The sequence below is a fragment of the Leucobacter sp. 7(1) genome (assembly GCF_900163635.1).
In the GTDB taxonomy this organism is placed as follows: domain Bacteria; phylum Actinomycetota; class Actinomycetes; order Actinomycetales; family Microbacteriaceae; genus Leucobacter.
The window spans coordinates 1-57,545 of the sequence record NZ_FUID01000082.1 but is presented as its reverse complement, the minus strand read 5'-3'; the positions used below and the strand labels follow the sequence as shown (position 1 = coordinate 57,545).

At 66.4% G+C, this 57,545-nt stretch carries 51 protein-coding genes and 1 riboswitch (1 of these 52 running past the window's edge); of the genes, 15 read left to right on the top strand and 36 right to left on the bottom strand.

What is annotated here, in order from left to right; all coding sequences use genetic code 11:
• Positions 1-971, bottom strand: partial view of a hemolysin family protein gene (locus FM113_RS15500; protein ID WP_087015734.1) — the 5' portion only. It extends 364 nt beyond the left edge of the window; 971 of the gene's 1,335 nt are visible here — the first part of the coding sequence; its start codon is at positions 969-971; its stop codon lies beyond the left edge, outside the window.
• Between the two features lie 244 nt (positions 972-1,215).
• Between FM113_RS15500 and FM113_RS15495 the strand changes: the two genes are divergently transcribed.
• Genes FM113_RS15495 through FM113_RS15485 form a run of 3 tightly spaced genes read left to right on the top strand, consistent with a single transcriptional unit; the run spans position 1,216 to position 6,431 of the window.
• On the top strand, positions 1,216-4,929 hold the full coding sequence (locus FM113_RS15495) for a multifunctional oxoglutarate decarboxylase/oxoglutarate dehydrogenase thiamine pyrophosphate-binding subunit/dihydrolipoyllysine-residue succinyltransferase subunit (RefSeq protein ID WP_254909043.1): 3,714 nt from the start codon (positions 1,216-1,218) through the stop codon (positions 4,927-4,929).
• A gap of 6 nt (positions 4,930-4,935) precedes the next feature.
• Complete coding sequence (locus FM113_RS15490; protein WP_087015732.1) at positions 4,936-5,712, top strand: FadR/GntR family transcriptional regulator; 777 nt, start codon at positions 4,936-4,938, stop codon at positions 5,710-5,712.
• Positions 5,709-6,431, top strand: coding sequence for a cache domain-containing protein (locus FM113_RS15485; protein WP_087015731.1), 723 nt, complete (start codon positions 5,709-5,711; stop codon positions 6,429-6,431). Before FM113_RS15490 ends, FM113_RS15485 begins: the two co-directional genes overlap by 4 nt.
• Here FM113_RS15485 and FM113_RS15480 read toward each other — a convergent pair.
• The 7 genes from FM113_RS15480 to FM113_RS15450 form a co-directional block, all read right to left on the bottom strand.
• Positions 6,398-7,558: an MFS transporter gene (locus tag FM113_RS15480; protein WP_087015730.1), complete on the bottom strand. Its 1,161-nt coding sequence runs from the start codon at positions 7,556-7,558 to the stop codon at positions 6,398-6,400. The two genes, FM113_RS15485 and FM113_RS15480, sit on opposite strands and share 34 nt — an antisense overlap.
• A gap of 70 nt (positions 7,559-7,628) precedes the next feature.
• Positions 7,629-7,964 carry a helix-turn-helix transcriptional regulator gene (locus FM113_RS15475; RefSeq protein ID WP_087015729.1) on the bottom strand — a complete coding sequence of 112 codons (336 nt, stop codon included), beginning with the start codon at positions 7,962-7,964 and terminating at the stop codon, positions 7,629-7,631.
• A gap of 119 nt (positions 7,965-8,083) precedes the next feature.
• Positions 8,084-8,806, bottom strand: coding sequence for a type 1 glutamine amidotransferase (locus FM113_RS15470; RefSeq protein WP_087015728.1), 723 nt, complete (start codon positions 8,804-8,806; stop codon positions 8,084-8,086).
• Complete coding sequence (locus tag FM113_RS15465; protein ID WP_087015727.1) at positions 8,803-9,522, bottom strand: gamma-glutamyl-gamma-aminobutyrate hydrolase family protein; 720 nt, start codon at positions 9,520-9,522, stop codon at positions 8,803-8,805. Before FM113_RS15465 ends, FM113_RS15470 begins: the two co-directional genes overlap by 4 nt.
• A 2-nt stretch (positions 9,523-9,524) precedes the next feature.
• A complete protein-coding gene (locus FM113_RS15460; RefSeq protein ID WP_254909042.1) occupies positions 9,525-10,244 on the bottom strand; it encodes an ABC transporter substrate-binding protein in 720 nt (239 codons plus the stop codon).
• Entirely contained in the window at positions 10,241-11,662 is a 1,422-nt protein-coding gene (locus FM113_RS15455; protein WP_087015725.1) for a glutamine synthetase family protein, read from the bottom strand. Before FM113_RS15455 ends, FM113_RS15460 begins: the two co-directional genes overlap by 4 nt.
• Before the next feature lie 86 nt (positions 11,663-11,748).
• Positions 11,749-12,969, bottom strand: coding sequence for a cytochrome P450 (locus FM113_RS15450; RefSeq protein WP_087015724.1), 1,221 nt, complete (start codon positions 12,967-12,969; stop codon positions 11,749-11,751).
• Between the two features lie 228 nt (positions 12,970-13,197).
• On the opposite strand from FM113_RS15450, the gene FM113_RS15445 reads away from it, so the two are divergent.
• Positions 13,198-14,517: an FAD-dependent oxidoreductase gene (locus FM113_RS15445; RefSeq protein WP_087015723.1), complete on the top strand. Its 1,320-nt coding sequence runs from the start codon at positions 13,198-13,200 to the stop codon at positions 14,515-14,517.
• Between the two features lie 14 nt (positions 14,518-14,531).
• A complete protein-coding gene (locus FM113_RS15440; protein WP_087015722.1) occupies positions 14,532-14,990 on the top strand; it encodes a flavodoxin domain-containing protein in 459 nt (152 codons plus the stop codon).
• 66 nt (positions 14,991-15,056) lie between these two features.
• Here the strand turns inward: FM113_RS15440 and FM113_RS15435 are convergent, their stop codons facing one another.
• The 4 genes from FM113_RS15435 to FM113_RS15420 form a co-directional block, all read right to left on the bottom strand.
• A complete protein-coding gene (locus FM113_RS15435; RefSeq protein WP_087015721.1) occupies positions 15,057-15,848 on the bottom strand; it encodes a gamma-glutamyl-gamma-aminobutyrate hydrolase family protein in 792 nt (263 codons plus the stop codon).
• Positions 15,849-15,929: 81 nt separating this feature from the next.
• On the bottom strand, positions 15,930-17,426 hold the full coding sequence (locus tag FM113_RS15430; protein WP_087015720.1) for an APC family permease: 1,497 nt from the start codon (positions 17,424-17,426) through the stop codon (positions 15,930-15,932).
• Positions 17,427-17,678: 252 nt separating this feature from the next.
• A complete protein-coding gene (locus FM113_RS15425; protein WP_217896034.1) occupies positions 17,679-18,035 on the bottom strand; it encodes a cupin domain-containing protein in 357 nt (118 codons plus the stop codon).
• A 99-nt stretch (positions 18,036-18,134) separates the two neighbouring features.
• Positions 18,135-18,494, bottom strand: coding sequence for a nuclear transport factor 2 family protein (locus FM113_RS15420; RefSeq protein ID WP_087015718.1), 360 nt, complete (start codon positions 18,492-18,494; stop codon positions 18,135-18,137).
• An 88-nt stretch (positions 18,495-18,582) separates the two neighbouring features.
• Between FM113_RS15420 and FM113_RS15415 the strand changes: the two genes are divergently transcribed.
• The 3 genes from FM113_RS15415 (at position 18,583) to FM113_RS15405 (ending at position 21,777) form a co-directional block, all read left to right on the top strand.
• The gene (locus FM113_RS15415) at positions 18,583-19,608 is read left to right on the top strand and encodes an agmatine/peptidylarginine deiminase (RefSeq protein WP_087015717.1); all 1,026 of its coding nucleotides are present in this window, start codon (positions 18,583-18,585) and stop codon (positions 19,606-19,608) included.
• A gap of 179 nt (positions 19,609-19,787) precedes the next feature.
• Complete coding sequence (locus tag FM113_RS15410; RefSeq protein ID WP_087015716.1) at positions 19,788-21,305, top strand: aldehyde dehydrogenase (NADP(+)); 1,518 nt, start codon at positions 19,788-19,790, stop codon at positions 21,303-21,305.
• A gap of 79 nt (positions 21,306-21,384) precedes the next feature.
• Entirely contained in the window at positions 21,385-21,777 is a 393-nt protein-coding gene (locus FM113_RS15405) for an META domain-containing protein (protein WP_176387258.1), read from the top strand.
• 60 nt (positions 21,778-21,837) lie between these two features.
• Here FM113_RS15405 and FM113_RS15400 read toward each other — a convergent pair whose 3' ends face one another.
• From FM113_RS15400 to FM113_RS15345, 12 genes are all read right to left on the bottom strand, one after another.
• Positions 21,838-22,191, bottom strand: a complete 354-nt coding sequence (locus FM113_RS15400) for a hypothetical protein (RefSeq protein WP_087015714.1) — start codon at positions 22,189-22,191, stop codon at positions 21,838-21,840.
• Positions 22,192-22,272: 81 nt separating this feature from the next.
• The gene (gene purH, locus FM113_RS15395) at positions 22,273-23,934 is read right to left on the bottom strand and encodes a bifunctional phosphoribosylaminoimidazolecarboxamide formyltransferase/IMP cyclohydrolase (protein ID WP_087015713.1); all 1,662 of its coding nucleotides are present in this window, start codon (positions 23,932-23,934) and stop codon (positions 22,273-22,275) included.
• Positions 23,935-23,966: 32 nt separating this feature from the next.
• Positions 23,967-24,584, bottom strand: coding sequence for a phosphoribosylglycinamide formyltransferase (purN, locus tag FM113_RS15390; protein ID WP_087015712.1), 618 nt, complete (start codon positions 24,582-24,584; stop codon positions 23,967-23,969).
• A 72-nt stretch (positions 24,585-24,656) separates the two neighbouring features.
• Positions 24,657-25,205 (bottom strand): AAA family ATPase, encoded by a 549-nt coding sequence (locus tag FM113_RS15385; protein WP_087015711.1) that lies wholly within the window; start codon positions 25,203-25,205, stop codon positions 24,657-24,659.
• The gene (locus FM113_RS15380) at positions 25,206-26,951 is read right to left on the bottom strand and encodes an iron ABC transporter permease (RefSeq protein ID WP_254909041.1); all 1,746 of its coding nucleotides are present in this window, start codon (positions 26,949-26,951) and stop codon (positions 25,206-25,208) included. It abuts the gene before it with no gap.
• Complete coding sequence (locus tag FM113_RS15375) at positions 26,932-28,068, bottom strand: thiamine ABC transporter substrate binding subunit (protein ID WP_087015710.1); 1,137 nt, start codon at positions 28,066-28,068, stop codon at positions 26,932-26,934. The genes FM113_RS15380 and FM113_RS15375 overlap by 20 nt, the downstream gene beginning before the upstream one ends.
• Positions 28,062-28,172: riboswitch (TPP riboswitch) on the bottom strand. (Overlaps the previous gene by 7 nt.)
• 6 nt (positions 28,173-28,178) lie before the next feature.
• Positions 28,179-29,987 (bottom strand): DUF6350 family protein, encoded by a 1,809-nt coding sequence (locus FM113_RS15370; protein ID WP_140393389.1) that lies wholly within the window; start codon positions 29,985-29,987, stop codon positions 28,179-28,181.
• Between the two features lie 10 nt (positions 29,988-29,997).
• Complete coding sequence (locus FM113_RS15365; RefSeq protein WP_087015708.1) at positions 29,998-30,774, bottom strand: ABC transporter ATP-binding protein; 777 nt, start codon at positions 30,772-30,774, stop codon at positions 29,998-30,000.
• Positions 30,771-31,595 carry an ABC transporter permease gene (locus tag FM113_RS15360; protein ID WP_087015707.1) on the bottom strand — a complete coding sequence of 275 codons (825 nt, stop codon included), beginning with the start codon at positions 31,593-31,595 and terminating at the stop codon, positions 30,771-30,773. The genes FM113_RS15365 and FM113_RS15360 overlap by 4 nt, the downstream gene beginning before the upstream one ends.
• Before the next feature lie 8 nt (positions 31,596-31,603).
• Positions 31,604-32,614: an ABC transporter substrate-binding protein gene (locus tag FM113_RS15355; protein WP_087015706.1), complete on the bottom strand. Its 1,011-nt coding sequence runs from the start codon at positions 32,612-32,614 to the stop codon at positions 31,604-31,606.
• 51 nt (positions 32,615-32,665) lie between these two features.
• Positions 32,666-33,352: a response regulator transcription factor gene (locus FM113_RS15350; RefSeq protein ID WP_087015705.1), complete on the bottom strand. Its 687-nt coding sequence runs from the start codon at positions 33,350-33,352 to the stop codon at positions 32,666-32,668.
• Positions 33,349-34,584 carry a sensor histidine kinase gene (locus tag FM113_RS15345; protein ID WP_176387257.1) on the bottom strand — a complete coding sequence of 412 codons (1,236 nt, stop codon included), beginning with the start codon at positions 34,582-34,584 and terminating at the stop codon, positions 33,349-33,351. The genes FM113_RS15350 and FM113_RS15345 overlap by 4 nt, the downstream gene beginning before the upstream one ends.
• A 109-nt stretch (positions 34,585-34,693) precedes the next feature.
• On the opposite strand from FM113_RS15345, the gene FM113_RS15340 reads away from it, so the two are divergent.
• Entirely contained in the window at positions 34,694-35,443 is a 750-nt protein-coding gene (locus FM113_RS15340) for a GAP family protein (RefSeq protein WP_087015703.1), read from the top strand.
• A gap of 145 nt (positions 35,444-35,588) precedes the next feature.
• On the opposite strand, the gene FM113_RS15335 is transcribed toward FM113_RS15340, so the two are convergent.
• The 4 genes from FM113_RS15335 to FM113_RS18525 form a co-directional block, all read right to left on the bottom strand.
• Positions 35,589-36,635, bottom strand: a complete 1,047-nt coding sequence (locus FM113_RS15335; protein ID WP_087015702.1) for a hypothetical protein — start codon at positions 36,633-36,635, stop codon at positions 35,589-35,591.
• A 168-nt stretch (positions 36,636-36,803) separates the two neighbouring features.
• Positions 36,804-37,706, bottom strand: a complete 903-nt coding sequence (sucD, locus tag FM113_RS15330; RefSeq protein ID WP_087015701.1) for a succinate--CoA ligase subunit alpha — start codon at positions 37,704-37,706, stop codon at positions 36,804-36,806.
• A gap of 34 nt (positions 37,707-37,740) precedes the next feature.
• Entirely contained in the window at positions 37,741-38,907 is a 1,167-nt protein-coding gene (sucC, locus tag FM113_RS15325; protein ID WP_087015700.1) for an ADP-forming succinate--CoA ligase subunit beta, read from the bottom strand.
• A gap of 120 nt (positions 38,908-39,027) precedes the next feature.
• Positions 39,028-41,010, bottom strand: a complete 1,983-nt coding sequence (locus FM113_RS18525; RefSeq protein ID WP_254909040.1) for a GGDEF domain-containing protein — start codon at positions 41,008-41,010, stop codon at positions 39,028-39,030.
• Positions 41,011-41,306: 296 nt separating this feature from the next.
• On the opposite strand from FM113_RS18525, the gene FM113_RS15310 reads away from it, so the two are divergent.
• A complete protein-coding gene (locus tag FM113_RS15310; protein WP_087015699.1) occupies positions 41,307-41,936 on the top strand; it encodes a TetR/AcrR family transcriptional regulator in 630 nt (209 codons plus the stop codon).
• A gap of 61 nt (positions 41,937-41,997) precedes the next feature.
• Here FM113_RS15310 and FM113_RS15305 read toward each other — a convergent pair whose 3' ends face one another.
• Both FM113_RS15305 and FM113_RS15300 read right to left on the bottom strand, forming a co-directional pair.
• Complete coding sequence (locus FM113_RS15305) at positions 41,998-44,595, bottom strand: ATP-dependent helicase (protein ID WP_087015698.1); 2,598 nt, start codon at positions 44,593-44,595, stop codon at positions 41,998-42,000.
• Between the two features lie 57 nt (positions 44,596-44,652).
• On the bottom strand, positions 44,653-45,855 hold the full coding sequence (locus FM113_RS15300) for an Ig-like domain-containing protein (protein ID WP_087015697.1): 1,203 nt from the start codon (positions 45,853-45,855) through the stop codon (positions 44,653-44,655).
• A gap of 127 nt (positions 45,856-45,982) precedes the next feature.
• Between FM113_RS15300 and FM113_RS15295 the strand changes: the two genes are divergently transcribed.
• Entirely contained in the window at positions 45,983-46,996 is a 1,014-nt protein-coding gene (locus FM113_RS15295) for an asparaginase domain-containing protein (protein WP_254909039.1), read from the top strand.
• Positions 46,997-47,010: 14 nt separating this feature from the next.
• On the opposite strand, the gene FM113_RS15290 is transcribed toward FM113_RS15295, so the two are convergent.
• Positions 47,011-48,033 (bottom strand): glycerophosphodiester phosphodiesterase family protein, encoded by a 1,023-nt coding sequence (locus FM113_RS15290; protein ID WP_087015695.1) that lies wholly within the window; start codon positions 48,031-48,033, stop codon positions 47,011-47,013.
• A 147-nt stretch (positions 48,034-48,180) separates the two neighbouring features.
• On the opposite strand from FM113_RS15290, the gene FM113_RS15285 reads away from it, so the two are divergent.
• Entirely contained in the window at positions 48,181-49,023 is an 843-nt protein-coding gene (locus FM113_RS15285) for a Bax inhibitor-1/YccA family protein (protein WP_087015694.1), read from the top strand.
• A gap of 349 nt (positions 49,024-49,372) precedes the next feature.
• Here FM113_RS15285 and FM113_RS15280 read toward each other — a convergent pair whose 3' ends face one another.
• Positions 49,373-50,731 carry an aspartate aminotransferase family protein gene (locus FM113_RS15280; RefSeq protein ID WP_254909038.1) on the bottom strand — a complete coding sequence of 453 codons (1,359 nt, stop codon included), beginning with the start codon at positions 50,729-50,731 and terminating at the stop codon, positions 49,373-49,375.
• A gap of 120 nt (positions 50,732-50,851) precedes the next feature.
• Here FM113_RS15280 and FM113_RS15275 point away from each other — a divergent pair, with 120 nt between their 5' ends.
• Genes FM113_RS15275 through FM113_RS15265 form a run of 3 tightly spaced genes read left to right on the top strand, consistent with a single transcriptional unit; the run spans position 50,852 to position 52,991 of the window.
• A complete protein-coding gene (locus FM113_RS15275) occupies positions 50,852-51,928 on the top strand; it encodes a phosphotransferase enzyme family protein (protein WP_087015693.1) in 1,077 nt (358 codons plus the stop codon).
• A complete protein-coding gene (locus FM113_RS15270) occupies positions 51,925-52,572 on the top strand; it encodes a GntR family transcriptional regulator (RefSeq protein ID WP_087015692.1) in 648 nt (215 codons plus the stop codon). Before FM113_RS15275 ends, FM113_RS15270 begins: the two co-directional genes overlap by 4 nt.
• 44 nt (positions 52,573-52,616) lie before the next feature.
• Positions 52,617-52,991: an iron chaperone gene (locus FM113_RS15265; protein WP_087015691.1), complete on the top strand. Its 375-nt coding sequence runs from the start codon at positions 52,617-52,619 to the stop codon at positions 52,989-52,991.
• Between the two features lie 85 nt (positions 52,992-53,076).
• Here FM113_RS15265 and guaA read toward each other — a convergent pair whose 3' ends face one another.
• From guaA to FM113_RS15245, 4 genes are all read right to left on the bottom strand, one after another.
• Positions 53,077-54,648 carry a glutamine-hydrolyzing GMP synthase gene (gene guaA, locus FM113_RS15260; RefSeq protein WP_176387256.1) on the bottom strand — a complete coding sequence of 524 codons (1,572 nt, stop codon included), beginning with the start codon at positions 54,646-54,648 and terminating at the stop codon, positions 53,077-53,079.
• A gap of 126 nt (positions 54,649-54,774) precedes the next feature.
• Positions 54,775-55,224, bottom strand: a complete 450-nt coding sequence (locus tag FM113_RS15255; protein ID WP_087015689.1) for a DUF3817 domain-containing protein — start codon at positions 55,222-55,224, stop codon at positions 54,775-54,777.
• A 10-nt stretch (positions 55,225-55,234) separates the two neighbouring features.
• Positions 55,235-56,125, bottom strand: coding sequence for an SURF1 family cytochrome oxidase biogenesis protein (locus tag FM113_RS15250; RefSeq protein WP_254909037.1), 891 nt, complete (start codon positions 56,123-56,125; stop codon positions 55,235-55,237).
• A gap of 72 nt (positions 56,126-56,197) precedes the next feature.
• Positions 56,198-57,319, bottom strand: coding sequence for a GuaB3 family IMP dehydrogenase-related protein (locus FM113_RS15245; protein WP_087015688.1), 1,122 nt, complete (start codon positions 57,317-57,319; stop codon positions 56,198-56,200).
• Between the last annotated feature and the right edge of the window lie 226 nt (positions 57,320-57,545).

Below are 57,545 nucleotides of genomic sequence, written 5' to 3'. Positions count from 1 at the left end.
GCGGTACCGCCGTACTCATCGACCACGATCGCGAGTTGGAAACCACTGGAGCGCAGTGCCCCAAGCAGCTGGTCCAAGCGCATCGTTTCGGGGACGCGTACCACGTCCTCGGCGAGGGCGGCCGCGGGCACGTCGCGGCGTTTGGCACGAGGCACCGCGACCGCGTGCTTGACGTGCACCACGCCCACAATGTCGTCCCGGTCATCGTCGATCACGGGGAAGCGTGAGAACCCGGAACGGCCCGAGAGCTCGAGCACATCCTGGGCGGATTCGAGGCGCTGCACGCTCTCGATCCGCAGTCTTGGGGTCATCACGTCGGCGGCTGTCAGCTCGGAGAACCGCAGCGTGCGATCCAGCAGAGTAGCCGTGTCAGCTTCCAGGAGCCCCGCGCTCGCGGAGTGTCGCACAAGTGAGGAAAGCTCCTCGGCGGATCGGGCACCCGACAGTTCTTCTTTGGGCTCGATACCGATGCTCCGCAACATGCCGTTCGCGCTGCCGTTCAGCACCAGAATCGCCGGCTTGAACGTTGCGGTGAACGCTCCCTGGGCGGGCATCACGAGCTTTGCCGTCTGCAACGGGCGGGCAAGCGCGAAGTTTTTCGGCACAAGCTCGCCGACGATCATTGAAAAGACAGTGGCGAGCGCGATGGCAATGGGCGCACTAATCGTGCGTCGCAGGTCTTCGGGCACCCCCAACGCTCCGAGCGGCGCGTCGAGAAACGCGCTGATCGACGGCTCCAGGGTGTAGCCGGCGAGCAAGGTCGTCAGCGTGATCCCGAGCTGCGCACTCGAGAGGTGCGTCGAGGTGATCGACAGCGCCCGGATCACACGGTCCAGGCCCCGCTCCCCCGCGTCGCGTCGACGCTCAAGCTCCTGCCTGTCGAGCGCAACGAGCGAAAACTCCGCCGCAACAAAGATGCCTGTTCCGACAGTGAGGATCAGTCCGATCAGCAGCAGTATCCAGTCGTTCACCAGCGGCTCCTGAGCGGTGCAGGTTGCCGCGCCGAAGCGCGGCACCTACTCGGAGGGTCTGAGGGTCTTCGAGAGTCAGAATCCATAGTGAGGGCCACTTTATCACCGCGGACTGAGAATCCGAGCCGGAGCTATGCCGCGAGTTCCCGCAGAAAGGCGTAGGGTTGATCATGGTACGGCTACGGTGCTGCACCCCGATCACCGAAACTTGCCGCGCAAGTGGCACGACCGAGAGGAACCCGCTTTGGCAGAGCGCACGGAGACCACCGATCAGGTTGGTCCCGCAGAAGACTTTGGCGCAAATGCTTGGCTCGTCGATGAATTGTGGAAACAATTCCAGATTGACAAGAACTCGGTCGACCAATCGTGGTGGCCGGTGCTGGAGCGGTACGGGAAGACCGCCCAGACGAGCGCAGGTGCACCGACCGGGGCGGCAGCGGTGCCGCCCGCGACTGCCACAGGGCCGGTGACGACGCCGATTACCTCCCCCGCTCAGCCCGCGCGCACCACAAACACGGCGCCGCGCACGACCCCGATTCCGGCCGACGCACCGCGCGCCGCGCCCGCCGCGGCAACCGCGGAAGATCCCGATGTCACAGAGGACGTCGTAACCCCGCTCAAGGGCATGGCACGCACGCTGTCCAAGAACATGGACCAGAGCCTCACGGTTCCCACCGCGACGAGCGTCCGCACGATCCCGGCGAAGCTGCTGATCGACAACCGCATTGTCATCAATAACCACCTGCGCCGCAGCCGCGGTGGCAAGATCTCCTTCACCCACCTCATCGGTTGGGCGTTGATTCAGACGCTCAAGGATTTCCCGAGCCAGAACGTCGCGTATACCGAGGTCGACGGGAAGCCCTCGATCCTGGTGCCGGCGCACGTCGGCCTCGGCATCGCAATCGACCTCCCGAAACCGGATGGCACGCGCTCGCTCATGGTTCCAGCGATCAAGCGCGCCGAGACGCTCGACTTCAACGAGTACCTCACCGCGTACGAGGACCTCGTGAAGCGCGCCCGCGGCGGCAAGCTCGCGGCCGGCGACTTCCAGGGCGGCACGGTGTCGCTCACCAACCCCGGCGGTATTGGCACGGTGCACTCCGTTCCGCGCCTCATGCAGGGCCAGGGCTGCATCATCGGCGCCGGCGCACTTGAGTACCCCGCGGAGTTCCAGGGGGCGTCCGAGGACATTCTGACCCGCCTCGGAATCTCCAAGACGATCACGCTCACCTCCACCTACGATCACCGCGTGATCCAGGGTGCCGGATCCGGCGAATTCCTGAAGCTCGTCCACGAGCGCCTGACCGGCGGCCACGATTTCTACGAGGACATCTTCGCCGCGCTGCGCATCCCGTACAAGCCGGTGCAGTGGGCCTCCGACATCCACGTCGATATCTCGGGCGCGATTGATAAAGAAGCCCGCGTTCAGGAGCTCATCAACTCGTTCCGCGTCCGCGGTCACCTCATGGCTGATACGGATCCGCTCGAGTATGTGCAGCGCACGCACCCGGACCTGGAGATCGAGTCTCACGGGCTCACGTTCTGGGACTTGGACCGCGAGTTCGTCACGGGCGGCATCGGCGGTCAGCGCACGATGAAGCTGCGCGACATCCTCGGTGTGCTGCGTGATTCGTACTGCCGCAAGATCGGCATCGAGTACATGCACATCCAGGATCCCGCGCAGCGGCTCTGGCTGCGCGAGCAGCTCGAAGTGAACTACGCAAAGCCGAGCCGCGACGAGCAGATGCGGATCCTCGAGAAGCTGAACGAGGCCGAGGCCTTTGAAACCTTCCTGCAGACCAAATATGTGGGCCAGAAGCGCTTCAGCTTGGAGGGCGGCGAATCGGTCATCCCGCTGCTCGACGCCATGCTCGTCGACGCCGCAGAGGACGGAGTCGACAGCGTCGACATCGGCATGGCACACCGCGGCCGGCTCAACGTACTCTCGAACATCGCGGGCAAGACCTACGGTCAGATCTTCCGGGAATTCGAGGGCGCACAGTCCTCGAAGGCGGGCTCCGGCGATGTGAAGTATCACCTCGGCACCACCGGCGTGTTCACGGCACCGAACGGCACCCAGGTGCCGATCCACCTTGCCGCGAATCCGTCGCATCTTGAGACCGTCAACGGCGTGCTCGAGGGCATTGTGCGTGCGAAACAGGATCTGAAGCCGATCGGCTCCTTCACCACGCTCCCGATCCTCGTCCACGGCGACGCTGCGATGGCTGGCCAGGGTGTCGTCTACGAGACGATGCAGATGTCGCAACTGCGTGGCTACCGCACGGGCGGGACGATCCACATCATCATCAATAACCAGGTGGGCTTCACCACGCTCCCCCTCGATTCCCGCTCCGCGGTGTACTCGTCGGACGTGGGCAAGGTTGTCCAGTCGCCGATCTTCCACGTGAACGGTGACGACCCCGAGTCTGTGGTGCGCGTCGCAAAGCTCGCGTACGAGTTCCGCCAGCGCTTCCACATCGACGTCGTCATCGACCTCATCTGCTACCGCCGCCGCGGGCACAACGAGGGCGACGACCCCTCGATGACGCAGCCGCTGATGACCGATCTGATTGAAGCAAAACGGTCCACCCGTCGCCTGTACACAAGCGCGCTTGTCGGCCGTGGCGACATCACCGAAGAAGAGTACGAGAAGGCCAAGCAGGACTTCCAGTCCCGGCTCGAGCTCGCATTCCAGGAGACTCACGCAGCGCAGACCGGGGCTATCCCGATCATCGACCAGAGCGGAATCGGCGAGGTCACCGAGGTGGGCGGCCCCGGCCCCGCACCTCTGGAGACCGCGGTCGATCGCAGCGTCATCGAGCGCATCGGCGACGCGCACGCAAACAAGCCCGCAGGGTTTACCGTGCATCAGAAGCTGCAGCAGCTCCTGAACAAGCGCGCGGAGATGAGCCGGAGCGGCGGAATCGACTGGGGCTTCGGCGAACTGCTCGCCCTCGGCTCCCTGCTCATGGAGGGCACCGCGGTGCGCTTCGCGGGGCAGGACGCCCGTCGCGGTACCTTCGCGCAACGCCACGCGGTATTCCACGATCGCGCGAACGGGCAAGAGTGGATCCCGCTGCTGAACCTCTCCGAGGAGCAGGCTCGGTTCTGGATCTACGATTCCTTCCTCTCGGAGTACGCCGCGCTCGCCTACGAGTACGGATATTCGCTGCAGCGCGAGGACGCCCTCGTACTGTGGGAGGCACAGTTCGGTGATTTCGCAAACACGGCGCAGGCCGTCATCGACGAGTACGTCGCCGCCGCCGAGCAGAAGTGGGGTCAGCGCTCCTCCGTCGTGATGCTGCTCCCCCACGGCTACGAGGGCCAGGGACCGGATCACTCCTCAGCACGCATTGAGCGGTACCTGCAGCTCTGTGCCGAGGACAACATGACCGTTGCCCGCCCGTCGACCCCGGCCAACTACTTCCACCTGCTGCGTCGCCAGGCCTACGCGCGGCCGCGGAAGCCGCTCATCGTGTTCACGCCGAAGTCGATGTTGCGCCTGCGCGGGGCAACCTCGAGCGTTGAAGACTTCACGACGGGCCATTTCCAGCCGGTACTCGACGACCCGAACGTTGGCGAGAAATCGCAGGTTGAGCGCGTACTGCTCGTCTCGGGCAAGATCTACTACGATCTGCGCGTGGCGCTCGATAAGAACCCGGACCCGCGCATCGCGCTCGTCCGCGTCGAGCAGTACTACCCGCTGCCCATCGTCGAGGTAGGGCGCGTCCTCACCCAGTACCAGGGCGCTGAGCTCGTGTGGGTGCAGGACGAACCGGAGAACCAGGGCGCCTGGCCGTTTATCTCGCTGGAGCTGTCGAAGCACCTTGCGAACGACCGGATCAGTGTGGTCAGCCGCGCCTCGTCCGCTGCGCCGTCCACCGGTTCGGCAAAGGTACACGCAGTCGAGCAGGAGACCCTGATCTCGCGCGCGCTGCACTTCGACACCAAGGCCTGACCCGGTATGCAGCACCCGCTCATCGGGGTATCGTCCGCCCGCGGCACTGACGCGGTGTCGGGCGTCCCCGGGGACGGGATCGCCCAGCGAATCGCCACCGCGATCTCGCTGGGCATGCTCAGTGTCGGTGAGCGCCTCCCGCCCGAGGCCGAGCTCGCCAGCCAGTTTGGCGTGGCCGTGGCGACCCTCCGCAAGGCACTCGCCACGCTGCGCGAGCAGGGTGTTGTCGAAACCCGACGCGGCCGCAACGGGGGAACATTTGTTGTGCAGGCGCCGTTCCCCACCCCCGCCACGTTGCAGGAGGCGCTGCGCCGGATCAGCACTGTCGCCCTGCGCGACTTCTTTGACGAGCACGCCGCGGTCTCCGGAATGGCGGCCCGCCTCGCCGCGGAGCGCGCGGTTCCGGGGGTGCGGACGCGGCTCGCGGAGTTCGCGTTTGAGGCTCGGGAAGCGAGTGCAGGACACGAGCGATCCCTCGCCGATAGCCGCTTCCACTTTGAAGTGGCGGTGCAAAGCCACTCGCAACGACTCCTGACCGCGGAGCAGCGTCTGCAATCGGAGCTCTCCCCGTTCCTCTGGTGTGAGGAGATCTGCAGCGCCTCGACCCAGCTCGCGTTCACCGAGCACCTCGCAATCGTGATGGCGATTGAGCAACGGCAGCCGGACGAGGCGCAGCGTCTCGCAGTAGCTCACGTACGCGAAAACATGCGCCTGATCATCGAGGGGAAGTTCGCTCTCGGGAGCGGAACAAGCCCTGACACCGCTACGGGGGCCGCCGCGTGACCGCGCCGATCGCAGACATTACCGCGGAGCTCACCGCGTGGTTTGGCGAGCGCTTCACCCAGTTGGAAGAACTCGCAGACGACCTCATCGCGGCGTTGCACCTCGGCCCGGATCGCCGCCTCGAACTCAGCGAATCTGCGCGCCGGCGCATGAAAACAACCGCGGTGCGGATGCTCGAAGCGAATCCAGTCCTCGACGGGTGCGGCCTGATCTTTGCGCGGACCGCGTTGGGCACCGAAAACGGACACCTCGAGTGGTGGGTGCGGGAAGACGAGACCCGCTTCGCACGCTACTCATTTGGTGTCGTGCCGGGCGGCGATCGCTACTACGACTACGAGCATCACGAGTGGTTCATCCGCGCGTTCCACGAGGGTGCCCCCGCGCTTGTCGGCCCCTACATCGACTATCTCGGGGTCGAGGCCTACGTAGTCACCCTGACCGTGCCAGCGGTGCTCGATGGCGTGCGCGTCGGGGCTGTGGGCAACGACATTCAGGTCGCGGATCTCGAGGCGGCGCTCCTCCCTATGCTGCTGCGCAGCCGCGCACCGCTCGCGATCGTCGGCCGCCACGGCAATGTGCTTGTGGGAAGTTCGTCACGGTTTCTCCCGGGCGAGTACGTTCCCGCGGAGCATCCGGGCTTTGCGCGGGCCACACTCGGCCCCGCCTCGGCAGGGCTCACGCTGCTCTACCCGGGCGAAGTACCGGAACGACGTAGCTGACCCACCGCGAACACCGCGATCGCGCCGACCGCGATTGTCGCCCCGAGGAGCATGATTGAGCGGGTTCCCAGAAGGGCGACCTGCGCGGCCCCCGCTGCCGAACCGAGCGCGATGCCCACGTTTGATGCGGACACAAACAGGCTGTTCCCGAATACGGGTGCTGCAGTGGATTCCCGGGCGATCACCGTTTGGCCGAGGATCAGCCCGCCGGAGTGGATGAGGCCCCAGGGGACGACAAGCAGTCCGACCGCCCAGGCGTGTGGTGCGACGGCAAACAACACGACGTAGAGCAGCACATACCCCAGGAGAAAACTCCAGAGCGTCACGCGGAGCCCCCGTGTGATCAGCGCGGCGAATATGAAGTTGCCGCCGATCATGACGACGCCGAACACCATGAGCAGCCCACTCACCGTCCCCGCCGAGATTCCGCTGACGGCTCCGAGAAACTCGGCGAAGTAGCTGTATCCGGTGAACATCGCCGCAAAGATGAGCACGGTGAGCAGGACCTGAAGCCACACTTGTGGGCGGCGCAGGATGCCCAGCTGCTGGCCGTAGCTGAGGCGCTCCCCCGCCGGAGCCCGCGGCACCCACGCCGCGATCCCGCACAACGCCAGCAGATGTACCACGGCCGCGGCGCCGAAGGCGAGTGTGAGCGAATACTGACTCGCGAGGAACGCCATCGCGGGGACCCCGAACGCGAAGCCGACAGTCACCCCAGCAAACACCCGCGCGGTCGCCGCCGTTTCTCGGCCGGGCGGCGCGAGCGCCGCGGCGGCCGCAAGCGCTACGGCGAAGAACACGGGGTGGAGCACCGCAGGGATGACCCGGAAGGCCACAAGTACCGGGAAGCTCGCCGACACTGCGTACACAAGGTTCGAGAGCGCAAACACACACATCGTGACGAGCAGCACCGACTTGCGTTCGAATCGCGATGCGAGCAGCACCCCAAACGGACCACTCACCGCCACAACGAGCGCAAAGATCCCCACGAGGAGACCGGCCTGCGCGACACTCACCTCCGCGCGCACGGCGAGTTCGGGGAGCGCCCCGACGACGCCGATTTCGGTGGTGATAATTCCAAAGACACCCAACGCAAGTGCGGCTCCGGCTCGAGAATTCTGCTGCATATGATCTTCATTCCACGTGTTTTTGGGCGCACAAAAGTCGGTTTCCGCACGGGACTGCGCGGGGCGTCGCTCAGCTCGCGAGGGCGGCGCGCATCCGAGCCGCGATCTCGCGAATCGCGGCTTCGTCGCGGCGGTAGTAGGTCCAGCGACCCTCCCGGTAGGACGTCAAGAACCCTGCGTTCTGCAGCATCTTGAGATACCCGGAGGTGACGGATTGCGAGATCCCTGCCGCCCGCTGGATGTCCTGCACGCAGACCCCATCGGCGAGATCCAGTCCGAGATCTCGATAGCGCTCGGACTCAAAGTGCACCTCGGGGTGCTTCAAAAGCTCGAGAATTTCCCGTCGCGTATCGTTCGCGAGAGCGCTGTACACCGCACCCAGGTCGATCCCCGCTTCAATATCCATAAATCTAGAATAACAGATATGAGGCGCGGGACTGTGCACGCAGAACGCAGAAGGGTGAGTTGTGGCTGCTTCCGTATCGGGAAGCAGCCACAACTCACCCTTCGGTGGCGCGGGGGTGCCTAGTCCCGGACGATCGACGCGAAGCGCTCGGCGATGCCGCCCCAGAGCTCGCGCAGCCGCGGCTCCGCCTCGCGCACCTCGGCCACCACCGCGGGTCCGGAGAGGCCAAGCTCATCAAGCCCGTCCCCCTCCTCGATGACCCAGTCTTCCGCAGTACCGGTGAGCGCTTCCGGATGAAACTGCACACCCCAGGCAGCGGGGCCCACCCGGAACGCCTGGTTTCGGCAGGCCGCGTTCGAGGCGAGTACTTCTGCCTGAGCGGGGAGCTCGGCGGCCTCCAGCCAGTGCCACTGCACCGTGGGCACTGCATCTCCAGCGAGGTCCCCAAACAGCGGATCGTCCGCGGCGTGGGCCGCGAAACCCACACTCGTGAGCCCGACCTCGGGTCCGGCCGGCATGTTCCGCACCGCTCCCCCAGTTGCGGTAGCCAAAAGCTGTGCGCCGAGACAAATCCCAAGCGTCGGCAGTTCCCGTGCGACACCCTCACGCAGGAGCGCGCGGGTCGCCGGCAGCCACGGAGCCGCGTTGTCGTCGGTGGGCCCCATCGAGCCGCCCAGGACAATCAGTCCGTCATACCCGTCCAGCGACGCGGGAAGCGGTGCACCGGCATCTGGCCCCACGGTCTCCAACGTGACACCGTGCGCGGCAATGCGATCCGCAAAGTGCCCGATCCCCGCGTTCCCCTGGTGCTCGATCACGAGTACGCGTGCCTGCTCGCTCATGCGGCGGTCCTTTCCTCTCGGGAGGCGCGCACGGCAGCGCGCTCCACAAGCCAATCAAACAGGGCCTGCTGCGTAGGGTCCGTTGCAGACGTATCCTCAGGATGCCACTGTACGGCGAGCATCTCAGCACGCTCGTGTTCGAGGGCCTCCACGATACCGTCCGCGGCACGGCCGACCACGCGCAGGCCGATGCCCACCACGTCGACGGCCTGGTGATGGTAGGACGATACCGCGAGCGAGGTCACCCCGAGCGCGGCGGCGAGCGCCGAGTCCGGCGCGAGGTCAACGGGGTGCACGCTATTGCGGTGCACACTGTCGGCGGGGAGATCCTGCACCATGGTGCCGCCGTGCTCGACATTCAGCAGCTGGAAGCCGCGGCAGATCGCGAGGACAGGAATCCCCGCGTCGATCGCGGCCGCCAACAGATCCGCCTCGAACTGGTCCTGCGCAGCGAAGTCCGCAGTCACAGTGGTGGGCAGCGCGTCCTGACCGTACCGGGCAGGATCGATGTCAAACCCCCCGGGGAGCAGAAGTCCGTCGATGCCCCGCAACCGCTCGTCAGCGGGCGACGGCCCCTCCGCGAACAGCGTGAGGGGCTCGCCGCCGGCGCGGACCACGGAGCGGAGCACCGCTGACGCCACCACAGAGCCGTCGAAGCGGAGCCCGTGGATCTGATTCGACAACATCCCGGCAACGCCAATGCGCGGTGCACCCATGGCTACGCCTGAGGCTTCAGCGGGAACGGAAGCAGCGGCATCCACCGCGTCCACACACGTTCGAGGGAGCCATCTTTTACGACCGCGGTGAGCGCGGCGTTGATCTCTGCGCGCAGCGCGTCATTGCCGGGCGCAACACCGATCCCCCAGCGATTCCCGGTGAGCACGGTGAACGCTTCGACGAAGTCGGGGTCTTCCTGTCCCAGCGGAATCATCACGACGTCGTCGTCGACAAAGCCGTCGACTTCGCCGGAACGGGTCGCCTCAATCATGTCTCGGAACACGTCGTCGCTCGCACCGAAGCTCACAAGTTCGACGCCGGGGAAGGTCTCCGCGAGCTTCATGTTCGTGGAGTTCGCGATGGCACCGATCTTGTATCCGGCGAGGTCCGACGCGGCACGCGCCGGATCGTCTGCGCGCACAATCAGTGTCTCGTTAAATACGGCGTAGGGCTGGGTGAAGTCGACAAGCGCTGCGCGCTCCTCGGTCATCCCCTGACCGCACCACACCGCGTCGGCGTCGCCACGGCGCACGGCGGGGATCATGTCTTCCCAGGGGAGCATGACCCACTCGATCGTGGCACCGAGGCGTTCGGCGACGAGGGCCGCGGCCTCGGGCTCATAGCCACCGCGGGTGATCCCGTCGGGGCTCTTCGAAAAGAGCGGCAGGGCTTCTGAATCGATGCACGCGAGTCGGAGCGTGCGGGGCGTGGTGGTGGTCACGGAATTGCCTCCCAGTACTGATCGAATTCCCACTGTGAAATCTGGCCGCAGTAGCGCGCCCATTCGTCCCGCTTGAGTTGCAGGAAGATGCGTGTGAGCTCCTCGGGCATCGCGGCCATGAGGTACTCGTCGGCCTCGAACGCTTCGATAGCGCTGCCGAGGGTGTTCGGGACAACAACGTCCGCGAGTGCCGCGCTCGGCGTGCCCGGATCGCCCGGGTCAAGCTTCGTCTCCAGGCCCCGCTCGATCGCGGCAAGGAGGTAGAGGTGGGACAGGTGCGGGTTCACGCTCGCATCGGGCAGGCGGTATTCCATCCGCCCGTTCGCGGAGATCCGGAGCGCCACGCCACGCGTATCGAGCCCCCAGTCGGCCCCGGAGGGAGCGAACTGGCCGGCATCCCAGTACCGCTTATAGGAGTTCACAGTGGACCCCATGACGAGCATCGAACCCGGGGTGTGGCGCAGCATGCCACTGATGGCGTGGCGTGCGGTTTCCGTCACGTGCAGCTCGACGCGGCCGTCCTCAATAATGTTTTCGCCGTCGCGCCAGAGGCTGAGATTGTGATGGCACCCGTTGCCCATCTTGCCGTTATACGGCTTTGCCATGAAGCTCGCGTGCAGCCCGAGCTCGCGAGCGGCCTGTTTGCAGATCTGCCTGTAGGTTGTCATCCGCTCGGCGGTGAGCTCCGCTCGGTCGAAGTCCCAGTTCAGTTCGAGTTGGCCGTCGTCCTCGTAGTCGCCCTGGATCATGGCGAAGTCCATCGCTTGTGCGTAACTGATGACCTTCTTAAACACGGGCCGCATCTTCTCGAGGTTTTCGACCTGGTAGGCGGGGCTCTGGTCATCCTTACAGGAGACTTCCATGCCGGGCCCGGTCCACGTCATCTCGGGTTCGAGTCCACTGCGCAGTTCCAGCCCGGTGCGCTCAGTGAAGGAGCGGTGTGCGGCCCGGAACAGAGCGCGGGTGTCGAGTGGGATCAGGCAGCCCGATCCCTCGCCGAGCTGCGGCGGATCATAGGCCGTGCAGAACATGCGTCCTACCTCGGGATCCCAGGGCAGCACCTGGAACGTCTCGGGTTCGGGGAGTCCCCAGAACTCGTGGGCGTCCACGCCGCCGCCGATAAGCTCGCCCTCGCGGCTCGTTTGGAGATCTGTGAGCGCGGTGCGGTGGAAGGCGATCCCCTTTCGGAGCATGCGCTCGTAGTGTTCGGCGGGCACAACCTTCGCCACGGTGCGGCTTCCGAGCGTCGGGATCATGTAGTAGATGTACTTCACGCCGGTTTCCCGGATGCGTTCGCCGAGTACCGCGAGCGTCTCGGGGCGGAGGTTTGCCTCCTGGTGGCGGGCAAACGCGGTGGTGTCGCTCAGGATCTCGCGCAGCGCGGCACCAAAGCTCCCGCCGGTCTTGAGGTCAGACATGTGGGTCCTTTCATCGTTGGAAGGTCTCTGTTCGGGCAGCACTGCCCGGGGCCGCCGAGGCGGTGGCCCAAAAGGGGTGATGCGGGTTAGCGCACCGTGAAGGTGATGGGAAGTTTGACGGGGCCGTGGTTGCCCGAGTCCGGGAGCCACTCATCGCCGCCGGGGCACGCAACCTCGGCAATGCGCTGCGCAAGCATCGGCAGCGCGATTCCCATGTCAGCTCGGGCGATGTAGTGGCCCAGGCAGTGGTGCACACCCCCACCAAAGGTCTGGTGGGGCTTGCGATCCTCTGCGTCAATGTCGATCTCGGGATTCGGGAACGCCTCGGGGTCAGTCCCACTCGACATCGTGAAGAGGTGCACGGTGGTGCCCTTCGCGATCTGCAGGCCCTCGTATTCGAAGTCCTCGTTGGCCTCCCGGGTGACCCAGCGCGTTGTCGGGTTGACCCGCAGGCCCTCTTCGAGCGCCGGCTTCGCCAGTTCTTCGGGGCGATCGGCGAGCTTCTCCCACTGCTCCGGATTGCGCATGAACGTCTGCAAGATCAGGCCGATCTGATTCCTGGTTGTGTCCATACCGCCAAACAGCATCAGCACGAGGGCGTTCCGCAGCTCCGCGTCGCTGAGCTTGTCGCCGTCCGCAGAAAACTGCACGAGTCGCGAAACAACGTCCTGCCCGGGGTTGGCCCGCCGCTCGGTGATCAACTGCTCAACGAAGTCGTACAGCTCCTGAACGGCGACGTCGATTCGCTCGATGTCGTCCTTGATCGAGACCGCGAGCGCGTAGCCGACGGTGTTGGCGCGGTCGGCGATAAAGGGCCAGTGTTCGTGGGAGAGGCCGAGCATGGCGCACAGCGCGCGCGTCGCGAACGGCTCGGCAAACGCGGCGACAAAGTCGACCTCGGCACCGCTTGCCTGGAGCGCAACCATCTCGTCGATGAGCTCCGTCGCGATCTGAGCGAACTCGGGTTCGAGGCGGCGCGCTTGAGTCGGGGAGAATGCCGGATTGAGCAGGCGTCGGATCCGGTGATGCTCGTCGCCCTCGAGGACCAGCAAGTTCTTCGACCACCACTCGTGAAACAGGCCGGAATGCACACCGTTGAGTTCGGGCCACTTGGCGCTGCCCTGGTTGAGGCTCGGGTGCTTGAGTAGCTCCGTCACCTCGCGGTAGCGCAGCACGCCAAAGCCATAGTTCGTGCGGGCAACCCAGCTGCGGGAGCGGGCGTCCCGCACTGCCTCAGAGTTCATCGCAAACTCGGGCGACGCGATATCGAGGTATGGCAGATCCGTATCCACCAAGATTCCGGGCATTCGTACTCCTTCGTCGAACGTCATCCAACGCTGTTGCCGTGGACGACCGGTTGAAAATAAGTTATCGATGAATGTTTTATTTTGCAAGTGCATCAAAGGATCTCTCGACACAAAGTTGTGCAATGTGATTAAAACATTCACAAGTGCAATGTTTATCGATACACTTGCGGCAACCGGTCTCGCAGCGCGGCGAGATTCGGGCCGAACCGATCACGCGAAGGAGCTGTGATGCCGTCCCTCCCGACCCCCCGCATCGCCATCATCGGCAGCGGCCCCGCCGGCTGCTATCTGGCGCAGTCACTCGTGCGCTCGTTGCCCGGGTGCGAGCTCACCCTGTTTGACAGGCTCCCTTCCCCGTTCGGCCTGATCCGCTATGGAATCGCTGCCGACCACCAGCACACCAAGGCAATCACCCGGCAGTTCGAGCGGCTCTTCGCCGCGCCGAACGTTCGCTTTGCCGGCGATGTCGCGATTGACACCGATGGCGTGATCGGTGCCGACGTCACGCTCGCCGAGCTCCAGGAGCACTTCGACGCGGTTGTATTCGCCACTGGACTGAGCGCCGACCGGGCGCTCACGGTTCCCGGTGGCACACTTCCCGGGGTCGTGGGCGCGGGCGCGCTCACGCGCGTGTTGAACGCACACCCCGATACGGCCGCAGCGCTCCCCGAGCTCGGCGCCGACGTTGTCATCGTCGGAGCCGGAAACGTCGCGCTCGACGTACTGCGCTTCCTCGTCAAAGACAAGGAAGGCTACGCGCAGAGCGACGTCGCCGACACGGCGCTCGCGCCCTATCTCGCGGATCCCGCGCAACGCATCACGATTCTCAGCCGCTCAGACGTCGCGCACGCGAAGGGCGACCCGCAGATGTTCAAGGAACTCGCGGGCCTGGAGCGTGGTCGCTACACAACAGATGCCGCGGCACTCACCTTGCCTGAGGGTGCGGATCGGACCACAACCGCTCGGGTCGCGGCGGTCGCAGAGCTCACCGCGCCGGACCGGCCGGCACACCCCGGCCCGAACGTCACGCTCCACTTCGGGGCGGTCCCCGTGCGCTTTGAGGGCACAGACCGCGTCACCGGGGTCACGGTCGAGCTCGGTGGTGTCACACGACTGATCCCGGCGACCGCGGTGATCACCGCAATCGGCTTTGATGGGCTGGCAAGCAACGGCGACGCCGCGAACCTCTCCGCGCTCCCGGCCGCCTCTCCCACCGGCAGAATTCGCCCGGGCGTCTATCGCACGGGCTGGGCCAAGCGCGGCCCGAACGGCGCGATCCCCGAGAACCGAGCGTGCGCCAAGTCCGTGGCCGAGGAGATCGTCGCAGACCTTTCGGACGGGACACTCGCCACCGATCCCGGAAAGTTTGGTTTCGGAGGGCTCCCTGCCAGGGTTCAGGACCGCGCCATCAGTTTCGCGCAGTGGCAGGTCCTCGACGCCCATGAGTGCGCAACAGCCCGTCCCGGCCGCGTCCGCACAAAACTCCCCGACCACACCCAAATGGCCGCCATCGCTCGCGGTGCGGCACTCCCCCAGGCCCAGGCATGAAAGGACATCCTCCTGTGAAATTCACGGTTCTCTACGGCACAGAATCCGGCAACTCAGAGCTGATCGCCGAGGATCTCGGCGCGAAGCTGCGCGAGACCCACGACGACGTCGAGGTCTTCGACCTGCAGGATTTCGACCCTGCCGGGCTTGTTCCTGAGCGCTTTGTGGTGATCGTCTGCTCCACGCACGGCGAAGGCGATCCGCCCAATACGGCGCTGCCGTTCATCGAGGCCTTCGATGCCGCGCCGCCCACCTTGGGCGGCGTACGCTACGCGGTGTTCGGGCTCGGCGACACGTTCTACGAAGAGACCTACAGCCAGGGCAGCGAACACCTCGACCGCCGCTTCGCAGCGCAGGGCGCCGTGCGCGTTGGTGAGTACGGGCGGCACGACGCCTCATCGTGGGATCTCGGCAGCGACGTGGCGCTTGAGTGGCTGCCCGGCGTGCTGGACGCCGCGAGCGTAGCCGCGTAGTCGAGTCACGCCGAAGGGGGCCTTGCCGGTGATGGATCCACCGGCAAGGCCCCCTTCGGCGTTGCGTTACCGCGCTGCGGCCCGCGTCCTGGCTCGCGCCACGACCTCGCCAAAGATCCGCGCCCGATCCTCCGGGTTCGCGGCGGGCTCCTCCGGATGCCACTGCACACCGACGACCCAGCTCGCGAGGCGATGCTCAGTCCCCTCGATGATCCCGTCGTGGGCACGCGCGCTTACGCGAAGCTCCGGCCCCACGGTCGCCACGGCCTGATGGTGCCCGTTTCGGACAGTAACTGCAGTGCGCCCCAGGATCCGCGCGATCTCCGATCCCGGTTCGAGCAGCACCTCCTCGTCAATGAAGAGCGGCGACTGCCCACGGTGCAGTTGCCAGTTCTCGATGTCGGGGATGAGCGTGCCGCCGAACGCGACGCTGAGGAGCTGCGAGCCGCGACAGATCGCGAGCGTCGGAAGATCCCGCGCCACGCTGTCCTGGATCGCCGCAAGGCAAAACTCGTCGGCGCGCTGATCCACCCCGTACTCGTTCGCGGGCGGCTGCCCGTCGTACCCGTAGCAGGCACCGGCAACGTCACCCCCGCCCAGAAACACGATCCCGTCGGCCTCCGCGAGCAGCGCGGCGTGCTCGGCTCGCGCCGGATCCGCGGAATCCACAAGGCGTGGCCGACCACCCGCCGCACGAACCGCATCAAAGGCGATCCGCGTGAAGGAATCTTGCAGGTCATGCGCACCCCGATCCATCCCGGGGAACGTCAACGAGACAACCATCGGGATCAGCGGGCCATCCGCGCGCTCCCCCGCTGTGGCGAGGAACGGGGCGGGATCGACAGCGAGATCTGACATATGCAGAGCCTTTCTGAGGTGCCCGGGCGCGGGAGCGCCCTCGGCCCGATCGGGCCGAGGGCGCTCCCGCGTCGGGATTTCTTAGCGGACGGTCTTGATGGGGCCACTCGCATCGGCGGCCGGCGCGTCACCGCGCTGGTACGCCTTGGATACGAGCATGTAGATCCAGCCGACGGCAATGACGCCGACGGTGGTCATGATGAGCAGGTAGTCCTCCGCCCAGCCGCCACCCGTGGGGCGCGGCCAGAGGATGTTCGCCACAGCGGCGACGCCCCAGACGAGCGCAATGATGTTCACTGGGTAGGCCCAGGCACCAAGGCGGAACTTCCCGGCGGGCTTCCACCCCATGATCCGAGCTCGAAGTGCGGCGAGCACGACCATCTGGAAGCCCATGTAGATACCGACGGTGCCAAAGCCCACCATTGCAGTGAGCGCATTCTCGAGCAGCAGCGAGAACACAACGACGGCCGCCGGGAAGAGCGCAGCCATGAGCAGCGCGTTGTGCGGCACGTGGCGACGCTCATTGAACTTTGCGAGGAAGTGGGACGCCGGGAGGAAGCCATCTCGGCCCATCGAGTAGATGAGGCGGCTCGCGGCGGCCTGCAGGCTCGTGATGCAGGAGAGGAATGCGACGACGATCACAAACATGACGACGGGGAAGATCGGGCCGAATGCGTTGTGCAGCATCGCACCAATGGGATCGGCGTCCTCACCACTCGCGACGGCCTGGAAGTCGGGCACCGCCAGCACGAGCGAGAATACAAGCAGGTTCGCGGCAAAACCGCCGATGTATAGCGTCATGCGCATCGCCTTGGGAACGCGACGGCTCGGATCCTTGATTTCTTCCGCAACGTCACCGTTGGCTTCGAAGCCGTAGTAGGCGAACATACCGATGAGCGCGGCCGCGGCGAAGGCACCGAGGTACCCGCCGGGAGCATCATTTCCGATGCCCTGATTGTCGAAGAAGATCGAGAAGTCGTGCTGTCGGTGGAAGAGCACAAGGTAGAGGCTAATCACCACGGCCCCGATCATCTCTGCGATCAGGCCGACGGTCGCCGCGAGGCTGAGCACCTTGGTGCCTGAGAAGTTCAGGATCGTGGCGATCACGAGGGTGCCGAGTGCGACAAGCACCGTACCCCCGGCGCCCAGCTCGGTCCCGAAGACCGAGGCAATGAACGGCGCGGCACCGTAGGCGACCGCGGCAATCGTTCCGACAAGGGCGACAACGTAGATCCAGCCGTTCATCCACGCCCACTTGCGCCCCCAGAGGCGCCGGGACCAGGGATACACTCCGCCGGCGACCGGATAGTTCGAGACGACCTCACCGAAGATGAGGGCCACAAAGAACTGGCCAACGAGGGCGATGACAAGCGCCCAAGCCATCGGCGGGCCGGCTTGGCCGAGGGAGATCGCGAACATCGAGTAGATGCCGGCGATGGGCGAGAGGTAGGTGAATCCGAGGGACACGTTGCCCCAGAAGCTCATCTCCCGCTTGAACGTCGTGTCGTATGAGTAGCCGAGGGACGCGAGGTGCGCGGCATCCTCGTCATGCTCGAGGACTGTATTTTCGTGTGACATGGTCGCTGAGTACTCCCTTGTACGTCGACGGTTCGGGCGTCCTCGCCAGCGAGAACTAGATTCAACCTACATCTAGATGTTTTTATCGGCAAGCCATTAGAAGAAAGAGTGCGTCAATTCCGTGCCGTTTCTACAAAATTCATTTGTCAATGCATGAATAAGACCCATTTGTGAACCGATTCCCGAGTCACAGACACAACCGGGGCCGGGGATCCACACTGGATACCCGGCCCCGGTTGCGACGATTGCCCGCTAGAGCATCACGTAGAATTTCTCCAACGCCTCCGTAATCTCCCACGTCCCCCGCCATCCATCGGGGAAGGAGGCGACGTCGCCCGGGCCGAGCTCGACCGGTGTTCCGCCGTTCTCAGTGACGGTCATCCGGCCGGCAAGGACGTGGATCACCTCACCCATTCCGTCAAAGTTCCACTCGGATACTCCGGGATCGCAGCGCCAGAAGCCCGTGTGGATCCCGCGCTCACTATCCGTCGTAAACTCTTCGAGCCAGGTGTTCGTCGGTCCCGTCGTCGAGACACCGAGCGGGGCCTCCAGCGGACCCGCCGCGGGAATACGCTCGAATACCTCGGACACTCGTACATGCTGCGTCACTGCAACCTCCATCGCTCCGGGGTCCACTCTGAACCCGGTCGCACATATCCTACATACGGTGAAGGTTTTCGCGCACGTCATTCGTGCACAGCGCGTGAATTACTCCGCAGCGAGCGTCGTGAACACCTTGCTCACGATCCGCCAGCGCCCGTCGCGCTCGACGAGCCCCAGTTCATTGCGAAAGTCTGCGCCGAGGAATCCGGATTCCACGAGAACCGCGGAGGCAACTTTCCCCGTCACCTCAATGCGCTGAATCTCCGCGCGATACTCCGGCCCTGCGGGCACGGCCGTCCCGACAACCTGCGTCGCGAATTCCGCACCGGTCATCGTGACGTATTCGCTTCCCAGGTATCCCCACATCACCGCCCCCGCATCAAAGGCGTCAGCGACTCTGCTGGGATCCGCCGCCGCGCATCCGTCGATATAGAGCTGGACTGCGGCTTTCACTCCTGTGTGCATCCCCACAGCTTAGCCGCGCTTCCTTATTGGTCACTCACCCAGTAACATTGGCGGCAGTGGCCCCCGACCCTTCCCGAAGGAGCCCCCGATGACAACCTGGCGCATGCCAATCGAAGGACACGAGCAGGAACGCCTCTGGCTGGCCTGGCCCACAAGCGGCTACACGCTGGGCGAAACCGAGGCGGAGGTCGAAGAGGCGCGCAGCACCTGGGCCGCCGTCGCGAACGCCGCGAGCGAGCACGAGGCCGTCACCGTCGTGGTGAACCCGGGCGACGAGGCCGTCGCGGCACGGTACCTCGCCGGCCAGATCGACCGCATCGTCGCCCCGCTGGATGACGCGTGGATGCGTGACATCGGCCCGAGCTTCGTGATCGGCGATGACGGTCGACTGGGCGCGGTGAACTACGTGTTCAACGGCTGGGGTGGACAGGACTGGGCGAGCTGGGAGCATGACCAGCACATCGGCCGCATCGTCGCCGAGGCGGCCGGGGCCGAACTCATCGATTCCCAGATGACCAACGAGGGCGGCGGCATCCAGGTCGACGGCACGGGTCGCGTTGTGGTGACAAAAACCGTGCAGCTCGATCCGGGCCGCAATCCGGGCTGGAGCCAGGAACAGGTCGAGGCTGAGCTGCAGCGCACCATCGGCGCGGAGAGCTTCCTGTGGCTGCCGCGTGGCCTGACGCGCGACCACGAGACGTTTGGCACCCGCGGCCACTCAGACATCTTGGCCGCGTTTACCACTCCCGACGTACTGCTGATGCACCAGCAGAACGCCACGTCACATCCGGACCACGAGATCGCGCGGACCAACCGTCGCGTTGCCGAGCAGTACCGCACGGATACCTCCGCACACTTCGAGATCATCGACATGCCCGCACCCGCGGCGCTGCGCGACGCCGAAGGCTTCGTCGACTACAGCTACATCAACCACGTTGTCATCAATGGCGCAGTGCTTGCGTGCGCGTTCGACGACCCCGCAGACGAGCGGGCACTTGCGATCCTGCGCGAGGTGTACCCAGGCCGCACAGTGATCGGGATCGACGCCCGGCCGCTCTTCGCCCGTGGCGGCGGAATCCACTGCATTACCCAACAGCAGCCGAAAACGGCGTAGCTCCCGCCACTGCGCTCCCGCACAGCCCGCGCCGGCGGGACTGGTCAGAGTGCACACGGCGGCGGGGCCGGATCGCGTGGCAGACTAACGCTCAGCCACGCTGTTCGGCCCCGCACTCGGCTGCGGAGGATTTCACCGAACCGGCAGAGCACCCCGCTTCTTGACCTGTGAAGGACACCATGACCGAGATCCTCTCCCCCGAACTTGAGGCCGTCGTCGCGAGCGCTGCCGCCGCGGCCCCGGCGTTCGCCGCCACCACCCCCGAACACCGCGCCCGCGCAATCGTCGCCGTCGCGGATGCGCTCGAAGCACACAAGCCCGCCCTTGTCGCCATCGGCATGCGCGAAACCGGGCTCACCGAGGTGCGTCTCACCGGAGAGGTCACCCGCACCGCCGTGCAATTGCGCCTGTTCGCGGACACCCTCGTGGACGGCGGTTACCTCGACGCCCGCATCGACCACGCCGACCCCGACTTCGCGCTCGGCGTGCGCCCCGACATCCGCCGCACCCACCTCCCGGTCGGCCCCGTCATCAACTTCTCCGCCTCGAACTTCCCGTTCGCGTTTTCCGTTATGGGCGGCGATTCCGCGGCAATCCTCGCCGCGGGCTGCCCCCTTATTGTGAAAGCGCACTCGGGGCACCCTGAGCTTTCCGACGCCACCGCAGCCGTCGCGACCGAGGCCCTCGCGGCAGCGGGCATGCCCGAGGGCACGTTCCAGCTCATCCACGGCCGCGAGGCCGGCGTCGCCGTCCTCAAAGACGCACGCATCAAAGCAGGCGCGTTCACCGGTTCGATCGCCGTGGGCCGCCTGCTCGCCGACATCGCGGCAAGCCGCCCCGCTCCCATCCCGTTCTACGGCGAGCTCGGCAGCGTGAACCCCGTGTTCATCACCGCTGACGCTATCGCCGAGCGCGCGGAAGAGATCGCCACCGGCTTCCTCACGAGCGTTTCCGGCTCGGCCGGCCAGCTCTGCACCAAGCCAGGCTTTGTGTTTGTTCCGGCCGGCACCGGACTCGCGGCCGCACTTCAGGACGCCGCGGGCGAGCTGCCCGAACACCGCCTGCTCGACCCCCGCATCGCCCGCAGTTTCGACGAGCGCCGCACCGAGATCATGAACGCCCCCGGCGTCACCGCCGTGCTGCCCGGCGGGATCCGCTTCGATGAGGCTGGCCACGGCTGGGCCACCCCGACCGTTGTCAGCGTCAGCCTCGCTGACTTCCGCACAAGCGCCGAGGCCCTCGTCGAGGAGGCATTCGGCCCTCTTTCCATCCTTGTGGAGACCCCCGCGGGCGAGGACCTCGCCGCGCTCATGCCCGAGTTCTACGAGGGCAACTTGACAGGCACGATCCACCTGAGCGCCGAGGAAGCCACCGGCGAAACGGCAAACGTTGCCGAGCTCCGCGCGCTTGTTGCCGCGCTGAGTCAGCAGGTCGGACGTGTCCTCTTCAACGGCTGGTCCACCGGCGTTGCCGTCACCCCGGCACAGCAGCACGGCGGCCCCTGGCCCGCCACAACCAACGACACGAGCACCTCTGTCGGCACCGCCGCGATCAGCCGCTTCATGCGTCCCGTCGCCTACCAAAACGCGCCCGACGCGTTCCTCCCCGATGCGCTCCGCGACCTCAACCCCGCCGGCGTGCCGCAGACCATCGCCCCCGCGGGCGAATCAAAAAACTGGGGCGCACGCTGGCGCTAGCCACCAGATAGACAACGAGAGCGGGCCGCCGCGGGAATTTCTCACCCGCGGCGGCCCGCTCTCGTCCTACGATGAGAGTATGAAGACTCCGATCTTGCGAATCGCCGGCGCGCTTACCGCGACCGTTGCTGCCCTGCTCCTTGCCTCCTGCGCGAACCCAGGTGCCTCCGGGGCAGTCGATGGGGCGTGGGGCACGCTCGAGACCCGGGGCGAGCCCTCGCTCACATTCACCGCCGTTGCCGACGGCACGAGTGGCGACTACAGCGGGAGCGACGGCTGCAACGTGATCGGCGGCTCCTACACGCTCGAGAATGGCACCATCGATTTCGGAGTCATGCACTCGACGATGATGTTCTGCGAGGACGTCGACACCTGGCTGGCGCAGGCGCACACGGGAACCGTGCAGGGTGACACCCTGAGCGTGCGGAACGAGTCCGGTGATGAGATTGGAACACTCGAGCGGGCGAAGTAACCCGGAACATACAAGCGGGGCGCGGGATCACATGATCCCGCGCCCCGTTTGTATTTGGCCCTAGTGCCAGAGCACCGCCAGCGCGACGTTGACAAGTGACAATCCGGCGATCGCGCCGAGCACCCCGGCCGGCACGTTGTCCTTCTTGCGATTCATAAGGATCACGACGATCAGCACGATGAGCACGAGCGTCTTGACACCGATCTTCATGTTGTTCGGCGAGCCGCCCATCATGTAGATCGATCCAACGATCAGCAGTCCGGTGACGAACAGCAGATTCGCTCCGTGCAGGATGCCCGGCGTAATGCGCGCACGCGCTTCCCTCACGAGCGACAACTGCGCCAGTGTGCTGCCGAAGACCGCGCCGAATCCGACGAGGTGCAGCACCACGAGGATGCCCTTCACAATTTCCATGACAGTGTTCCCTTTCCATCCCTGCGAGTGAGTCTCCCGACACGGGTGTGCGGGACGGCGCGGGCTCGGGCCCGCGAACGATTAGTGGAAGAAGTGACGTTCTCCCGTGAAGTACATCGCCACTCCGGCGGCCTCTGCCGCCGCGATGACCTCGGCATCGCGCACGGAACCACCCGGCTGCACAACCGCGCGCACGCCGGCGTCCAAGAGCACCTGCAGGCCGTCCGCAAAGGGGAAGAAGGCGTCGGACGCGGCCACGGATCCTGCGGCGCGGTCGCCGGCACGTTCCACCGCAAGGCGGCACGAATCAACGCGGTTCACCTGACCCATGCCCACGCCGACGGATGCGCCGCCGTGTGTCAGAATGATGCCGTTCGACTTCACCGCGCGGCACGCGCGCCACGCGAACTCAAGTTCGGCAAGCGTCTCGGCATCCACCGGGGTGCCCGTCGCGAGCTCCCAGTCGCTCGCTGCCGCAAAGTGGCGGTCGGCGTCCTGGAGCAGGAAACCGCCCGAAACTTGGCGCATTTCGACAGGGTTCGGCTCGAAGTCGTTGGGCAGGACGAGCAGACGGATGTTCTTCTTCTGGCTGAGGATCGCGAGTGCCTCCGGCTCGAAGCCGGGTGCCACGACGACCTCAGTGAAGATGTCGGCGACAGTCTCGGCCATCTCCTGGGTGACGGTGCGGTTTGCGGCGATCACGCCGCCAAACGCAGACACCGGATCGCAGGCGTGTGCGAGCTTGTGCGCGGCAGCAATGGGATCCGCGGCACCCTCGGGTGCTACGGCAACGCCACAGGGGTTTGCGTGCTTGATGATCGCGACGGCGGGGCGCTCGTGGTCGTACGCGGCCCGCAGCGCGGCATCCGCGTCCACGTAGTTGTTGTACGACATTTCTTTGCCGTGGAGCTGGCTCGCCTGTGCGATCCCCGCCCCCTCGTTCTCGGTGAACAACGCCGCGCGCTGGTGGCTGTTTTCGCCGTAGCGCAGTACAGCCTCGCGCAGCCCGAACACCTCGTAGCCAACGTAGCCGTCAGTTTCGGCAAAGATGCTGTCGATCTCGTCGCCGGTGTCCTCGGCCTCCGGCAGCACCGGAGCGGCACCCCAGCCCAGATCCTCCTGGTCCAGGAACCAGTTCGCGACGGCGGCATCATACTGTGCGGTGTGCACAAACGCCTCGGTGGCAAGCGAGCGGCGCAGCTCGAGCGTGGTGCCACCGGCCTGCACTGCCGAGATCACCTCGTCGTAGCGCGCGGGCGAGACAACGATTGCGGCGTTCGCGTGGTTCTTCGCGGTGGCGCGGACCATCGCGGGCCCTCCGATGTCCACGTTCTCGATCACGTCTGCAGCGGGCTTGCCGGACGCGACGGTCTCCTCGAACGGGTACAGGTTGACCACAACAAGCTCGAAGGGCGCGAAGCCGAGCTGCTCCAGCTGGGCACGGTGGTCGGCGAGCCGAAGATCGGCGAGCAGACCGGAGTGCACAGCGGGGTGCAGCGTCTTCACGCGACCATCGAGTGCCTCAGCGAATCCGGTGACCTCGGCCACATCGGTGACGGCGTGTCCCGCCTCACGGATCGTCGACGCGGTGGAACCGGTCGATACGATCTCCACCCCCGCCGCAGCGAGCGCGCTCGCGAGGTCGAGCAGCCGGGTCTTGTCACTCACAGAGATGAGTGCACGCCGGACCGGGACCTGGTCGCGATGCTCGTAGAGGCTGGGGTCGTGGCTCTGGACTGCCATCGTGCTCCTTGGGGTGGTGTGGTGGGTGGTCGTTAGGGGCGGGCTGCCGCCGCGGCGGCAAGGTCGAGCGTGCCCGTGGCGATCTCGCGCACGGTTTCCACGAGCAAGGGGCGCTCCTCGCGCTTGATCCGCTCGTGGAGTGCGTCCTCCGAGTCGCCCGGGAGCACGGACACCGCAACCTGCCGCAGCACCGGCCCCGTATCGACGCCCTCGTCGATCACGTGCACGGTGACGCCAGTTTCGGTCACGCCAGCGGCCAGCGCATCCCGGACGGCGTGCGCCCCGGGGAACGCGGGCAGCAGTGCCGGATGGGTGTTGATGAGATGCGGTGAGAACCAGCGCACAAACCCGCCGGGCAGGATCCGCATCAAGCCTGCGGACACCACGAGGCCCGGGTGCGGTCCGGTCCCGACCCCGTGTTCCTGGATCGCAGCGGCAAGGACCTGCCCCCATTCCTCGCGCGAGTCGTAATCTGCGGGGCGGACCACGAAGGTCGGGATGCCTGCCTCGCTCGCATACGCAAGTCCGGGAGCGTCGGTGTCGGATCCGACGCACACGATCTCAGCGGGGAACTCCGGGTTCGCCGCAGCGTCAAGCAACGCCTTGAGATTACTGCCGCCGCCGGAGATCAGAACTGCGAGTTTCAGCACGACTCCAGTGTACCCGGGCTTCGGACTGCCGGGTGCCGCGGCTCCGCCATCCGCGCGACTCAGAGATCGCGATCAGCCGCGCAGTGTCTCGTGGGCGAGTTCCCACGGCTCATGCTCGGCGAAGTGTGCCTCTTCCTGCGCAGCCCACCGGTCCCAGTGCGGAGCGAAGGTGTCCCCATCCCGTTCCAGGGCGCGCGCCCGCCGTTCGTCTTCCGGGAGATCAAGCCACACGCTCCACACGGCGTCAGGAGTATGGGGTGTCCCGCGCGAGGCGCGTGGCCCGTGCTCACGAGACCACTCGTGCACCGCTGCGAGGTTCTCCTCGGTGACGGCCCCGCACCCCTCGACAATGAGGGTCGTGTCAGGGGCGATATCGACGTGCTCCGAGAACTCGCCCATTTCCCAGTCGTAGCGGCGATAGCGCCCGGATTTGAGCGCGTCAGCAACGGATCGGGATCCTTCCGCGAGGCCGTCCCACCCGGGGTACAGGTCTTCAACACGCAGGATCTGCGCGTCGTGTCCGGCACTGCGCAGACGCGCAGCAAGGCGGTCCGCCAGGGACGTCTTCCCGGATCCGGACCGCCCGTCAATTACGATGGCATCGAGTTCGTGCACGCTCATTTACCACTCCCCCTTCGATCCGTCCCCGGCACCTCGTTGGCCTGAGACGCGAACCGAGCCGCCCGCACGTAGCCGCTCGAATCCGAGCATAGCGGCGGCGGTCACTACGCCGAGGGTGGCCGCGCCCGCGAGTCCGGCACCGTAGGCGCCGGGAGCTTGGTGCCCGATCAGCTCAGCGATAGCCACGGGCAACGTTTGCTCGCCTGGCCGGACGAGGAACGATGTCGCGCCAAACTCGCCAAGCGAGGCCGCAAACGCGAAGCCGAGCGCAAGTCCGACTGAGCGACCAAGCAGCGGAAGATCGATTGTCCGCAGCACAGTTCCCCCGCTCGCGCCGAGAATCGTCGCGGCGAATCGCAGGGTGGGATCGATCCCGCGCAACACGGGCAGGAGCACCCGCACCACCAGCGGGAGCGCCACAAGCGCTTGTGCGATGGGGATCAGCACTGTTGAAGTCCGCAGGTCCAGGCCGATCCCGAGCGGGCGATGCATGGTGAGGAGCAGCCCAAACCCGAGGGTGACCGCCGACACGCCCAGCGGCAACATAACAACCGCGTCGAACAGGCTCTGCCCACGCCGCGCAATCCGGGATGCAGGACGGCGCGAGAGAACGAACGCGATCAGGATCCCCAGCACCATCGCAATGAGCGCGGCAACGGCGGCGATCCGGCACGACAACCAGATTGCCTGCAGCACGGAACCCGTCAGCGGAAACTCGGGCGGAGGGTGCACGAGCGCCTGATAGTTCGCGATCGTCCACTCCCCCGTGGCTGAGCGGAGGGAACGCGCGACGAGGGTAATGATCGGGGCCAGGTGGAGCAGCGCCACGGTGGCCCCGAACACGAACAGCAGCGGGATGTCGCGCCATTGCACGCGGCGGTTCCGGATTCCCTCCGGGCGCAGCTGCACTGCCCGCTCCCCGGCCGCGCGCAGCCGCGCAGACACAAGAAGTACGGCTCCCACGAGCACAAACTGCGCGACCGACAGCACTGCGGCCCCGCGCAGGTCCAGGAACTGCACGGTCATTCGGTAGATCTCGGTCTCGACGTTCGCGTACTCGCGACCACCGAGGATCAGGACAATTCCGAACGATGTGGAGCAGAACAGAAACACGAGCGCCGCAGCGGACGCGAGCGCGGGTGAGAGTGCCGGGAACGTCACCGTGCACCAGGCGCGGACGGGGCTCGCCCCCAGCACCTGCGCCGCATGGTTGCCGCTCTCATCGAGCCTGGCCCAGAAACTCCCCACCGTGCGGGCGACCACCGTCACGTTGAAAAACGCGAGGGCCGCAACGATCGTGACGAGGCTCCGTTCGAGCCCCAGAAACTCCAGCGGTCCACCCGGGCCCAGCAGGGCCGAGAACGCCACGCCCACAACCACGGTGGGAAGGACAAACGGCACCGTCATGAGACCCTGCAGCAGGGCGCGCCCGCGAAACTCGAGCCGGTACAGCACGTACGCTGCCGGAACCCCGAGCGCAAGGGAGAGGAGCGTGGCGAGACTCGCCTGCGCGAGCGTCTGACCGATCACCCGCCAGGTTCGCGGTGCCCCGAACACTTCCGGGATCCCGCTCAGATCGAGCCGGCCCTCCGCACTAAAGCCCGTGGCCACGAGCGACAACACCGGCCACAGGAAAAACAGGCTGAGGAATGCGAGCGGCAACGCAACGGCAAGGGTCCAGGCGGCAACCGCCCAGGCCCCACCGCCGCGCACCGCACCGCGCACGCTAGAGACCGATCTGCTCACCCAGGGTCTTCAGCCAGCCCTCACGACCCGCCTCGATCTCGCCACTCGACAGGTGATTGAGCTGATCGTCCGTGGGGAGCGGCGCGAAGCGCTCCCAAGCCTCGGGCAACGCCACCTCACTATCGACGGGGTACATGTACATCGTGTCCGCGATCGTGGCCTGGAACTCGTTCGACACGAGGAAATCAAGCACAGCCTTGGCACCCTCGGGATTCTCGGCCCCGGCAAGGAGCCCCGCGTACTCGACCTGATTCGAGCACGTGTCGAGCAGGGCCTTTGTTGTCGTCGCGCTTCCATCCTCGGTCACGGTGAAGGCGGGCGAGGAACCGTAGGACACGACGATCGGTTTGGTGCCGTCGCCACCTCCCTGCGTGAACTGCCCGTTATAGGCGTCGCTCCAGCCCTGCTCGATGCGGGCCCCGTTATCCATGAGCTGCTTCCAGTAGTCCGCGAAGCCATCCTCGCCAAACTTTGCGACGGTGCCGACAAGGAAGGAGGCCCCGGTCGAGGAGGCCGTCGGATCAAGCAGCACGGTCAGGTCGCGGTACTCGGGTTTCGTCAGGTCCTCGTAGCTGTTCGGCTCCGCGATTCCGTTGTCCGCAAACCATGCCGGGTCGATATTGATGCAGGTGGCACCCTGATCCACTGGGGTCAGGGCGAACGCCTGGGTCGGATCCTGCACGCTGGGTCCGTCGCCCTGGCCCGGGAAGATTGCAAGGGAGGCAAACCCCTCGGAGAGCCCGTCAGTGCGGTATGGCTCGACAACCTCGTTATCGACGAGACGAGAGGCGAAAATCGTGTCCACACCGAAGAACGCATCTGCAATAGGTGCCCCCTTCGTCAGCACAAGCTTGTTCGTGAGTTCGCCCCCGTCTCCCGCCGAAATCACCGTGACGTCGAGCCCGGTTGCCGTGCTCGCCGCCGCGGCGAATTCCTCGTTCGGGAACGAATCGTGCACCACGAGGGTCACGGATTGTGTGTCGGCGTTCGAGCCGTCGCCTTCCCCAGCGGGGCCCGCGGTGCAGCCGGCGAGAGTCAGCGCGGCAGCGACGGTGAGCGCCGGCAGCGCAGCCATCCGGGTGAATCGTGTGGCGGGCCGAGAAATTGCGTGCGTCATTGAAGAGTCCCTTCCTCCGCTGGTATGAACCAGATCAGGTTGAACGGTCAGAGCACGCGTGCTCCCTCTCAGCCCCGCGCGCCGGGACTCCCGTGGATTGCGCCTCTACCCTAGCGTCCGGGGCGCGGCCAGCGCCAACCCGAGCGCTCCTGCGGTGCATCCGGGGTCAGATCGACAGTGTCGTTCCACTCGTAGGCTCGCAACGCTTCCGTTTCGGAGGCCGCGGCGTCGAGCTCCGCAGCATCAGCTTCGGCGGCGTCAGCTTCGTCGGCGTTAACATCGGTGGCGTCAACGCCTGCGGCTTCGAGAGCTTCGGGCTCGAAATCCTGGGCTTCGAGAGCTTCGGTGTCTCGAACCTGGGTTTCGAAATCCTCAGTTTCGAAATCCTCAGTTTCGAAATCCTCAGTTTCGAAATCCTCAGTTTCGAAATCCTCAGTTTCGAAATCCTCAGTTTCGAAATCCTCAGTTTCGAAATCCTCAGTTCCGACACCCTCGGCAGGGTATGGTTCCGGCTCGGGCGCACGGGCGAGGTCCAAAGCCAGGTCCACCTCGGCGGCGAACGCCGCGGTGCGCTCCTCGGGGTGCAGACCGCGAAGCGCCTCATCAAGTGGCTCCGTCAGTTGCTCATCGGCGCGGTCTCCCCCGATCAGCCCGCGGAGCGAGTCAGGGACACCGTCCGGGATTGCGGCCCGCAGGCGGCCCGCGTCGATGCGCGCGGCCGCCGTTCCCAGCAGCAAGCCCACTCCCAATTCGGCGGCCGCGAACCCGCCGACAACCCACGGGCTCGGGCCCGCTTCCGCGAGCCGATCCGGGCCGAGCGCACCGGTTGCGAGCACGCTCAGGCCGGCGACCGCAAGCCCCACCATGACCGCGGCGAGCACCGGGATCGTCAGGGCCACGGGCCAGGACGCGCGGCGCACCTCAGAACGGCGCCCCAGCACGATCGCAACACCCACCCCGGTCAGCACCACGAGAGTCGGCGCGAGGCCGCCCAAGGCATCCCAGCCCTGCGGGATCGCGCCGAAGATCGGGAGCGCGGGCATCGGCCCCAGCAGCGTTTCGAACGGGGTCACCGAACTCCCTGATCCCACCGCGAACCCGGGGCCGATCAGCCACGCCATCCCCCAGAGCAGTGCGATGGGAAGCAGTGCGAGCTGGACGAGGAACAATAGCGCCGAGCCAAGCGGATCCAGCTGCAGGTGCTGGGTCAGGGCTACGATCCCGCTGTAGCCGGCGATCAACGCCACCGTCACCGCCACGGCCGCCAGCCCGATCAGCGCCGCAAGCGTTGCCCCGGTCAGCCGGAATACCTCGGCGGAGCGCACGGGAAGCGCGGCCGATCCGGGCCACCCCCACTGCTCGACTCGGCGCTGCACCGCACGAACGCTTGCACGCCACCACGGGTGGTCCTCCCGCGCCGCGCCCACCAGGAACGCGAGGCCAGCCGGAATACCGTAGACCAGGCCAGCGACCGCAGCCGTCTGTCCGACAGGCCACGTGAGAAACGGCGCTGCGAGCTGCGCGATGATCAGCGCGGCACCGCCGAAGCCGAGCGCACCGCCGAGCACGCCGGCACCGCCGGCACCCCCGCGCGCGCTCAACCGCGAACCAGATCGCACCGCAAGCAGGACCGTGATGAGCGTCACCCCGAGCGGAGCGAGACTGAGGCCAAACGTGAGCTCGGCCGGGGGCATCCCGAGCGAGAGCGCCATCTCGGGGGCCAGCACAAGGGTGAGCGGGGCGAAATGGGCAAGCGCCCAGGTAGCTGCGGCACCCCCGAACACCGTCGCGGGCTCCGCGGCCAGCGAGAACGTGACGGCCCACAACACCAGTGCGGGGACGATCACGGCGGCAATACCCACCGCCGCAGCAGCTGCCGCCTCGATCGCCGCAATTACCGCCGTCACCAAGGGTCTCATTGCCGAAAGCTTACTCTGCGGGGCTGCCCGCGTGGATCAGAGCGAGGATCTCGTCGCTCAGCTCGCGGAACTCGGGGGTGCGCTCCGAGGCGAGTGTGCGTGGCCGGGCAATGGGCACGTCCACGATGCGCTGCACCCGTCCCGGGCGCGGGCTCATCACCACGACTCGGTCGCTTGTCACCACGGCCTCGTCGATGTCGTGTGTGACGAGGAGCACGGTGAGCCGGTGCTGCTCCCAGACGTCAAGCAACAGCTCTTGCATCGTCCGCCGCGTCAGCGCGTCCAGTGCACCAAACGGCTCGTCCATCAGCAACACGTCCGGACCGTAGCTCAGCGAGCGGGCAAGCGCGGCGCGCTGCTGCATGCCTCCGGAGAGCTGCGCCGGATGTGCCCGTTCGAAACCGGCAAGCCCCACGAGACCGATGAACTCGCGCGCGCGGTCTGCGCGGTCAAGGCGAGAGAGACCGGGTTCGCCACGGAGCGCAAACTCCACGTTCTGCTGCACTGTCAGCCACGGCATGAGCGTCGCCTGTTGGAACACCACACCACGGTCGCGCCCGGGACCCGTGATCGGGACCCCCGCGGCCTCGAGTGTGCCTGAGCTCGGATCCTCGAGTCCCGCGATGAGCGACAGCAGCGTCGACTTACCGCAGCCTGAGGCTCCCACGATCGACACAAACTCGTTCTCGCCGACCTCCAGGTCGACCCCGGCCAGCGCGGTCACCTCGCCGAACGTTTTTGTCAGGCCGGCCACGCGGATCCGCGGCGGCGTCTGCGAGGCGCTCACGCGCGTCCCTCCTGGTAAGCGAACATGCGACGCCCGGCGGCGCGCATCAACTGGTCGAGGATCAGTCCGAGCATGCCCAGCACGAACACGTAGCCAATGATCAGGTCGGTCTCGAAGAAACGCTGCGCCACAGTGATCCGGAACCCCATGCCGCTCGACGCGGCCACGAGCTCCGCGACGACAAGCCAGGTCCACGCCCACCCGAGCGTGACGCGGAGCGCGTCCCAGATCCGCGGCAGCGCGGCCGGGATGACGATGCGTGTGAGCTGCTGCACCCAGCTCAGCCCCAGCGTCTCCCCCAGGCTGACAAGGGTACGTGGCGTCCGCCGCACAGCATCCGCGACCATCAGTACCTGCTGGAAAAATGTACCCATCCAGATGATGAGGAACTTCTGACTCTCGTCGATCCCGACCCACACGATCGTGAGCGGCACGAATGCGACCACGGGCATATACCGGATGAAGTCCATCAGCGGCTCGAGAGCCGCCTCGATGCGGGCGTTCACGCCCATCAGCGTGCCAATGGGGACCGCCATGACCGTCGCGAGGGAGAACCCCACGAGGATCCGGAACGAACTCACCCCGATATCAGCCCACAACTCGCCGCTGGCAGCCTGCTCCGTGAGGGCACCAAGCACCGCGCCCGGGCCCGGGAGGAACATCGGGTCAACGAGCCCCAGCGCGGTCACGACCCACCACACCAGAAGCAGCACAACAAACGTGGCGACCGCAGTGGTGAGGTACGCCGAGCGTGAAAGGCGCCCGCCGATGCGGATACGCCTGCGGGGTCGCGCCGGGGCGACGTCGGTGCGAGCGTTCACAGGAGTGGTTACTCGCCCAGGAATTCAGTCCGGATGACTGACTGTGCGTCCACCGGAGCCGACAGCAGGCCGATGCGCTCCGCGACCGCCACGAGCGCGGGCAGCGTCTCGTTCAGGTAGGCACCCGTCAGCAATTCGCGGTTCTCGGCGAGCGTGTAGTAATGCACACCGTCGAACGCGGTCTCCAGATCGGCCACATCAGATCCGACGCCCGCGGCGATGATCGCGCGGCCCTCGTCGGTGTTCTTCGCGGTGAATGCAACCGCGTCATCCCAGGCACCGAGCACTTCTTCGACGTCGCCCGGACGCGCATCAAGCACATCGTTGCGCACCACCAGGACGTCCGTAATGAGGCCCGGGTACTCCCCCGCGGTGACGAGCGCTTCGACGCCCTTCTCGGCACCCAGCGCTTCGCTGATGTAGGGCTCGTAGGTCACGCCAGCGTCGACGCGGCCAGCGAGCAACATCGGGGCGACCTTGTCGGCCGAGGCTTCAACGACCTCAACGTCGTCAAAACTCATCCCGGCCTCATCGAGCGCCTCAGCGAGCAGGATCTCGCTCGTCGCACCGCGTTCGAACGCGACCTTCTTGCCAGCCAGGTCCGTGACGTCCGTCACGCCCGCACCGCTCAGGATCGCATCGGCCTCGGTCGCGGAGTCGAGCATCAGCACGATCGAAACATCCAGCCCCTGCTCGATGAACTGCAGTGCGGCCTGTGCGCCCACATTTGCCATGTCGAGCCGGTTTGCGGCGAGCGCGGCATTCACATCGGCGTCAGCGTTGAAGCTCGAGAGCGCGACCTTCACGTTGCGGTCCGTGAAGAAGCCTTGGTCTTCCGCGACATACCACTGTCCATAGCCGAGCCACGGCTGCGTGCCCATGCGGATCGCGTCGGCCGACTGCGCTGCCCCACCCTCGGAGTCGGCGGCGGGCTGCGCGGTGCACCCGGCCAGGCCGAGAGCGAGCGCGGCGGTCGCGGCTGCGGTGACAGCGAGCGAGCGGAGAATACGACGGGTCACGACGGTCCTTTCGAAGCGGGGCCGGCGCGCGATCGCGACAGCCAGGCCTCGCTATTCTACGGGAGACACGCCACGTGCTGGGCCGGCCGCCCGTAACATAGCGACCGCGTGAGTGCGGCTTTCGGCACCCAGCTTCGTGAGGATGCTCGAGACGTGCGTTTTCACTGTCGGCAGCGCAATCCCCAGTCGCACGCCAATGCGCGAATTGGAGTCCCCGGCGGCGAGCGCGGTGAGCACTTCGCGCTCCCGATCGGTGAGCAGCTCCAACCCGGCAAGTTGCGGTGTCGCGTGCTCTGGGGCTGGGGCATTTGCGAGGGCGGCGAGTGCTCGGCGGGTGACCCGCGGATCGAGCGCCCCTTCGCCAGCGGCGACCCTGCGGACGGCGTCGGCGAGCGGCACGGCCTCAGTGGTCTTCAGGAGAAAGCCCGCCGCCCCGGCTCGGATCGCCGAGAAGACAAGCTCATCCTCATCGAAGCTCGTCAGCACGAGCACCTCCGCGAGGCCCTCACCGACAACCTGTTGGGTCGCCGCGATCCCGTCGGTGCCGGGCATCCGGAGGTCCATGAGCACAACGTCTGGGCGCAGGGCGCGGGCGTTGCGCACTGCGGCCGCTCCGTCTGACGCCTCTCCGACGACGCGGATGCCCTGGCGTTCGAGGATCATCCGTAGCCCCTCGCGAATCATGGCGTGATCATCGGCGATCACCACTGTCGGTGCTGCAGCCCCGTGTTCGATCATGCCCGATCCTCCGTCCCCGGCAGCTGTGCCGTGACCAACCAGCCACCGTCGTGCGGGCCAGCAGAGAATTCTCCGCCCAGCGCCCGCACTCGCTCGGCAAGCCCGGGCAGGCCGATCCCGCTCCCGCGCAGCCCAGGCTGTGCGAGCGCACGCCCGCCGCGTGATTCGACCGACACGAGAATCCCCATCCCGTTCACGTTCTGCTGCGATTGCCCGGCGATTGTCACCTCCACGTGCGCCCCGAAGTCATGCTTCGCGCTATTGGCGAGACTCTCCTGCACCACCCTGCCGATTGTTTGATCCACAACCGGCGGCAGCTCCCCCACCCACGCGTCTCGCAACTGCACGTCGAGCCCCGTCCGGCGAGCCTCCGACACGAGTGCTGGCAGCTGCGCGCGCCCGGGCGGGGTTGTCCCCACCGCGGATCCATCGCGAAGTACGGAGACCATCGTGCGGAGGGCCTCGTGCGCCTGCAAACTCGAGTCTCGCACCGCACGCAGCGCGGCGCGCTCCCCTGATTCAGTTGCGGCGCCGCCGTCGTCTTGCAGGAGCAGCGCTGCTTCGCTGCGGATCGCCACGGCGGACACGTGTCCAGCGACAATGTCGTGCAGTTCACTGGCCAGGCGTTCCCGCTCCTCTTGCACCGCGCTGGCACGATCCAGCTCAGCGAGTCGCTCAGCATCTTCCGCCTGGCGCCTGTAGAGCGCCACAAGCTCACGGGACTGTGCGACCGAGTTCGCGTACCAGAACGTCATGCCGATCAGGGCACCGAGCTGCAGGCCGATCATGCTCGCGAGCCGCAGGTCTCCCGTCACAGCAAGCAATGTCAGCATCGCCGCGGCAACGGATGCCATCCCCCAGACGAGCACAGTCTGTCGCTGGCGGGGGCGAAGTCGTACCGTAAGCGCGTGGACGTGCTCGAGGACCACGAGCATCGGAACGATCCCGCCCACGGTCAAGATATCCGCGAGGAACAGGGGGATTGCGAGGGCCAGGCCGAGGCCAGGGGCACGACGCCGCAACAGCACGGTTGCCGCGGCCGGCAGCGCCGTGGCGAGCGCCAACCAGCTCGACTCTCGCAGGTCGGGGATAAGCGAGATGTCCCGCCACAACCCGTCGAAGCCCAGAACCGCGAGCAGTACCGCGATCACCGCGTACAGCAGCGCGATGGCCCAGGGCTCGGCGAGGAGGCGGCGCAGTCTGCTGCGCGGTGCGCGCTCGGCCCCGTCCATGTGCTCTATCTCAGCAGGAAACCCGGCTGCCCGCCTCAGACCAAAGCATGATACCCCCTCGTTCGCTTCGCCGATGTGCGCAGCCGGGCACGTCAGCGAGGCTCGAAGCATGGACATCTTGACCTCGCTCCCGCTTCCCGCGGCCCTTGCGATCCTCGCACTCGTCGACGGCCTCAGTGTCGGTACGCTCCTGATCCCGCTCTTTCTCATCATCGCGCCCGGTCGGCCTCGCAGCTCTCGAATCCTGCTCTATCTCGCCACAATCACGGGCTTCTACTTGGCGATCGGCATCCTGTTTACGCTCGGGCTCGTGAACGTCATCGAGCTCGGCCGCACCGTGCTCGATAGCGCGGCTGGGCAGTCGCTTGTACTGATCCTGGGGATTGCACTCCTGCTGGGCGGCATCGGGGTGGGCGTCTCGGACTCACGCCGCCGCAAGCTCGCAGACGGGGCCGTACCCACAAGCGGTCGGCTCATACGCTGGCGCACCCGCCTGCTCGATGACCGCGCATCTGGCGCGGCGGTGGCCGGGGTGGCAATCGCCGCGGGCACAATCGAACTCGCGGGCATGCTCCCGTACCTGATTGGAATGACCATGCTTGCCGATGCGCCGCTCACCCCAATTGCGCGAGGCGCGATGCTCGCCGGCTACTGCCTGGTCATGGTGCTCCCCGCGCTCATCCTGCTCGGGGCACGGATCCTGGCGGCGCAGGCGGTAGAGGCCCCGCTGCAGCGTTTTACCGCGTGGCTGCAGCGGACCGGCCCCGAGAACACGGCATGGCTGCTCGGCATCATCGGCTTTCTGCTGGCCCGCATGGCCGCACAAAACCTCGGCATCTCGCTCCCGATCATCGGGTAGCTGGCAGGGCTGCCGGGCTGCTCCCCCACCAGATTCTTCGCCGAGTGCGCAATCTCGCACATTCTCCGGCTCTGGAATGCGCGAAATTGCGCGCTCGACGGGGTTTCGGGAGCGTCAGGGGCTTCAGCAGCCGAGTGGGGCCCTGCTACCAGGCGGCGGCGACCGCCCGGTGTGCCTCGAACAGGGGCACCGTGGTGCCCTCGGGCGCGCGCCCGAAGCCGCACTCGGTGGCCACACCGAACGGACGGGTCACGTGCTGCTGTGCGGCCGTGATCCGGCGCTCGGCACCTTCAGCCCCGTCTTCGCGGTGCACAAGCCCCAGATACAGCTCCGTCTCGCTCGGCAGCGTCAGCTCAGCGAGCGCCGCGTAGTACTCGGCGTCGTCGCGCTCGATCGGCACGGGCAGGTGCAGCCACGTGAGCGGACGATCAGCGGCGGCCACCACGAGATTTGCAAAGCGCGTCAGATTCTCGGTGTTCCCGGGCTCGACGAAGTGCTGTTCCGCGACGTCGCCGTAGCAGAGGTGTACTCCGACCTCGACCTCTGCGGGCACCCGGTCGATCTGGCGTGCCAGGCGCGCGCTCGTGCCCTCCCACGGGCTATCGAACCACTCGTTCGGCGCGCCACCCATGTTCACGCCCTCGAGGATCGCGAACTCGAGTGCGGCGTCCCACTGAATAGCGAGACGATCGTGCGGGATCGCGGCAAGGATCGAGTCGAGCTCTGCGGCGAGCGCGGCCTCATACACGGGCTCGAACTCGGCGCGATTTGCCGGGTGCACCATGCTGCCCACCACGCCGAGCGGCGTTGGGAGCGAGACCTGGAAACGGGTGGACGCGGGAACCACGCCCGCGTCCTGCAGCTGCGCGAACACCGCGTATGACTCAAGAGCGGCCTCGGCGTATCCGAGTGGAGCGAGCGTGAGATCTGCGGCCCGCACGCCGGGCGCGAGCTGCACGGGGCGCGCATCGAGCATCCGGAGCGGAATCGGGGTGTCCCCAACGCGCTCGATCCCCGGGGTCTGACCCAGCCGATCCGCCTGGAACACGATCCAGTGGAAGCGCTCCCCCACCTCGCCGTCGGGAATGCGCTTCAGGTGAGCACCGAGGTCGGCCGCAGCGGTGCGGATCGTGGTCTCGGCATCGTCGAAGTTGATGCTGCCCACGAGGTGGGCGCCCTGCGGCTGGCTCATGTCTGGTCTCCCTGCGGTGTGGTGTGCGGCGGGCTGCGCCTCCGTTCAGTATCCCGCACCCACGATGCCGGCCCCCGCTGTGTTGCGTTCGGTGACGCTGCGCGCACGCCCGCACACGCACAAGACCCCGCCGGCGCGCGGCCGACGGGGTCTGTGTGGAGTGGCTGTCTACAGCGCGGCGTAGACCTCGCGCAGCAGATCCGCGGTCTCCGTCGGCGTCTTGCCAACCTTCACACCGGCGGCCTCGAGGGCCTCCTGCTTGGCCTGCGCGGTGCCCGCGGAGCCCGACACGATGGCGCCCGCATGGCCCATGGTCTTGCCCTCGGGTGCCGTGAAGCCGGCGACGTAGCCCACAACGGGCTTCGTGACGTTGGCCTTGATGTACTCGGCCGCACGCTCCTCGGCGTCGCCGCCGATTTCGCCGATCATGACAATCGCCTTCGTCTCGGGATCCGCCTCAAACGCGGCAAGCGCGTCGATGTGCGTGGTTCCGATGATCGGGTCGCCGCCGATACCGATAGCCGTCGAGAACCCGAGATCGCGCAGCTCGTACATCATCTGGTACGTGAGTGTGCCCGACTTCGAGACGAGGCCGATCGGCCCCTTGCCCGTGATCGTCGCGGGCGTGATGCCAGCGAGCGCCTCGCCCGGCGTGATGATGCCGGGGCAGTTCGGGCCGATGATGCGGGTGTTGCCACCCGTGGCCTTGGCGTGCGCCCAGAGCTCAGCCGAGTCCTTGACGGGAACACCCTCGGTAATGATGACAAGCAGGCCGATGCCCGCGTCAATGGCCTCGATGGCGGCATCCTTCGTGAAGGCCGGCGGCACAAACGCGACCGACACGTCGGCCCCGGTCGCGGCCATAGCCTCAGCGACCGTCGCGAAGACGGGCAGCTCGACGGGGTTGCCCGCGGCGTCAATGTGCGACACCGTGGTGCCGGCCTTGCGCGCGTTCACCCCACCGACGAGCTGGGTACCAGCCGCGAGCATGCGTGCGGTGTGCTTGGTGCCCTCGCCGCCGGTGATGCCCTGGACGATGACCTTGGAATCCTTGTTCAGGAAGATCGACATTCTGTTGCTTCTTTCCGTGAGTCTCGTCGGTGGGTTAGCGGGCGTTGGCGAGTTCGGCGGCCTTGTCGGCGCCCTCGTCCATCGTTGCGGCCTGGGTGACAAGCGGGTGTGCCGCCTCGTTCAGGATGCGGCGCCCCTCCTCGACGTTGTTCCCGTCCAAGCGCACCACGAGCGGCTTGTTGGCCGCGTCACCGAGCTTCTCGAGTGCCCCGACGATGCCGTTGGCGACCGCGTCACAGGCGGTGATGCCGCCGAACACGTTCACGAAGACCGACTTCACCTGCGGATCACCGAGGATCACGTCAAGGCCCGCGGCCATGACCTCAGCCGACGCCCCGCCACCGATGTCGAGGAAGTTGGCGGGCTTGACCCCACCGTGGTTTTCGCCTGCGTATGCGACAACGTCGAGCGTCGACATGACGAGGCCAGCCCCGTTGCCGATCACGCCGACCTCACCGTCAAGCTTCACGTAGTTCAGGTCCTGCTCCTTGGCCTTCGCCTCGAGCGGGTCCTCGGCACCCTTGTCCGCGAGCGCCTCGTGTGCAGCCTGACGGAAGTCCGCATTTTCGTCGAGCGACACCTTGCCGTCGAGCGCGATGATGTCACCGGCACCGGTGAGCACAAGCGGGTTTACCTCGACGAGCGTGGCGTCCTCGCCGACGTACACGGCGTAGAGCTTCTCGAAGACCGCGGCGACCTTTGCCACGAGCTCCTCGGGGAAGTTCGCGGCGCGCGCGATCTCCTCGGCCTTCGCAGCGTCGATGCCACGCAGCGGGTCAACCTCAATGCGTGCGAGCGCCTCGGGCTTCTCAACCGCGAGAACCTCGATCTCCATACCGCCCTCAACGCTGCACAGCGACAGGTAGGAACGGTTGGCACGATCCAGCAGCACCGAGAAGTAGAATTCCTCGGCAATGTCGGCACCGGCCGCGACCATCACGCGCTTCACGGTGTGGCCCTTGATGTCCAGCCCGAGAATCGCCTCGGCTGCGGCGTATGCCTCGTCAGCGTTCTTGGCAACCTTTACGCCGCCGGCCTTGCCGCGACCGCCAACCTTCACCTGCGCCTTGACGACAACAACGCCGCCAATCTTTTCGGCCGCGGCGCGAGCCTCGTCCGGGGTGTCGGCAACGATGCCGGCAAGCACCGGCACTCCGTATTCTTCGAAGAGGTCTCGTGCCTGGTACTCGTACAGATCCACGTAGTGTCCTTTGCTTTTTGGTGGGGGACGCGAGGCAGAAAATGTCTCGATGTCGAGATAAGTCGACCAGTGGGTAGCCTACCACTGCCCCGCCCGTGAGCTGACACTGAGGTTCCTCAGCTAGCGCCCAGCTTTCGCGGCGTACAGGCGGGCATCCGCACGCACGATCGCTGCATCAAGTTCTTCGTCTTCGGGAACTTCAACGAGACCCCACGACCACGCGTACGCGGAGGACTGGGCCATACGCTCAAGCTGCCGCTGCGCCACGGCCCGTTCAGCCAGGAACACGATGACAAACTCATCGCCGCCGAGGCGCGACACGATCCCACCCGACCGGCCTGAGACCCCGCGCATCCCCACCTCTGTGATCCAGCGACGCACAGTGTCGCGCAGAGCTGCGTCGCCGGCTGAGTGGCCTCCACTCTCGTTCAGCTGCTTAAAGCGGTCGAAGTCAATGAGCGCGACGGAGACGGCACCGCCCGCGCGGCGGGCCCGATGCCGCAGCTCCGCACCCGCGGTGATCAAGCCACGCCGGTTCAGTGCAAGGGTGAGCGGATCGGTGCTCACCTGCACCTGTCCCAATCGCCGCACTCCGCGTGCCCCCTCGAAACAGAACAGTGCGATGAGTACCGAATAACTCACCATAATCACGGGCGAACCGAGCCCGTGCCCCAGCTCCGGATTCCACAGTAGCGTCGCGGCGACGCGCAATACGCTGCACGCCATGAACACCCGCGCAATGACGCTCGAGTAGAACCAGCCCACATAGAGGGCGATCACCGGCAGCTCGAGAAGCGCGTTGATCTCAGCGTGGGGATGCTGCGCAGTCAGCAGGAACATTGCCGACCATACCTCGATGATGGCGATCATCACGATGCCTGCCCAGCGGGGGTAGCGGTGCCCCAAGACAAGCGGCACGACACCCGCGACGACGTAGACGCTCAACCACGTCACCACGGAGCGTGCGTGCAGGCCTGGGTGCGGGAGCACCAGGTCCGAGAGCAGCACGACCGCGAGAAGCAGCGGAATGAGTGAGCTCACAAACGAAAAGGGTGTTTGCCAGCGCACGAGGCGGTCAGCCTGTTGTCGGACCCACGCGCACACGCGCGCTCGCAAACTCGCCTGGCGGGCTTCGGGTGTCGGCGCTTCCACGAGCGCGGCGACCGTGTCGGATCCAGCCGCGAGTCCGGGATCCACGGCTTCCCCCGCCCGGCGCACGGCGTCCGCGGCTCGACGCTCCCGCTTGTTTTCGTACAGGCTCGCGTCCGCACGAGCAAAGAGGGCTTCAGCGGTGTCCCCGGGATGGACCTCCGCGATCCCCCACGACCAGGGGTGCTCAGACACGCCCTGCAGGCGTTCGACGATCTGCGCGGCCATGGGCGTGTTTGTATTCGGAAGCAGCAGCGCAAACTCGTCTCCCCCCAGTCGCGCCACAACGTCGCCGGTCCGGCTCACTTCTCGCCAGGCGTGCACGGTGCGGCTCAGCACGAGATCCCCGGCGGCGTGACCGCGGGCATCATTGAGCTGCTTGAAATCGTCGAGATCGATCGCCACAACCACAAACGGGGCACGGCTGATCGCCCGCTTTCGGAGCATGTCTGACAGGCGAGCGTTGAGCCCCTGCCGGTTCTGCGCCCCGGTGAGCTGATCCACTGATGCGATTCGCAATTGACGTCGCCACAGGTACATCCCCGCGGTGAAGCAGAACAGCATCCCGAGAATTCCGTGCATCGCAACCGGGGCCCCGATCGCGCCGTCAGCGTCGAAGAGCGGGTTGCCAATCATGACGGCGCTGAACACCGTGGCGCTGACACCCATGATGATGAGCGCGAGTTTGGGCCGCACAAACCAGCCGAGGTAGAACGCAACCACCGGCAGCTGTTGCACCGACGCGATCACCGACGGCGGATCGTTCGGCAGGCTCAGAAAGTAGGTTTGGGCCCCCAAGAAGACAAACACCGAGGTTAGCCCGACCCACCGCGGCACGCGCCGCCCGCGCCACAGGGTCGCGAATGAGCCCGCCACGCAGAATCCCAGTAGGGCCCAGACGAACCACCGGTTCTCCATTTGGGTGTGCGCCATCAGGTCCACGACAAGTGTCATGCTGAGAAAAGAGGCAGCCGCAAGAAGGTACGCCGAATGCGCGTCCTGCCTCGTGCGCAGGCGCTCAAACACCCCCCACATCAGACTGCTCGCTCCCCACTGCGCGAAAATCCGCGCGGTCCCCCAAAACCCCCACCCCGTAGCGTACACACTCAACTCAGAGAAATCTCAGAGGATCCAGACGACACAGGACACGTTCGGCTTTCTCAGGCAGTCTCGCTAGACTCAATCCAGTCGAAGCCACGCTCGGAACATCGAGCTTTTCCCGACCAGGCTTCGACTGGAGTTGACGCCGAGTGAGCACCACTGGAGAACAGAAGCCTGAGGGGCTTCGCGCACGGAAACGTCGTGCGACCGAAAACGCGATTGAGACGTCGGCGGTGTCGCTGGCGCTCGAACTCGGAATCGAGAACGTCACCGTCGAGGCGATTTGTGAGCGCGCCGACATCTCCCGCAGCACGTTCTTCAATTACTTTCCCGCCCGCGACTACGCGATCGTGGGTCGCGCGATCAACTTGCCCGAGGGCACTGAGGCGTTCTCCATCCTGGACAGCAGCCCCGACGACCTGACGCTCGGCGTCTTCCGGCTCCTGTTTGCCGCGATCGGACACAGCTACGTGAACACTGAAGTGGCTCGGTTGCGCGCCCAGCTGATCGCGGAGCAGCCTGTTGCCGGCCGCATCACCATGTCGTCGCTGTTGGAATCGGGCTACGCCCTCACTGCGACGGCGGCCGCCTGGCTTGAAGCGCACCCCGAGCACGCGAAGCTCGACTCGTCACTGCGCGAGGCCTCGCTTGCAGTGTCACTCATGCACGGCGTCATCACCACGCAGATGAGCGACTGGATGACCGGCGACGGCGACGTGACTGCAAACGATGAGGACTTCCACCGAGCAATGGCGGAATACCGTATCGTTCTCGGCTAGCGTGCTGGAGTGCCCGCTGCGGCCAGCATCACAGCAGCGACCGCTGCGACGCTGGCTCTGATCATTCGACCTTGGTAATGGGCGCGAGCTTGACCAGGAGTTTGCGCTCCCCCACAGACTCGAAGTCCACGTGTGCGATGCGTTTGGTTCCGGCACCCGTCAGGTGCACAACGCGGCCCTCACCGTATTCGTCGTGGCGCACGCGGTCTCCGATTTCGAGGGCGAGGTCGCCGTTGTCGCGGCTTCCCAGTCCGATCGTGTTCGGGAAGCCGCCGCCGGAGGCCTGTGCGGCCTTCGCGGCGCGCTTGCGCTCCCGCCACTGCTCGAGCGCGGACTGCATGTTGCCGCTTGCGGGCTCCGAGACGGCAGCAGCGCCGGATCCGCCGCCGTTCCCGAAGGAGACCGCGGACTCGACCCGACCACCCCGTGTGCGCGGCCCCGCGGCACCCGGCCGCGATGGCGCGTTGAGCGCGCGCGAGGCCGTGCCGCCGCGGCTCGTCACTTCCCCGGGCGACTGCCGCCAGTCAATGAGCGCTTCGGGGATCTCCTGCAGGAAGCGCGAGGGCATGGCCACCGACACATCGCCAAACGTGGCCCGCGTCGAGGCAAGGGTCAGGTAGAGCCGCTCACGGGCACGCGTGATGCCCACGTACATGAGCCGCCGCTCCTCGTTGACGCCACCGACCTCATCAACGGACATCTGGTGCGGGATCAGTCCTTCTTCCACCCCCGTAATGAACACTGCCGGGTACTCCAGACCCTTTGCCGTGTGCATTGTCATGAGGGAGACTGTGCCGCTCGAGTCGTCGAGATCGTCAGCTGCCGCCACGAGGCTGACCTCGGTGAGGAACGCGAGGAGACCCGCACCGGGCTGCTTCACGTCGAACTCGCGGGCCACAGCGAGAAGCTCTTCGAGGTTCTCGGCGCGCGCGTCATCCTGGGGGTCCCGCTTGGCGCGGAGCTTTTCGATCATCTCGGTCTCATCGAGGATGAGCTTGAGCACGTCGCCCACCGGGGCCGGGGTCTTCTCCTCCGGTTCTTCTCCGGGTGCGGCGATCACGTCGGTGGTGCCGCCGCCCGCGGCCATGCGTGACGCGCGCACCAGCAGTTCTCCGAGTCCTAGGATCGCGCCGCGCACCTTGGGCCCAAAGGAAAGCTCTCCCGCGCGGAGCAGGGCATCGTGCAGCGTGATCCCCTCCGCCTCCTGGAAGTTTGCGAGCTGCGCCTCGGCCATGGGGCCGATTCCGCGCTTGGGTGCTCCGAGCAGCCGGGACCAGGCGATCGGATCAAACGGGTTCGCGATGCTGGTGAGATACGCCATCGCGTCTTTCACCTCGGCACGCTCATAGAACTTCGTGCCCCCCAGTACGCGATACGGGATGGCTGACCGGATGAGGAGTTCCTCGAGCGCACGGGTCTGCGAGTTGGTGCGGTAAAAGACGGCGATGTCGTTGTAGTCGAGGCCGCCACGGTGCAGATCCTCGATCTCCTCGGCAACAAAACGGGCTTCGTCGTGCTGCGAGTACCCGGTGAATCCGACGATCTTCGGGCCGTCACCCTCCGAGGTCCAGAGATTCTTTTCCTGGCGGTCGAAGTTGTTGCCGATCACGGCGTTCGCGGCGCTCAGGATGTTCTGAGTAGATCGGTAGTTCTGCTCAAGTTTGACGACCTCGGCCCCCACGAAATCACGCTCGAACTCCACGATGTTGCGGATGTCTGCGCCGCGGAACGCGTAGATCGACTGATCTGAATCGCCCACCACGGTGAGGCTGGCCCCGGGGATCTGCCCGTTCGCGTCGAGTTCCCGATCCCGCACGGGTGGCACGAGCTGGCTGACCTGCGCGAGCGGCACGGGCCGTGTGAGCTCCCGGATCAGCGAGTACTGCGCGTGGTTTGTGTCCTGGTACTCATCAACAAGGATGTGCCGGAACCGGCGCTGGTAGACCGCTGCCACGTCAGGGTGTGCCCGGAAGAGGTGCACGGTTTGCCCGATCAGATCGTCAAAGTCGAACGCATTGGCCCGCCGCAGCTCCTGCTCGTACATGCGGAATATCTCCACAAACAAGCGGTCTCGCGGATCGGATGCGTTCATTGTTGCTGAGTACGCGTCGACGTCGGTGAGCTCGTTCTTGAGACGCGAGATCTTCGACCCCGCGTTTGCCGGCGTAAACCCGTAGGTGTCCGCGTCGAGCTCTTTGATGATGCGCTTGAGCAGGGCCCGCGAGTCCGCCGAGTCGTATATCGTGAAGCCCGACACGTAGCCGAAGCGTTCTGCTTCGCGCCGCAAGATCCGAACGCACGCCGAGTGGAACGTCGACACCCACATGCCTTCGGCGGCGCTCCCCAGCAGCCCGCCAATGCGCTCCCGCATCTCCGCGGCGGCCTTGTTGGTGAACGTGATCGCGAGGATCTGGCTGGGCCAGGCCTCCTTCTCCCGGATCAGGTGCGCAATTCGATGGGTCAGCACACGCGTCTTGCCCGATCCGGCACCGGCGACGATCAGCAGTGCAGGGCCGCGCGCAATCACGGCGCGCTCCTGTGCGGGGTTCAACCCGTCGAGCAGGGGGTCAACGCCGCCAGCGGCACCGTCACCAAAAGCACCGCCGCCGAAGGCACCACCGACGGGGGCACCGGGATCCAGAAGTTCGAACTCGCTCATTGTGGCTCCAGTCTAGGCGCGACCCCTGACATCTCGCGGCAGAGCTCTCACGGACCGCTACACGCGCGTGCGCCTCAGGCCAAAGAGGGCTCCACCCGCAAGCGTCAGGAATGCGGCGGCGGCGAGAGTGCCCCCTGGTGCGCCAGCTCCCGTGTTCGCCAGGGCCGGCGGCAACGCCGTGCCGGATCCGGTGCCCGTGCCCGTGCCCGGGTCAGTACCAGTCGGCCGTTGGGTCAGTTCCAGCTCATACAGGCGTCCGGCGTCCGGCTTCAAATCTCCAGCCACCGGCGGCTGCGCGTCCGCCCACCACAACGGCGGGGGCAGCACCGCATCGTTCGGCAGATCCCCCGTCCACAAGCTGAGGGTGCTCGTTCCCGGAGTCGTGGATGCGCGCACCGTCGCGGTGAACTCTCCCGGCACTGTCTCGACAAGCTCGCTCAGCAGCTGTCCCGGATCCGTCGAAGCCAGAGACATCCGGGCACCGGGAATCAGCCGTCCTTGGAAATCGCGGGCGGACACGGTCACCTCGGTTGTGGCTTTGCCGTCCGCGGGGAGTTCGGTGAGCGAGAGCGAAAACGTCGACGTCAGCGCCGGCAATCCCAGCGTCTGCGTGAGCGTCACATTCCCGGTGACCTCGGGGAATGTCGTCGCCACCGTGGCTGTGAGCGTCGCCGTTCCCACCCGGTCCGAGGCAGTAACCCCCGCGCGATAGCGACCATCCCCCAGGTCCTCGACCTCAGTGAGCGTGTGTGCAGGGTCGTCGCTCACGACAGTAATTGTCTCGTTCGGGAGCGCCTGTCCCGCAGCGTTGGTGATCCGCATCAGCACGCGTGCCTGCGCACCCGAGCTTGCCACGACATGCTCCTCATACATCGCGATCTGGATCGCCGCCGCGGAGCTCCCCGGAGAGAGCCGCTGCACGTCTTCCTCGTCCGGAGACGCGCAGGGCACCCCGGACCCCGTGGGGGCAGCACCCCGCTCCGCACTCGGTGTCGTCACCGGTCCGGAAGGTTCCGGTGCAGAACTCGGCCCTTCCGTGCTCGCGGCGTCGTCGAGTTGCGCCTTGGATTCCTCCCCCGCCGTGGATACGCAGTCAGAGCGTGGCGGTTCGGCCTGGGCCTCTGCAGCTGCCGGCGAACCGGGGCTGCTCAGCACAAGGGCAAGGAGCGCCCCACCGAGCAGTGCGGGCAGCGCACCACGGTGCCGTCGCAGGGGCAGTCGATGGGGCAGGGGCGAAAACGTGCGGCCGATCCGGCGCATCTGGTCTCCAATTGGGTGTGAACTTCAGCGAGCCCCTCCCCTAGGTCACCATACCCGGAGCCAAGATCCGCGTCACCCGGTGCGGCTGAATCTGTGGAAAGTTCCCCCATCGGCCAGAATGGGAGGCATGTCTGCCGCCGCATCGTCCACGCGTTCCGTTCTCGTCTTCGCCACAGGCGGCACAATCGGGATGCGCGCGACCGACGCGGGGCTCGCCCCGGACCCAGATTTTCCGGAGATCCTGGAGCAGATCGTTGCGGGAATCTGCGGGCCGCTCGGGATCACGCCCCGCGTGAACCACCTGCTCCCACCCATCGATAGCGCGAATGCAGACTCCGACACCGCACCGAAGATCGCGCGGGCGATCCGCGCCCGCGTGCGGACCCATAGGCCGCGGGGCGTCGTGATCACACACGGCACCGACACCCTCGCATTCACCGCGTCGCGCCTCGCTTTTGAACTCGCCGATCTTGGCGTACCCGTGGTGATCACCGGCAGCCAGCTCCCGCATGGCACCGCCGATACTGACGCGATCGACAATCTCACGCTCGCAATCCGAGCCTCGGTGCGCGCAGCACCCGGTTCTCCCGTCGCAATCGCCTTCGGCGGGGCGCTGCTCCCGGCTGTGCGCGCCACGAAGCACGACAGCCGATCCCTCGCCGCGTTCCGCGCCGAAGCCCCCCTCGCTCGCGGTGCACACGGGATGCCGGGCACCCCGGCGGCTGGCACACCGGAAACGATCCGCGCGGCCCGGATCCTCACATTCCGCTTCGTGCCCGCCGTCACCGTCCTCGATCTGCAGGCGGCAGTGGGCGGACGGCCTGACGGCCTGATCTTGGAGTGCTACGGCAGCGGCAATGCGCCGATGGCCAGGCTCGGAATGGCCGGCGCCCTGCGCGAAATCGGGGCTGAGATTCCGGTCGTCGCGATCACGCAGTGCGCACTCGGCGGGGTCGAGCTCTCCCGCTACGCCGTGGGCCACGAGCTCGCGAAGGCCGGGGTCATCGACGGCTCGGATCTCACCGTGGAAGCGGCGACCGCGAAGCTCGGGTATCTGCTCGACGCCGGCTGGCACGGGCCGGAGCTCCGCACGCTGATGGAGCGCAACCTCGTCGGCGAGTGTGCCGGATCGCAGCGCTAACGCCAGCCAGGGAACTACGCTGTCGCATCCCGCAGCGCAACACCCAGATCCGGATGGTCGAGGAACACACCGTCGACACCGGAGCTCAGGATCAGCCCGAATTCGCTCTGCCAGTCCCCCCAATCGGCCCCGCGCAGTGAGGACTGGAATCGGACATTGAGGTACCGGTTTTCGGGGCGCAATGTCCAGGTGTAGACAAGCAGGCCCCGCGCGTGCGCCCGCGCCACGAGATCGGTGGGGCCGGTCGCGCGACCCAGCGCATTGACCCGGATCAGGTTGCCCTTCGCAACACTGATCCCGTCGACGCGCTGCGCGAGGAAATCGAGTCCCGCATCGCTCCGGTACCAGGCGTAGTTGCGGCTCGGACGCCCCGGCTGCGGCTCGTCCGGCGGTGTGCCGAACCGTTCGGTGAGGTAGACGAGCGTGCCGCGGACCCGTGCGCGGCTCAGGCTCTCCAGCACGCCGAGCTCGAACGACTCGATGATCAGCTGTTCGGGGCGAGCATCCCACCCGGTCGCCGCGAGTTCGGCGAGCAGCAGTGAACCGATATCGAGGCCGACTTGCAGCAGGAACTTCGCGTGTTTGATCTCGACAACAACCCGCTTCGGCTGACCCGATGCCGCGCTTGCCTCGTCCACGATGCGCAGCACATCGCGCAGGCGCAGGATCGATTCGGTGTTGTCGTACTCGAGGTTGTCGGGCCGCACCTTTGCCAGCCGCTCGCGGCAGCGCAGGCGCGACAGCTCTTCCCAGGTGAAGTCCTCCACGAACCAGCCTGTGTGCTTCGTGCCGTCAACAATCTTGCTCGTACGGCGGGCTGCGAACTCCGGGTGATCGGCGACGTTCGTGGTGCCCGAGATCTCGTTCTCGTGTCGCACAACAAGCACCCCGTCGCTGGTCGCGACGATGTCGGGTTCGACCGCATCGGCCCCCAGCTCGAACGCTAGGCGGTACGCCGCCGCACTGTGTTCGGGGCGGTAGCCCGGCGCTCCACGGTGCCCGATGATGAGCGGCCCCCCGGCCGCGCGCGTTGACATGATTCCAGCGTAGGGCACGTCACCTGCGCTGCGCTGCGGGGTCACGCGGGTACGCCCTGCACGAACAGCCGACGAAGTCACAGCCGCTCCGAAGCCGTGAATCGATAAACTGGACCCACTCCAGACGCCAGGAAAGGATTCCGACGCATGAGCAACCCGGCTCTCAGCAACAACCCAGCACTGAACGGCAAGACCCTCAGCGCTGACGAGCTGCGCCGTATTTACGATCAGCCCGCCGCGCAGACGCAGCGCCCGGGCATTGACACCCCGGTCGAGCAGGCAGGTTTCGGTGGCGAGCAGCCGCCGGTCGTCGCCCCCTCTGACCGCCCGATGACCTACGAGAACACGATTTCCAAGACGGTGATGCTCTTTGTCATTGTCCTCGCCTTCGGTGCCGTGGGCTGGTTCATGCCGATCCTCGCGCTTCCCGGGGCGATCATCGGCCTCGTCCTCGGACTCGTGAACTCCTTCAAGAAGGAGCCGAGCGTTCCGCTCATCGTGTCTTACGCCGTCGCCCAGGGCCTGTTCCTGGGTGGCATCTCGGGCATCTTTGAGGCGCGCTGGTCGGGCATCGTGTCCCAGGCCGTGATCGGCACTCTCGCCGTCTTCGGCGTGACCCTGCTGCTGTTCCGCAGCGGCAAGGTGCGCACAAGCCCCCGCATGACCAAGATGGTGCTCATCGCGATGGTGGGCTACCTCGTGTTCTCCGTCGTCAACATGATCCTCATGTGGACCGGCGTGAACTCGGACCCCTGGGGCCTGCGCGGTGTGCAGCTGTTCGGGATGCCGCTGGGCGTCATCATCGGCGCTCTCGCGATCTTCCTCGCGGCGTACTCACTGGTGATGGACTTCGAGCTCATCCAGAACGGCGTCCGCAACCGCGTGCCCGAGAAATGGGCATGGTCCGCGGCCTTTGGCCTCATGGTCACGCTGATCTGGCTGTACGTCGAGATCTTGCGCCTCCTCGCGATCCTGCGCGGCAGCGACTAACCGCTGCGTTCCTCCGACGCCAGTGGGGGTCCGGCTTCGGCCTGGCCCCCACTGGCGTTTTTGGGTCCTGCCGCGCGCCCGGACCCTGCGTGCAACCCCTGGCCTCGCACCACCCGCACCACCCGGACCCTGCACCGCCCCCACCCCGCACCGCACTCACCAGCGCGACGGAGATTCACGAGTTTCGAGGAGATTTTTCGCGTTTCTGGCCCCCGGGCGCAGAATCTCCGAGGAGTTCGTCAGCCCAGGAGACGGGTAGGCCGGGCAGGTCGAGCAAGCGCAGGACGGGCAAGCGCAGGCCGGGCACGCGCAGTCCAAGTAGGGCCGAGTAGGGCCGAGGCGACCCGTACTACCGGAGGCTGCGCAGCGTGGCCGCGAAACCGTCGAGGAAGCGCTCGGCGTCGGCCGCGTCGAACACCAGGGGTGGCCGGATCTTCAGGACGTTTTCCCCGGTGCCCGAGGCGCTGACAAGGATGCGACGATCGCGCAGACCATTCACCAGAGCGAGTGCGGTTGCCGGATCCGGCGCACCCGCTGCATCCACGACATCGACCCCCAGGAAAAGCCCGGCACCACGGACCTCGGCAATGCGGTCGTCGCCGGCGCTCACCGCGCGCAGCCCGTCCGTGAGCAGCGCCCCCACTCGCGCGGCACTGACACGCAGCTCGCGATCCTCGATCTCGTCGAGCACCGCCCCGGCGGCGGCGACACTGACGGGGTTGCCGCCAAAGGTGTTGAAGTACCGCACTTCGGCACCAAACCGCTCGAACAGCGCAGGCGAGCCCACAACCGCCGAGATCGGCATCCCGTTCCCCATCGGCTTCCCCAGTACAACGAGGTCCGGGGCACAGCCGTGCCGGGTGAACCCCCACCAGTCACCGGTGCGCCCGAAGCCGGGCTGCACCTCGTCTGCAATGTACAGTCCCCCAGCTGCGCGCACGATCTCGGCGGCTTGGGCGAGGAAACCCTGAGGTGCAAGCCGTAGTCCGTCGCTCGAGAGCACCGAGTCGACGATCATCCCGGCGAACGGAATGCCGCGGGCGGCAAAGTCCGCGATTGCGGCGCGGACCTGCTCACCGAATACTCGCTCCCCGACGCCACCGTCTGGTGCCGACTCCGGTGCGTCCACGAGCGCCACGGTGTCCGGGATCGGATTGCCCGGGCCGAGGCTTGGCGAGATCGCCGCGGTTGCTGCGGTGGTGCCGTGGTAGGCGTTGCGGGTAATGATGATGCCCTGCCCGCCAGTTGCGTGCCGCACGATGCGGAGCGCGAGGTCCACAGCCTCACTCCCGGTGCACGCGAAAATTGCCTGTGAGAGCGGCTCAGGAAACAGCGCGGTGAGACGCTCGGCGTACTCGACCACCCCATCGGTGAGGTAGCGGGTGTGCGTGTTGAGCGCGCCCAGCTGCGCGGTCACCGCGGCCTGGACACGAGGGTTGCTGTGACCCACAGCCGGAACGTTGTTGTAGGCGTCGAGATAGTCACGTCCCTCCGCGTCGAACAGGTGCGCTCCGCTCGCCCGGACCGGGTGGAAGGGTTCCCGATAAAACAGCCGGTACGGTCGCCCCAGCACGCGTTCTCTGCGCCGGATCAGCTCGCGTTCCCGGAGTGCCAGCTCAGGGACGGCGGCGGCGTCGTAGCCGTTCACCATGACCGAGCGTGATGCGGCGGTGCCGGATCCTTCGATGCGAGCTGCCTGCGGTGCCATTGATCGCCTCCTGATGGTCCGAGTATTTCTCGAATTGGTCACCAATATAGGCTAGATTATGAGAAATGTCTCGGGATTGGTCAGCACAGTAGCTGTGTCCCGAGAGCTTTCGGAGGTGACATGCGCCCGCGCACACTGACACTGGACCCCCGCGAGGCCGCCGCGATCCTGCAGCGCACACACGGGATCACGCTGACTGAACCGTTGCACCCGCTCGGGAGCGAGCTCGCGAGCACCTTCCGCGCGCGCGGCTCACTCCCGGGCGCCGAGCCCACGGACCTCGCGGTCAAGTTCCAGGCCTCGGACTCCACCGAGCTCGCCGTGCAGCGGTGGCGTGCCGAGGTCTCTCAAAGCCTGAGTGACGCGGGCGCCCCGGTTCCTGCAACCGTGACGGCGCAGGACGGAACACTGGTCGGCACCGCACCCCGCAGCCACGCTGGAACCGACGATCAGGCCGACCCGGTCGCCGTCACCGTTACGAGTTGGGTCGATGCCTCCCCCTATGGCGCACTGCACACCGAGCAGCCCGGCACCGCGCTCGACACGACAGCATTCGGCTGTGCCCTCGGCGCTGAAGCCGCGCGTATGCAGCAGATCCTCGCGACAGCCCCGCCCCCTCCGCAGTCCATCACCCACACCTGGGCCGCCGAGACGATGGACGCGGTCATCCAGGCACACCTCCCCGACGTCACGAATCCTCGGGTGCGCCGGATCGCCGAGCAGGCCCGCGCGCTCCTCGCCCGCGAGGTCGCTCCGCTCGCACCGGATCTCCCCCGCACGCTTGTGCATCAGGACCTCCATGACTCAAATGTGCTTGCGGACGCCGCGGGCCGGGTCGCCGCGATCCTCGACTTTGACGACATGCTTGTCGGGTGGCGCGTCGCTGAGCCCACGGTCGCCGCGGCCTACCTGGCCCGCCACGCAGCACGCCCCGAAGACGCCGTCGCCGCGGTTGCGGCTGGATGGGAGTCAGTGCTCCCGTTCACGCCTGCCGAACGCGAGGTATTCACGCCACTTGTGCTCGCCCGACTGGCCCTGAACATCACTGTGTGGCATGTCCGTGTGCAGGGCGCGGGCGCTGAGCAAGACACAACGGCGGATCGCGCGGACTACGCCCGAATGCGCTCGACAGGCTCCGAAGACACGTTTGCCGCACTCCTGGCCACCCGGAACCCCGCAGTCGAGGCGACGCGGTGAGTTCCCCGGCCCAGGTTGCGGCGACGCTCCGCGAACAAATCCTTGCCCTCACACGCGCCCCCGGCGCTCCGCTGCGCGAGGTCGCCCTCGCCGCAGAACTGGAGTGCTCGCGCCGCACAGCTCGCGAGGCCCTCCAAGAGCTTGCTCGCGACGGGCTCGTGACCCACGAGCCGAACCGGGGCGCCACGGTTCGGGCGTTCACGACGCACGACATCCGGGACCTGTACCGTGTGCGCCGCACACTCGAAGGCCAGGGCGCAATCGCGTGCAGCTCGGCCCCGCCCGAGCTACTCCGGGCCGTGGACGCCGCATACACGGAACTCGCACGATCCGCCCACGCCGGACAGGATTCCGTGGCCCACGCGCTCGCTGACCTCCGCTTCCACTCCAGCGTGATCGCCCTCATCGGCAGCGACCGCCTGAACGCGTTCTTTGCCCAGATTGCCGTCGAGATGACCTATGCCATCCGGCTCATCCTGCGACTGGAGGTCGAGGCCGCGATGCCGCTCGCCGAGGTGCTTCGCGACCACGCACGCATTAAAGATGCCGTACTCGCACGCAGTCCACTCGAGGCGCAGCGCGCAGTGATTGAGCACATCGAGGAGAACGAACCGCGTCTGCTGCGCCTGGTTGCGGACACGTGAATTTCGCTCTGTCGCCCCGCGTCACACCATGAGATACTGCCGGCATGAGCAGCGCAGACACAGGAACCGAGGTCACGGAGTACCTCACCACGCTTGCTGAGCCTGAGCGGACACGCATCGCGCAGCTGTTCGCACGAGCGCAGGCACTCGCACCCGATGCTGTTGAGGGCCGGTCCTATGGCATGCCGTCACTGCTCTACCGCGGCAAGGGCCTGCTTTCGATCGTGCAGACGCGGAAACACATCGGCGTGTACCCGCACGGCAATCTGGGCGAGCTGGCGGACGCGGTCACGGCTGCCGGACTCGGCAGCACAAAGGGCTCGATCCACCTGGGTGCCGGCCAGGATCTGAGCGATGAGCTCCTCGCACAGTTCGTGCAGCGCCGGATCGCGCAGATCGACGCGAGCGCCGCACGGTAAGGACGGCGCACACACCACAGCGGGGACCGGCTCATGCCGACCCCCGCTGTGGTGTTCCGCGCAACGCCCTGGCGTCAGCGCGCGGCTACTCCCATTCGATTGTCCCCGGCGGCTTCGACGTGACGTCGAGTACCACGCGGTTGACCTCGGGCACCTGGTTCGTGATCTTGTTCGAGATGCGCGCCAGCACGTCGTAAGGGACGTGCGTCCAATCAGCGGTCATGGCGTCCTCGGAGGACACCGGACGCAGCACAATCGGGTGGCCGTAGGTCCGGCCATCACCCTGCACGCCCACCGAGCGCACGTCGGCGAGCAGCACAACCGGGCACTGCCAGATCTGCTGGTCAAGACCAGCAGCGGTCAGCTCGGCACGTGCGATCGCGTCGGCCTCGCGCAGGATCTCGAGGCGCTCGCGGGTCACCTCGCCCACGATACGGATCCCCAGGCCGGGGCCGGGGAACGGCTGGCGGCCAACGATCTCTTCGGGGATCCCAAGCTCGCGTCCAATTGCCCGCACCTCGTCCTTGAAGAGCGCGCGCAGCGGCTCAATCAGGGCGAAATCAAGGTCGTCGGGCAAGCCGCCCACGTTGTGGTGGGATTTGATGTTCGCGGTGCCGGATCCGCCACCGGACTCAACAACGTCCGGGTACAGCGTGCCCTGCACGAGGAACTTCACGGATTCGCCCTCGGCCGCCGCCTCGGCGACGAGTTCCCGCTGGACCTGCTCGAACGCGCGAATGAACTCGCGACCGATGATCTTGCGCTTCTCCTCGGGGTCGGTCACCCCCGCGAGGTGACCCAGGAACGTGTCTGCTGCGTCAACGGTGATGAGGCGCACACCGGTTGAGGCGACGTAGTCGCGCTCCACCTGCTCGCGCTCGCCCTTGCGGAGCAGTCCGTGATCCACAAACACGGCGGTCAGCTGATCACCGATCGCCTCGTGCACAAGCGCGGTCGACACGGCCGAGTCAACGCCGCCCGAGAGCGCCGAGATGACACGGGCGTTGCCGACCTGCTCGCGGATGCGTGCGACCTGCTCGGTGATCACGTTGCCGGCGTTCCAGTCGGCGGGGATCTCCGCGACATGGTGCAGGAAGTTCTCGAGGATTGCCTGGCCGTGATCGGAGTGCTTGACCTCGGGGTGCCATTGCACGCCGTAGAGCTTACGTGCCGGCGAGCCAAATGCCGCAACCGGGGTCACGGACGTGCTCGCGAGCACGTCGAAACCCTCGGGAGCGCGCTGCACGGCGTCACCGTGGCTCATCCAGACGTTCTGCGTTTCGGGCTGACCGCCGAGGATCGCACCGCCATCGCCGAGCACGGTCGCCTCGGTGGCCCCGTACTCGCTGTCGCCGGTCTTGCCGACCTCGCCACCGAGCGCTCGCGCCATGACCTGGAAGCCGTAGCAAATGCCGAGCACGGGGATCCCGAGCTCAAAAATCGCGTCATCGAACTGGGGGGCACCTGCTTCGTAGACCGACGAGGGGCCGCCGGAGAGGACGAGGCCGAGCGGGTTGAGCGCTGTGACCTCGGCCGCGCTGATTGTGTGCGGGACGAGTTCGGAGTAGACCCCGGCCTCGCGCACGCGGCGGGCAATCAGCTGCGCGTACTGCGCGCCGAAGTCCACCACGAGTACGGGGCGGTGTCCCGTATCCATTTGTTCTGCCTGTGTCGCCATGTTCGAGTGGGGTGACCTTTCGAAGTCGGAAGGGAAGTGCTGCCAATTCTACCGCCCCTGGGAGGGGGCTCTGGCCGAAACTGCGGGAGGCTCAGCGGTGCACGGCTACGCCTGCGCGACCGCAGATTCCTTCTCGTCAAGGAAGCCGGTGACCTCGCGCACAATCCGGCCCTCCAGGAAGAACGACATCAGCGGGATCACACCGCCCAGCGCGATGAGCAGGAAACGGCCAAAGTTCCACCGCATCGGGCTCCACACCATGAAATCGGAGACCAGATAGACGACGTAGAACCAGCCGTGTGCGATCAGGATGGCCTTGAACAGGTCAAAGCCCTGCGGCACGAAGTCGCTGTCAACGCCCTCCGGGGCGAGCGGCATGAACTCCGCGACAGCGTTCGGGGTGAAGAGGAACAGCTGCACGCCGAACGCGTACTTCATCACCATCACGGCGCAGAGAAGGAGCAGCATGACTCCCGTGATCACCGAGGTGACCTTGTAGAAGCTCAGCGCCTTGCGGATGCGCGGATAGTCGGCGGGCTTCGGCTGGAGTTTCATGGTGTCCTATCTATTCGGCGCTGGTGCGCGACCCCGAGGGGGCGTCGGCGGGGTCCTCGCCCGCCGCTTCCTGAAGCTGGAGTTCGTGTTCCTTTTCCCACGCGTCGCGGGTGAGTCGGAACCAGAAGAATACGGCGAACCCGGCAAACACGACCCACTCGATCGCGTAGAACACGTTGAGCCAGTTCACCTGCTCAGGTGGCAACGGTGCCACCGAATCGATCGGGTCGAGTGCGACATCCGTGATCGCATCGAACACGGCGCCCTCGGGGTGAGCCACGAGGTACCCGGAGTACACTGGGGCATCCACGTCTTGCCACACGTTCGCAAAGTGAGCGGGGATCATGGTGCGCATCACTTGCGGATCCTCGCCCGGGTTTGGGATCTGGGGCCCCTCGGGCGGCATGTACCGCCCTTCGAGGTCGAGATCGCCGGTCAGCCGGGATCCTGCACCCTGCGTATCAAGGTCAACGATTGCCCGTTCAGCGGCCGCTTCATCGGGTGCCCAACCGAGCGCCACCGCGAGGTGCGCGCGTTCGGGGTCAGCGGTGATCAGGTGTCCCACAACCCAGGCACCGGTCTCCCCCGCGTTTGTACGTGGCGCAACCACCCGGTAGTCCTCGGGGACAAACGTTCCGTTGAGGTGGACCACAACGCCCGCGGCGTCTTCGGTGACACCCTTTGCCAGGTCGCTGACCTCGGCAAGCGGACGCGAGGTCTCTGTGTCGAGCACCGTTTCATCCGCAGACCGCACGGCGATGCCCATCTGCCACTGGCCGAGCCAAGCAAAGCCACCGGCCACCGCAAGGGCAAGCAGGAGGGCAAGCACCCAGAGCGGACGCCGCATCACCTGCCCGAGGGTCGGATCCCCGAGGTATTCAGGTTTCTGCGGTGTCGACACCGGGTACGTTCTCGATTCTCAGTTCGGCGGTGGTGGGGGTGGAAGGGTGGCGGCGGATCACCGCCACCCTGCCTAGCGTTCGGCGTAGACGAGGCCGACGCGCTGGAATTCCTTCAGCTCCGAGTAGCCGGTGGTTGCCATCGCACGGCGCAGGGCACCGATCAGGTTTGCGCTGCCGTCGGCGACGTTGGCCGGGCCGTTCAGGATCTCGGTGAGCGGGGCGACCGAATCGACCTGCACACGGTATCCGCGCGGCAGATCCTCGTGGTGCGCTTCCTGGCCCCAGTGCCAGCCGTGCCCGGGAGCGTCGGAGGCCTTCGCGAGTGCACCACCGAGCATCACTGCGTCTGCCCCGCAAGCCACCGCCTTGATCATGTCGCCGGAGGTGCCGAGGCCACCGTCCGCGATAACGTGCACGTAGCGCCCGCCCGACTCGTCGAGGTAGTCCGATCGTGCTCCCGCAACGTCAGCGATGGCCGAGGCCATCGGGGCGCGGATTCCGAGTGTGACGCGCGTGGTCGATGATGCGCCGCCACCGAACCCCACGAGCACACCGGCCGCGCCGGTCCGCATGAGGTGCAGCGCTGACTGATATGTCGCCGCGCCACCCACGATGACGGGCACGTCGAGCTCGTAGATGAACTGCTTCAGGTTGAGCGGCTCGCGGCCGTCGCGGGACACATGTTCGGCGGAAACAGTGTTGCCGCGGATTACGAAGAGGTCGACGCCCGCCTTGACCACCGTGTCGGTGAATTCTGCGGTGCGGTGCGGAGACAACGCACCGGCAACGGTCACCCCTGCCTCGCGGATCTGGCCCAGGCGGTCCCGGATCAGTTCGGGCAGGATCGGAGCGGCGTACAGCTCCCGCATGCGGTGCACCGCGGCCACATCGTCGGTGATCGTGGCGAGTTCCGCGAGCAGGGGCTCGGGGTTCTCGTGCCGCGTCCAGAGGCCTTCAAGGTTCAAGACCCCGAGGCCGCCAAGCTTCCCGAGCGCAATCGCTGACTCGGGCGACATGACCGAGTCCATCGGTGCGCCGAGCACCGGGATCTCGAACTGGAACGCGTCAATCGACCAAGCGGTCGACACGAGTTCCGGGTCTCGGGTACGGCGGGTGGGGACCACACCGATTTCGTCGAAGGTGTACACGCGTCGCGCCCGCTTGCCGCGGCCGATCTCGATCTCGTTGCTCACCCTGACAGTCTATCGGGCCGCGAGCTGAGCGGGTCCCGGCAGTCACCGCAGCGAGCCCCCGCGACGCACTCGCTACACACACGAACGGGCACTTTCGTGCCGAAACCCGGAGGTTTCAGTGCGAAAGTGCCCGTTCGAGGTCACCCGCGGGGCGCGGGAGAAGCCCCTAGCTGTACCCGGCCATCAGGTTGGTAGCAGCCGGCTGATCGGTGGCCGGCCTCCAAGT

What these genes read in the sequence shown, in the direction of transcription:
- FM113_RS15435 (WP_087015721.1), bottom strand. Translation starts at nt 15,848, where the DNA reads ATGTCAGATCTCGCTGTCGATCCCGCCCCGTTCCTCGCCACAGCGGGG.
- FM113_RS15290 (WP_087015695.1), bottom strand. Translation starts at nt 48,033, where the DNA reads ATGTCAACGCGCGCGGCCGGGGGGCCGCTCATCATCGGGCACCGTGGA.
- FM113_RS15370 (WP_140393389.1), bottom strand. Translation starts at nt 29,987, where the DNA reads ATGAGACCCTTGGTGACGGCGGTAATTGCGGCGATCGAGGCGGCAGCT.
- FM113_RS15275 (WP_087015693.1), top strand. Translation starts at nt 50,852, where the DNA reads ATGCGCCCGCGCACACTGACACTGGACCCCCGCGAGGCCGCCGCGATC.
- guaA (WP_176387256.1), bottom strand. Translation starts at nt 54,648, where the DNA reads ATGGATACGGGACACCGCCCCGTACTCGTGGTGGACTTCGGCGCGCAG.
- FM113_RS15385 (WP_087015711.1), bottom strand. Translation starts at nt 25,205, where the DNA reads ATGAGCGTGCACGAACTCGATGCCATCGTAATTGACGGGCGGTCCGGA.
- FM113_RS15255 (WP_087015689.1), bottom strand. Translation starts at nt 55,224, where the DNA reads ATGAAACTCCAGCCGAAGCCCGCCGACTATCCGCGCATCCGCAAGGCG.
- FM113_RS18525 (WP_254909040.1), bottom strand. Translation starts at nt 41,010, where the DNA reads ATGACACTTGTCGTGGACCTGATGGCGCACACCCAAATGGAGAACCGG.
- FM113_RS15280 (WP_254909038.1), bottom strand. Translation starts at nt 50,731, where the DNA reads ATGGCACCGCAGGCAGCTCGCATCGAAGGATCCGGCACCGCCGCATCA.
- FM113_RS15405 (WP_176387258.1), top strand. Translation starts at nt 21,385, where the DNA reads ATGAAGACTCCGATCTTGCGAATCGCCGGCGCGCTTACCGCGACCGTT.
- FM113_RS15265 (WP_087015691.1), top strand. Translation starts at nt 52,617, where the DNA reads ATGAGCAGCGCAGACACAGGAACCGAGGTCACGGAGTACCTCACCACG.
- FM113_RS15340 (WP_087015703.1), top strand. Translation starts at nt 34,694, where the DNA reads ATGGACATCTTGACCTCGCTCCCGCTTCCCGCGGCCCTTGCGATCCTC.
- FM113_RS15400 (WP_087015714.1), bottom strand. Translation starts at nt 22,191, where the DNA reads ATGGAAATTGTGAAGGGCATCCTCGTGGTGCTGCACCTCGTCGGATTC.
- FM113_RS15295 (WP_254909039.1), top strand. Translation starts at nt 45,983, where the DNA reads ATGTCTGCCGCCGCATCGTCCACGCGTTCCGTTCTCGTCTTCGCCACA.
- sucD (WP_087015701.1), bottom strand. Translation starts at nt 37,706, where the DNA reads ATGTCGATCTTCCTGAACAAGGATTCCAAGGTCATCGTCCAGGGCATC.
- FM113_RS15470 (WP_087015728.1), bottom strand. Translation starts at nt 8,806, where the DNA reads ATGAGCGAGCAGGCACGCGTACTCGTGATCGAGCACCAGGGGAACGCG.
- FM113_RS15465 (WP_087015727.1), bottom strand. Translation starts at nt 9,522, where the DNA reads ATGGGTGCACCGCGCATTGGCGTTGCCGGGATGTTGTCGAATCAGATC.
- FM113_RS15410 (WP_087015716.1), top strand. Translation starts at nt 19,788, where the DNA reads ATGACCGAGATCCTCTCCCCCGAACTTGAGGCCGTCGTCGCGAGCGCT.
- FM113_RS15420 (WP_087015718.1), bottom strand. Translation starts at nt 18,494, where the DNA reads ATGCACACAGGAGTGAAAGCCGCAGTCCAGCTCTATATCGACGGATGC.
- purH (WP_087015713.1), bottom strand. Translation starts at nt 23,934, where the DNA reads ATGGCAGTCCAGAGCCACGACCCCAGCCTCTACGAGCATCGCGACCAG.
- FM113_RS15285 (WP_087015694.1), top strand. Translation starts at nt 48,181, where the DNA reads ATGAGCAACCCGGCTCTCAGCAACAACCCAGCACTGAACGGCAAGACC.
- FM113_RS15415 (WP_087015717.1), top strand. Translation starts at nt 18,583, where the DNA reads ATGACAACCTGGCGCATGCCAATCGAAGGACACGAGCAGGAACGCCTC.
- FM113_RS15335 (WP_087015702.1), bottom strand. Translation starts at nt 36,635, where the DNA reads ATGAGCCAGCCGCAGGGCGCCCACCTCGTGGGCAGCATCAACTTCGAC.
- FM113_RS15490 (WP_087015732.1), top strand. Translation starts at nt 4,936, where the DNA reads ATGCAGCACCCGCTCATCGGGGTATCGTCCGCCCGCGGCACTGACGCG.
- FM113_RS15450 (WP_087015724.1), bottom strand. Translation starts at nt 12,969, where the DNA reads ATGCCCGGAATCTTGGTGGATACGGATCTGCCATACCTCGATATCGCG.
- FM113_RS15375 (WP_087015710.1), bottom strand. Translation starts at nt 28,068, where the DNA reads ATGACGCACGCAATTTCTCGGCCCGCCACACGATTCACCCGGATGGCT.
- FM113_RS15480 (WP_087015730.1), bottom strand. Translation starts at nt 7,558, where the DNA reads ATGCAGCAGAATTCTCGAGCCGGAGCCGCACTTGCGTTGGGTGTCTTT.
- FM113_RS15305 (WP_087015698.1), bottom strand. Translation starts at nt 44,595, where the DNA reads ATGAGCGAGTTCGAACTTCTGGATCCCGGTGCCCCCGTCGGTGGTGCC.
- FM113_RS15455 (WP_087015725.1), bottom strand. Translation starts at nt 11,662, where the DNA reads ATGTCTGACCTCAAGACCGGCGGGAGCTTTGGTGCCGCGCTGCGCGAG.
- FM113_RS15430 (WP_087015720.1), bottom strand. Translation starts at nt 17,426, where the DNA reads ATGTCACACGAAAATACAGTCCTCGAGCATGACGAGGATGCCGCGCAC.
- FM113_RS15345 (WP_176387257.1), bottom strand. Translation starts at nt 34,584, where the DNA reads ATGGACGGGGCCGAGCGCGCACCGCGCAGCAGACTGCGCCGCCTCCTC.
- FM113_RS15445 (WP_087015723.1), top strand. Translation starts at nt 13,198, where the DNA reads ATGCCGTCCCTCCCGACCCCCCGCATCGCCATCATCGGCAGCGGCCCC.
- FM113_RS15350 (WP_087015705.1), bottom strand. Translation starts at nt 33,352, where the DNA reads ATGATCGAACACGGGGCTGCAGCACCGACAGTGGTGATCGCCGATGAT.
- FM113_RS15475 (WP_087015729.1), bottom strand. Translation starts at nt 7,964, where the DNA reads ATGGATATTGAAGCGGGGATCGACCTGGGTGCGGTGTACAGCGCTCTC.
- FM113_RS15300 (WP_087015697.1), bottom strand. Translation starts at nt 45,855, where the DNA reads ATGCGCCGGATCGGCCGCACGTTTTCGCCCCTGCCCCATCGACTGCCC.